We start from the raw sequence: 57,671 nt of genomic DNA, 5'->3' as shown, positions 1-57,671 counted from the left end.
CTGCCAACAGGTCGTCATGCCCCATTTTTGGTCTCTTGGCACCAGTCAAAGTCTCAAATTGCTTGAAATCAAGTCGTTTGCTGTCATCCATGACTAACAGATAACATGCGGTCTTTTTCTTATTGGTGAGAAACATCGTTTTGGTGCGGACACCTTCGATTCCCTCAATGAATTTATCCGCTTCCTCAGTAGTGTGGGCGATAGGGTGATGAACAATTTGATATTTGATCTTCATTTCATCAAGAGCCTGTTCAACTTGTTCTGCTGGTTCCATAAAGCTGCCCTCCATAATTAAAAAAATTTAATTTAATTATACTCTAAATAAAGGCTAGTTTTAGGACTTTCGCATAAATTGAGATACAGAAATTTTTGGTTACCATGGTATAATTAAAGCCGCGTAATTAACTAGTTTGACGTGGAGGCGCGTAATGGCAACTAAAGAAACACAAACTAATTTGAATGAATTGGCGAAACCGGTTCATCAACAACTTAATCAATATCGAGTTCCTCAAATTCAAGCTGTATTGTCGCTTCTGGATGAAGGAAATACGGTTCCATTTATTGCTCGTTATCGAAAAGAGCGCACAGGTGCTTTGGATGAGGTAGCTATTCGGGCAATTGAAGATGAGGCTAGTCGCTTATTGAAGCTAAATCAACGTCGTGAAGATGTTTTAAAATTAATTCAAGAACAGGGTAAATTGACTCCTGATTTGAAGCAACAATTAGAACAAGCTATAGTTTTACAACAAGTAGAAGATCTCTATTTGCCTTATAAGCAAAAGCGTCGTACCAAGGCTACGATTGCTCGGGAAGCTGGCTTGGAACCGTTGACTAAGTGGTTACTAACTTTTCCTCAAAATAATCTGGACAGTAAAGCTACAGACTTTATTGATCCCAATAAGGATCTGCCTGATTTGGATTCCGTTTGGGCAGGAGTACACGAAATTTTGGCGGAAACTTTTAGTGAGAGAGCTGATTTTAGAGAATGGGTTCGGGGTTATACTTGGCAAAATGGTGCTTTAACTAGTAAGGTCAAACGTGGAGCCAAAGAAAAAGATGAACAACAAGTTTATCAAACTTATTATGACTTCACGCAAGCTTTGAAGCAGCTGCCGCCATATCGAATTTTAGCCATTAATCGGGGTGAAAAAGAGAAGATTTTAACTGTTGGAATCGAGGTTGATACGGCACAAATTCTTCGTTATGGCCATTCTAAATTGATAGGACGTCACCAAGGTCCTGCTGTAAAGAGAGTCGAGGAAGCCTTTGAGGACAGTTATAAACGTTTTATTGGACCCGCTATTGAAAGAGAACTGCGTCGTCAATTAACTGAAACTGCTGATGATCATGCAATTCAAATTTTTGGTAAAAATCTTTATCACCTTTTAATGCAGGCACCTTTGAAAGGTAAAGTAGTAATGGGCTTTGATCCTGCATATCGAACCGGGTGTAAGCTAGCTATTATCGACGCAAACGGACGATTCTTAGCCAAACAAGTTATCTATCCGCATAAACCAGCCAGCAGTGAAAAAAGGGCAGAAGCTGCACCAATTTTCAAACAATTATTAGAAAAGTATAAGGTTGAAATGATTGCGATTGGTAATGGGACTGCCAGCCGTGAATCGGAGGAATTTGTCAGTCAAATTTTGAAGGCTTTGCACCAACCAATCTATTATGTGATCGTCAATGAAGCCGGAGCTTCAGTATATTCAGCCAGTGCAAATGCTCGAGCAGAATTTGGAGATCTGCATGTCGAAGAACGTTCAGCCATCAGTATTGGCCGCCGTCTGCAAGATCCTTTAGCGGAATTGATTAAAGTTGATCCTAAAGCGATTGGTGTCGGTCAGTATCAGCACGATGTCCCTGAAAAGTCGTTAGATGAACAGTTGGATCGAGTTGTGGAAACAGCGGTTAACCAAGTTGGTGTCAATTTGAATACCGCTAGTCCAGAACTATTGACTCATATTTCAGGATTGACGACTACGACAGCGAAGAATATCGTGAAATATCGAAATGAAAATGGAACTTTTGACAGTCGTAAAGTCTTGAAGTCGGTACCACGTTTAGGACCTAAAGCTTATCAGCAAGCGGTCGGTTTCTTGAGAATTATTTCTGGAAGTGAACCACTAGATAATACCGATATTCATCCTGAAAGTTATCCCGCCGCTCATCAGCTTTTACAAGGGATCGAGGCTACACCAGATTCCTTAGGTACGCCTGAATTACAACAGAAATTGAGTAAGTTGAATAAGGTAGAATGGTCACAAAAATTAGCTATTGGGGAAGCAACTTTGACTGATATTATGGCTGGCTTGAGTAAACCAGGCCGTGATTTACGTGATAGCATGCCAGCCCCACTATTGCGACAAGATGTTTTAACTATGGCTGATTTGAAGCCGGGAATGGAATTGCAAGGAACGGTTAGAAATGTGATCGACTTCGGTGCTTTTGTTGATATCGGGGTTAAACAAGATGGCCTAGTTCATATTTCCCAATTATCGGATCATTTTGTCAGTGATCCTAGTACCGTTGTGACCATTGGTGATATTGTGAGCGTCTGGGTCCTAAGTGTCGATGAGAATCGAAATCGAATCCAATTGACGATGCGCAAGGATAATAAGAATTGATAAGTAAAGGCCAACTCTTATATTGATAAATCAATGAATGCAAATTTTTAAAAAGTAGATATGATTGAAGTGAACCTATAGTTTGATATCAGCCGAACTATGGGTTTTTCTTTTGGTTGAATTTGTTGTTTACGAGATATTTGGTTATTATCGATGGGTTATAAAAAATATATTAATAAGCTTTCCAATCAAGGAATTGTCAGCACAGAGGATACTAAACGAACTAATAAGCATCCTTTGTTGAACGAAGAGATGAACTCGATTCATACTCTGGGAAAATTTGTTGAGCAAGAACAATTGATCCAAGATTATGAGAAATTAATTAAAGAATGGATACAGGATCAGTAATCTTTAAGTGAAACAATAAATAGGACCATGAATTTTCATAAAATTCATGGTCTGTTTTTATGCCAAAAAGCATTTCTATTCAAAATTCAAAAAAATTATTTTCATAACTTGAAACAAACTTATCGTTTGTATAAGGTAATATTTATATCAAGAAATAAATAAGGGAGTAACATATTATTAATGAAAATGAAGAAGGCGAATATTTTATCATGCGTTGCAATTAGTACTGTTGTATTATCAGGGATGGGAATCACAAATGTGAAAGCTAGTGATGATACAGCAATATCAATTCAAAAGGTGGCTGAGAAGTCACTCAATCCAGAAGTTCAAAATGGTGGCAAAGTCAGTGACGACTTTCAAGACGTATCTAAAAACAATTTGGGATACGCTTCTAAATTCCATATCTTTGCTAAAGAAGCAACTTTAAACGCACATACAAATGGAAACCTTGCGGTTGGATCTTTGTTCGGAAATGTTAACTTTGGGACAAACATTACGGATGAAAAATTATTGGATAAAGATATTTCTTATGTTCAAGAAGTAAAAAATATGTCAGAAAGCTCATTCGTTAGTTCCAACGATCACCGTACAAATAAGGTGATTTTTGGAGAAGCAAATGACGTTGAATTGGGCAAAGACAATACTTCTCCACTAGTTAATGAAACCCCAATCAATCACTTGCTTAATAATGAAATTTTCCAAGATAAAGATTCAAACGAGTATTTAGATTTTGACCAAGAATTTATTAATTTGGAAAGCAAATCAGCAGGTTTAGTTTCGGCGAATTCTAAGACAATTACTAATGCTGATTTTTCAGACCAAAACCAACGAGTAATTGATCTTAGTGATTTTGAAGTTGATACGAACAATCAAATCGTGATCAATTTAGATCCCGAAGTTTTGAATGCCAATACACCTTTAACAATTTCAGGATTATCAGCTGACAAAGGTGGCACTTCAATTATTATCAACGTTGACACTAAGGGGCAAAATCCTTATGCAATGAATTCTCAAATTAAATTGAGATTCAATAATGGCGCAGAAAATCCTATCGAACGACCAAATCAAGAAACAGAATATTTTGACGACAACCACTTGCTTTGGAATTTTTATGATAGTACAAACGCTAACAAGCAATTTGATGGTGTGATTGAAATGAATAATACATTCCAAGGAAGTGTATTGGCTCCAGATGCCACAATCAATATTCATCACAATTTAGACGGTAATATCGTAGCTGAACAGGTGAATGTTGTTGGTGGCGAAACTCACAGATGGGACTTGCAAGATAACAACAATATTGTGACTGTGCCAGAAGAGCCAGGCGAACCAGATGAAAACAACGAAGGGAATGAATTAGTTGACCCTGGCTTTACAATTGATCCAACACCAACAAGTCCAGAGCCAGAACCTGATGGAAATGTGGATGACGATGATCAAGAGATTATTATCAACGGTGGTTCAGAGGGAAATTTAGACTTTAATGGTAATAATGAAGAAAAAACATTATCTTCAATAAATAGAGGTAGTGGTTTGGTTCCATTAACTAATACTGCACAATCAAATGATACAAGTTCGGCAAGTGGGTCAAGTAGATTGCCACAAGCTGGTGCTGCTAGTGGTATTTTGATGACAGTTGCTGGTGTGATTATGTTGGGATTAAGTATTGTGTTTAAGAAAGTAAGAATGGATAAGTAAGGGCAACTCTTATATTGATAAATCAATGAAAGCAAATTTCTAAAAAATAGATATGATCGAAGCAAACCCTTAGTTTGGATATCAGCCGAACTAAGGGTTTTTGTTTTGGTTAATTTTGTTGTTTATAAGCTATATTTTTCAGTCATACTCGAGTTACAAATTAAAAAAGAAGTAGACAAAAGGTCTTAAAAAAAAGTAAGGACTCAAACATCGTGATTTCAGAATGATATCAATATTTTTTTTCAATTTTTAAATTAGGTTTAATAGGGATTAACTTTGTCGGTTATATGCCCAAACAGTCAACGGTGCGAAAATCAGGACAATTGCGAGGCCAAAGATTAAAACGGTCCAAGCAGTGTTAGGAAATGTGCCTTTTATTAAAATTTGGCGGATAGCGGTGATGACATAAGTCATGGGATTGAGATTGGCAATGATTTGTAAGACTTTAGGTAAAGTTTTGATAGGGATGAAAGCATTGGATAAGAATGACAATAATAACATGGTCATCAAGGAAATACTTTCAACCATTGTGGCACTTTTTGCTAATAGTCCAACCAAAGCATAGATCCAGGAAATTGCCCAGCCAATGAAGATAGCTAGCAAGATAATGACAATGATCCAACCAAAATTAACATTGGGACGCCACCCCATTAAATAACCAGTTGTTAAAGAGGCAATGGTGGCAATAAAGAGTCTTGAGATATCGGCCAATAATTGTCCTGCTAGAGGAGCAACATGGGCAATCGGCAAGGACTTGAAACGATCAAAAATTCCAGTTTCCATATCTTCTCTGATTTGGGTACCAGATCCGGAAGCAGCAGATAAAATAGTTTGAATTAAGATACCAGGGACGATTGTTGGTAAATAGGCGTGCACTCCTCCGGCGATGGCACCTCCAAAAAGATATCCAAACAGTAAGGTGAACATAACTGGTTGAATGATGACATCCATGAATTGATCGGGATTGTGTAGGGTTTTTAATAAGTTTCGATGAGCCATCGTGATGATATTTTGAATTATATTAATACGAGTTTGTTTGATTTCCATAGTTGTATTTGCTCCTTATTTAATTTTTACCAACAGTCAAGTCCATGAAGACATCATCAAGAGTAGGTTCTTGAATGGTCAAATCAGAAATAATGATTTGGCCTTTCTTTAATTGTGCCAAAACGTTGATTGCCTGGTCCGTATTTTTAAACTTAGTAATGATGGTGTTATCGATTATCTTGGGCTTGGTGCTCAATTCAGATTGAAAGATTTGTATTGCGGCTGTTAAATCAAGACTTCGATCGACTTTTAAAGACAAAGTTGCTTCACCGGTCTCACGTTTTAATTGATCGGGAGTTCCAATTTTGATGAGTTTTCCATGATCGATGACAGCTACTCGGTCGGCCAAATTGTCGGCTTCTTCGAGATATTGGGTGGTTAAAAAGATAGTTGATCCTTGTTTAACTAAGCTTCTAATTGTGTCCCACATTTGTGAACGTGTACGGGGATCGAGGCCAGTGGTCGGTTCGTCTAAAAAAATCAGTGCGGGACGGGTGATCAAACTGATCGCTAAGTCCAGTCTTCGTCTCATACCACCAGAAAAATCCTTGATTGATTTGTCAGCGCTCTTTTCCAGCGAAAATTCTTGGAGTAGTTCTTGAGATCTTGCCAAAGCAGCTTTTTTACTAAGACCATTTAATCTTGAAAATATTAGGAGATTCTCCTTAGCCGAGAGATCTTCGTCTACCGAGGCATATTGTCCAGTCACACCAAAAGTACTCCGAGCAGCTTTGCCATTTTTTTGAATATCATGACCAAAAATAGTGATTTCACCAGAACTTGGTTTCAATAGCGTGGTTAACATTCGTAGAATAGTGGTCTTACCAGCACCATTTGGTCCTAATAGGCCGAAGACTTCGCCTTTCTTAACAGTAAACGAAACATCGTCAACGGCAGTTTGTTGCATAAATTTTTTTGATAAATGATTGACTGTAATTGCATTCTTGGCTTGCATATTTTAATAACCTCTTTTTGAGAAAAATAATCAGGTCTACCTGACGAAATACATTGTAAGGTGTCCCTGATTAAAAAGCAAGAGATTTATTCAGGTAGACCTGAATTAAATCAGATTAGCGAGTATAATATGACATGGAGGAATTGATCAATGGCAGATTTAATTAATCAAGGTAAGACCGCCGGCAAATTAGTCGAGTTTGGGATGTTACAGAATATTGCTGAAGATGATGCTCAGCGCAAAATTGATTATAAAGCTCTCTTTCAAGGCCAAGGGAAAATATTGTTAGCATTATCCGATAATAATAATTTGTCACAAAAAGATTTAGTTGAACGACTTAATATGACACCACAGTCGGTCGCCGAATTTGTTCGTAAACTGGAGAGTCGGGGATTAGTATCACGGAAAAAGTCAACCACTGATAAACGGGTGACAATCGTTAGTTTAACTGAAGCTGGTCGTTTGGAAATAGATAAGAGTATGCAAGTTATTCCCAAGTACTTACGGGCTTTGAGTGACGAAGAGCTGCAACAGTTTAATAATATTTTAGATAAAATAAATGAACAGATGTATCGCGACATAAAAGATGCAGATCCTACCTTGCATAATAAGTATCATCAACTCATGCTGAATCATGTGATGGCTAAAATTCGTGATGATAAAAGAGAACCATAAACATTATTTACTTGGAGTTTTGGATATGAATTGAAAAATGCACTCTCTGTATTGTTTCCAATATAGAGAGTGCATTTTAGTACTAGCTTTATTTGATGTTTTTTAGTTAGATTGTAAAGACACCATTATTAAGTGGTAATTCAACAACAACATTATCAGTTAAAGAAAATTCTTGAACCGACTCAAAAGATTTCTTAAAATCAGTTGCTTCATCATCGCTGAAGAGTTTGATAACTTTTTTCATAATATCGTCTTTTTCCATTGAAGTATTAAACTTGTAAAAATCTAATACTTTTTGAGTAGAGTTCATCGCCACAAAAGTATGGCTACTGTTAGTGCTGGTATACAGATAACAGACATTATCTAGATAGCCAGTTGGCTCCTTCTTATAAAGTTTCAAATTATCTAATCCAATATTCGTTAATTTAACAAACTTAGTTTGCTTATCCATGATCGTGACCTTCATTTTCGTTTGATTTTGAGTGGTTTCTATTAAGTTATTCTGCAGAACTTTGTTCAATGTGTCAAATGTCTCAGGACTAATTGACAGTTTAATTTGAAGATGCTATCTTAAAGCTAATAAAATATGAGGTAGATGCTATATGGACATTGTTCGTTAAGATTTAGAGAATATGAAATAAAAGTAGTTAAATAACTGCTTATTTTGTGTACCCTAATGCTTAGCAAACAATGAAATTGGCGCAATATGCTTTTTTCTATTTGTGATGCAATCGGGTGATTGTGTCATTTTTTTTTGCAAGTTTTAGGAGACACCACTTGTAAAGGAAAAGAAAATTGGAAATTAATTTAAAAAAATATGGTTTAACAGAAGATATTGAAAATATGGCATTAGCTTATCCTCACTTAATTCTCGCAAGGGTGACCGAACAACATCGTTCCCTTTATCGAATAGTTACAAAAAAGGGATTTAGTCAGGCTAAAATTGCTGGTAAGTTGCAATATCAAATAACGAATGTGATGGCTTATCCCGCTGTTGGTGATTGGGTTATGATCGATGAAAATTCAGACGTCGCCATCATTCAACAAGTTTTGACCCGCAAAAGTGTCTTAACTCGGGAAGTTTCGGGAAATAATGACGGTCAAATTATTGCTAGTAATATTGATGTGGTTTTTATCTGTATGTCTTTGAACAATAATTTTAATGTTCATCGCATAGAGCGCTATCTGACGATTAGTTGGGAAAGCGGTGCCTTACCAGTAGTAGTTCTGACAAAATCAGATCTATGTGATGATCTACCAGAAAAATTACATCAGTTGGAAGATGTTTGTTTGGGTGTTGATATCATCATCTGTTCAGCTAAGAATCAAGAAGGTTATAGTGATTTATTAAAATTTACTACTCAAAATAGAACAGTTGCTTTCGTTGGTTCTTCAGGTGTTGGTAAGTCAACTTTGATTAATTGGTTAGCTGGTGAAGACAAACTAGTTACGAATGATATTCGGACATTTGATGATAAGGGACGGCATACCACCACTTTTCGTCAGTTATTATTGTTGCCTCAAGGCGGAGTAGTAATTGATACCCCAGGCATGCGGGAATTACAAGTTCAAGTCGGTGATTTGTCCAAGACGTTTAGCGATATTGAACAATTGGCTGTCCGGTGCAAATTTAGAAATTGTTCTCATCAAACTGAGCCTGGATGTGCGGTCAGACAAGCGATTGCAGAGGGGACTTTGAGCCTAGATCGTCTGGAAAGTTACTTTAAATTGCAGCGAGAAATGTCATATGATGGCATGAATTCCCGCCAATTAGAAAATGATAAAATAAATCGAATGTTTGGCAGTAAACAGCAGATGAAGCAAGTCCGTAAACATATCAAGCACATTAGAAAATAAGCTGCATGAGCAGAAAAAGTCAAATCGGGTTAGTAAAACTTATTTTTAAGACTCATACTTCATTTTCTATTATTATTTGTGATTATTTCAACGTATAATATCAGTACAACAAAACTTATAGAGGTGTCAGAATGTTTATTAATGTTGTTCAAAAAGCACAGTCCTTATTCAAAGATTATCCAATGAAAGAAGATAAGCAAACTGCTTTAGCAAATCCAGTTTTTTCGTGGCATGTGAAGTACTTGACTTATAATCGCAAAAAGGTAGTGATTTTTAGTCATGATGCCAGTACTTTGACGGTTGTCATATTTGATGTCAACGCCAAAAATCGTTCACAAATGAAAGCTAGATTTGAGGAGCAGCTAGCGGAGGTATGTCAAAATATGGGGATTTCACAAGCAACGCTTAATGAATATTTAAAAACTGCCGGAGATTGGCAAATTGGTCCAACTGTCAATCGGAGTCAAGTTGGACATCTGAATGAAGTATCGATGGTAGTAGAACAATATTTGGATGCTAACGAAACGGATGAAGTATTGCTTTCAAATGATTTGACTAGCTCAGTCCGAAATTTGGATTCAGACAATTTTGTTCACTACAGCTCTGTACCGGAGGCGTTAGCGGTAAAGAATCTCGTTTGGCATAAGGCTAAAGTAAATTCTAAAAAAGTTGATAATACACATTTGCAAGATATCTGTAAAAAATTAAAAGAAGCGGCCGTTACAGCGAAAAAGTATTCATCTTCTGATGATTACGAAAAAATTGATCAACAAATTATCACGATAGGAAATTTGAATGATGAACTGATTGCTAGTTTCAGTGATTATCTTAAAGACGATTATTCTAAAAAGACGGTCAAATCGCATCAAAATATGCTGAAGTTATATTTGAATGAATATTTAGCTTATCATCTTAAAACTCTTTTTGACGATGATGCCTCATCAGTGGGTGATTTATACTTTCATGGCAGCAGTATGACCGAGGTAAAGCAAGTACAGCGGAGTATGAATAAGTTATATCAATTTTTAGCGCAGCAGGGATTGATCGATGGTGACTTTGTTAAAGAAATGAAGGAATTAATGAAATCTTCAATTTGGTAAGTTGAAGGAGTTTGGTATTAATTATTTTAAATTTTTGTAGATAATAAAACAGCTCACAATCATTACGACTGTGAGTTGTTTTTTAGGTTCTTTGTTAAATCGTGTTGGCAAGACTTAGACTCCGACTTTTTAACTGTTTTTAATAACTAATCCGGTAATTACATCGGCACAATCTTCACAAGCATCGAGAATTTTTTCAAAACCCGAGTAGAGCTTTTGCCAACGGATCACGTTGATAGGGTCTGTTTCTGTTGAAAAAAGAATACTTAAATTTTGGTTGTGAAGGTCGTCACCTTGAGATTCAATTTTATTAGCGTTTTCGATATTTTGATTCAACATCTTAGAATTTTTAAAATGGGAGAATTCTTTGACGGCTTGTGAAACATCCAGAACGGCAGCACTAATCAACTTCATGAATTGATCGGTATTAGGACGTAATTCTTGAATGTGCAAGTAAGCGAATTCATATGTTAAACCGTCGATCCCATCAATGATGTTATCTAGTTTATCGACTAATTGGACAATATCTTCACGATCGATTGGCGTGATGAAAGAAATATATAACTCATGCATGATTTTTTTAACTTCATCATCGCCATCGCTTTCAATTTTGTGAATCGTCTCGCTTTTTTGTTGCCAAGGCTGAGTATCAAAGTTATTGATGATTTCATCTAGGACCTTGCTAGCTGCCAAGGCATCATCAGCTAAATGTTCCATTGCTTTAAAAAAATCGAATTCTTTTTTTCGTAACATTTTAAATCCTCCTTAAAATATCGCAATAAAAAGTTTTGCCATCAAGTAGGCGATAATTCCACAGCCCGGAAAGGTCAAAATCCAAGCTAGTACCATATCGTAAACTATTTTCCAATCGACAGATGACAAACGTCGAGCAGCTCCAGTACCCATAATGGCGGTAGTTTTTGTGTGAGTGGTAGAAACAGGGATACCAAAGATTGAAGATAGAAATAAGGTTATGGCAGCGCTTAAATCAGCTGAAAAGCCTTGGTACTTTTCCAACTTGACCATATCCATTCCCACTGACTTGATAATTCTCATTCCACCGATCGATGTGCCGATACCCATTGTGACAGAGCAGAGGACCATGACCCAGATAGGAATGCTGAAGCCGTTACCAGTCTTTTCGACTAAATTGTTGTAATAAAGCGTTAACATGAAGACACCCATAAATTTTTGCCCGTCTTGAGCCCCGTGAAGAAAAGCCATTGCCATAGCGCTGACAGCTTGACCGATTGTAAAGATTTTATTTGCTAGTAGACGATTGACACCTTTAAAAATAAAAATAATTAATTTGGTGATCAAATAGCCGCCACCTAGGCCTAAAACAGTTGAAACTACCAAGCCAATGATGACTTTTAACCATTCGTTGGGATTTACCGCATCCAAACCACCTAAGGCCATGGCTGCACCTGTTAAACCAGCAATCAGGGCATGTGATTCACTGGTTGGAATCCCAAACCACCAAGCCATCACCGCCCAACTGACGATAGCAAACAGCGAGGCCGCTAAGGCAATTTGACTCGAGTTGCCAGCACCATCAAAACTGACAATATTGCTGATAGTTTCCGCCACTTGAGCATTGAACAGGGTCATAAAAAGTGCGCCCAAAAAGTTCATGACAACTGCCATGGCAATGGCAACATGTGGCCGTAAAACTCGAGTTGACACAGCAGTAGCAATCGCATTTGTAGCATCTGTCCACCCATTAACGAAGATGACTCCCATTACCAGTACAATTGTAACGATCAGTGCAATAGACATAAGATCACCCACCTTGATTTTATGAATAAAGAATACGCTTTCTTGTGAAAATCATAACATGAACTTTGGTTAAAACCTATATCAAAATTGCGACTAAGAATAACTTATTTTTTTCGGGTTATCAATTATGAGCCAAACGATTGTAAATTGAGGCTAAAGACTTTAAAGGGGCGCCATGAACTACAGAGAATTTTTTGACTTTAATTGATTAAAAATTTTACTAAGTGATGATAATTGCTTATTGAGAAAATTAGGGGAGGCTAGTAAAAAAGCACTCATCAAAATGGATTATTGATGGGTGCTTTTGAAAATATTGTAATTAATGTGGCAATGAATATTTAGTATATGGGGATTAGTAGTTTTTCAAATGTGAACTAGTTTATAAAAAAACAGCCGGTTCAAAAATTTTTTACTTATTATTTGCCTATTGCTCACTGAATTTTTTAGCAATGGCTTCATAAATATTGATGTACTGTAGATAGTCATCTTCAAATAAATATTCATTTACTTGGTGAGCAGTTTCATTTCCTGGTCCTGCAACAATTACATCCAGGTCGTGGTTAGCTTCCACAAATTTGGAGGCATCAGTACCACCAGGAGCTCCAACCGTTAAAATGTTAGTATCAAGAACTTCTTTGTAGCTTTCTTTAACTAATTTTACAAAGTTAGAATTGATGTCAGTTTTGACTGGCCAGTTGCTGCTGAGTAGTTGGAATTCAAGTTTCATTTTGGGATCAGCTTGATTCATTTTATCGATAATACTCTTCAAATCAGCAATTATTTCATCATTACCGTGTTCAGGAATCGTTCTGATCTTGACAGTCATTTCAGCGTAATCAGGGATGGTATTTTCTTGTTCACCAGCATTGAGCACTGTCACAGATGGCTTAGTTGTGCCTAAAATATCATCTTCTGTTTTGACTAATTCTTGGAAGTAAGCACTCTGTTGATTATAGTAGGCAATCAAATTATCCAAGGCATTGATACCGACTTCAGGCATAGAACTGTGTGCGGCTTTACCATGAGAGATAACTTTGTAGGTTACGGAACCTTTGTGAGCACAAAAAGCCGCTATTCGTGATTCCGATTTCTTACCATTAGTCTCAATCATTCCAGTGGCAATCATTTGATCCATCACAAGTTTAGATGAAGCGTTGCTTGGTTCACCAACGATTAGAGCAGATAGGTCATCAGCGTAGCCTTCTTTAGCTAATTTGTCAGCACCGAGTTCGCCTTTTTCCTCACCAACAGTGGCAATAAATTTAATATTGCCTTTAAAATTGTCATCTTCATGAAGTTCAATCATCGCAATGGCTAATCCAGCTAGACCACCTTTCATATCGGTAGTTCCACGGCCAAAAATTTTGCCATCAATGTGTTTGGGATTAAATGGACCATAATTCCATTTACTGTCATCTACAGTTGAAACGACATCTTCGTGTCCAGTAAAGCCAAGTACCTTACCAGAGCCATCACCGATTGAAGCTATTAAATTATAGCGATTGTCAGCATATTGGTTTAATTCGGCTTTAATGCCATTTTTTTCGAATAAATTTTTGAGATAGTTAGCTACAAGTTCTTCGTTTCCATTAACTGTGTTCAACTTTATTAAATCGTCTAAAACACTTAAACGTTGTGCTTTGTCCATTTGTTACCCCTCCAAGATAATGTATAATGTTACTAATAGATGTTTCAGTCTTTATTTTAGTATTAATTTTATAAAATGAATAATAAAAGGGTGCGAAAAATGAAATTATTGATGAAATTAGATTTATGGCTAGGTATTATGCTTCTAGTTGTTGCCCTGCTAGGGTTTATTTTCAAATGGTTGAGTAACGGAAATTTGATTACTACGGCAGTGGCTGGGGGAGTCTTGTTGCTAATTGCAGGAACAGCCGATATCGATAAGCCTAATAAATAGATGTTTCTACAAAAACAAGGACAAAAACTGGAATTATTTTTTTCCTTGTTTTGTATAATTGAGTCTGTGCAAAGAAAAAGAACCATATCGATTAGTATATGATTCTTCAAAAACGGTCTTAAAGACCTCTATTTTGTATTAGTTGACTTTCTTGCGACCATCGGGGGTGTACTTGTTGTTTTGATGTCTACGATATAAGTAATATATCCCACCGATAATTGCCAGAACAAGTGCTAGTGGCAAAATTATATGAATGAAGATTGAGAATAAAAGCAGGGCAATGAAGAAGCCCAAAACGTATTTCCAAATATTGTTCATTTAATTCTCCTTTTTTATTGTGACTTAGATTTTATTCATATTTACTTTTAAAGTCAAGTAAAAGAGTTTTTGGTTGACTTTAGAGCTAAAAGCGTTTAATGTAACAGTTAGTCGCTACCTCTTAGATATACGGAACATAAAGGAGGCGTGAATAATATGAAATATAGAATTCTTTTAGATCTTAAAGATCAATTATTCACTGCAGTTGATGTTAATGATAGCAACCACTTTGGTAACGGTACAACCATTGAAAAAGCTATCGACAATCTAAAAAATAAAGCTGCTTAAAGATATTATTGCCAATGACTTATGTCATTGGTTTTTTTATTATTCGGGATTATCTACGGCAAAATCACCAAAAGTAGCATTAACTGCTTTAGCCAGTGCATGGGGTTCGATCAAAATTGATTGACCGATTTTACCGGCCGAAACAATAATTTTTTCCGAACGTTCAGCCTCACTGTCAAAGAAAATTGGATAATTATGTAGGGAATGGATTCCTACCGGGCTATTAGCTCCATGTTCAAAGCCACTCGTTTTAACAAGATCTTTCAGTGGAACCATGCCGACTTTTTTATTTCCTGACAATTTGGCTAACATCTTGTAGCTCAAGTGTTTGTCTAAGGGTAACATGCCCACAAGAGGGCCAGTCTTATTACCAGTTAAGACAAGTGTTTTATATATTTTGTATCCATCCCGAGTACTTTTATCAGTGACTAACTCTTGAGTGTCACCATCAGATTCTGTTTCAAAAGTCATCGGTACGTAGTCGATTTTTTCCTTATCGAGGATCTTTTCGACTAATGTTTTTTGGATCTTTTTCTTTTTGCTCATAATTATTTCAACCCCTAAATCATCGTTACGTAGTATATAATAACAAAGCTAGTATTTTTTAAAAGGATTGAAGCTTTGGTTGGTAGAAAAATATTTCTTCTTTTCAAACCCATTTTCACTCGATTGTTATATAATTATTAGCGATACAACAGGATAAGGAGCGGTTAGCATGAGTTTTTTCAAGAAAAATCAAGAAGATCCTGCCAAGAATGATTTTAGTAAAATTTCTCAAGAAATTAAGAATAGTCCTAAAAAATTATCTGAGGCTCAAAAATTATTTAAAGATAATGAATCTTTAAGAAAGAAAGTTGTCGGTCGGCCAGGAGAAGATCTCGACGTAAAAGATAAGAAGTAATTGATGTTTTAAGCGAGTGTGCATACAGTTTGAAGGCAAGGTCCTAAAGTTTTTTGGGACTTTGCCTTTTTCTTTGTCTGCAAAATAATTTTTTACGTTTTTTATTAAAAATAAAATAAATAAAATTGAACAAATATATTTATCAAAGTGATAAAAATTGAAAATCAACTTAAATAGTTAAGAAAACGCATTAAATAGCCGTTTGGGCCTCTTTATAAAATTTGATTTTATTTTTTCTTCATATTATATGTCTTTCTCTGTGAAAGTTATTTAAATTATATGTCTTTCTCTGTGAAAGTTATTTAAACATGATCAAAAGAAACCAGCGTACATTTCCAGTAAAAAGCAAAGTATATTTTTTAATTACTCCGATTAAAGATTTTGCCTTTTTTTCCAATCATTAGCCTTCATATCATATTTAACTTATTCTTTGCATAACTTAAAACGTATGCTATAGTGTTGAAAAAGGAAATGGGGTGTATCATTATGGCAACAAAGACAAGCAAATATCGAATTTTAGAGACGAATGTTCTATTAGAAAGATTTGTAACATACAATGAGGTCTTTACAGAGTATTTTAAAACGATGAAAGTGATCGAAAGAGGTGAGGCTCTTCGGTATGAAACTTATTCGCGGTTAGCTGATAATTACATTTCTAATATTCATCGCTTTATGAAACTGTGCATGTCGTATGTCGAAAAATACCATCTTCAAAATAGTCGGATTGCCGAGAAAATGAATAACTATTTTGTGGAATTGATTGCTGCATTGCAATGTTTAGATTTAGAGAATAATTCCTTAAATCATCTGAGTTGGGAGCAAGCTCGGAGTAAAATAGATAGAAGTCGGGATGAATTTGTTAATTCGATTAACTTTTTCGTCAAATAAAGGCGGGAACGTCTTTTTTTTATGGCCATTTTTTAGTAATCTTATTAATAATGGAGGAACGTTTATGCTTTGGAAAAAAATATCAGTTGCGATCCCAAAAGATTTTGACCAAGAAATTATCTCTGACATTTTTATGCGTGTTGGAGCCAACGGGACAGAAATGGTTGACGATGACAAGACCGACGTCAAAACAAAGATCAATTCCTATTTTGATGAAAATAATTACCACGACGAGATTTTGAAAAATTTACAACAGGAAATCAAGCGTCTGCCAGAATTTGGTTTTGATGTGACAGGTGTTGAAATTTCCGTCAGTGAACTTGATGACAGTAGTTGGGAAAACGAATGGAAGCAGTATTACCACCCCGTTAAAATCAGCCGTTATTTGACCGTCGTTCCTAATTGGGTAGACTATCAACCACAACATCCGGATGAACATGTGATTGTAATGGACCCAGGCAAGTCATTTGGGACCGGGACTCATCCGACGACTTATTCATGTATGCAAGCTTTAGAGCTCATTTTGGGCGATGCTCATTCACTTTACGATGTAGGAACTGGTTCGGGTATCCTTTCAATACAAGCTCGGTTATTGGGTGTCAAAGATATCAAAGCGTACGATCTTGACCCTGAAGCTGTTAGAGCAGCTAAAGAGAATATTCAATTGAATCCTGGTTGTGAAGATATTGAAGTTTACCAGAATTCATTGTTAGACGGTGTCAATGGCAAAGTTGATGTGATTGTGGCGAATATGTTAGCCGATGTGATCGAACAATTTATTCTTGATTTAGACAGTCATTTGAATCAGAATGGATTTGTGATTTTGTCAGGTATCATCAATGAAAAAGAAGCAATAATCACTCAGCAAATGGAAGACCAAGGTTTTATCGTCTTGGAAGCTTTCCACTTAAAAGGTTGGTCAACGATGATTTGTAGAAGAAAAGAAGAGTTTGAGGCGGAAGATGGAGCAATACTTCGTTAAAAATAAAATTAAAGACACTAATTATCTAGTAGACGATTTGGAAACATACAAGCATGTGATCAAAGTGTTGCGTCATAAAAAAGGTGATGTCATTAACTTGGTAGATGTTGACCAAAATCTATTCCACGCTACGATTGTGGGAATTGACAATGATCACCAAAGCTTTGAAACGACCACTCAATTGTTGGATAATCCTACAACTGAAATGCCGTTAGATGTGACGGTGGCTTGTTCATTATCAAAAAAAGATAAGATCGAGTGGATCACACAGAAGTCAACTGAATTAGGAGCAAAGCGGATTATTTTCTTTGATTCTAAGTATTCGATCATGAAGTGGAAACCAAATGTCGTTGAAAAAAAGCTTGCCCGTTTGAACGAGATTGCTAAAAATGCGTCGCAACAGTCCAAACGAAGAATTATTCCCGAAGTTATTTATCTGGATAAATTAAGTAATTTATTGCAATATAAGGCTGAGACCAATTTAGTAGCTTATGAAGAATCGGCCAAGAATGGTGAGATTAGTCAATTAGCGCAATCATTGGATGAATTTCCCAAATCGATTGTCTGTACTTTTGGACCAGAAGGTGGTTTTTCAGAAGATGAAATTGCTTTTCTCAATCAAGCGGATTTCTTGTCGGTTGGTCTAGGACCACGGATCATGCGAGCAGAAACAGCCCCCATGTACTTCCTATCAGTGCTATCATATAAGTACGAACTAAATGTAAAATGAGGATCGAATTTTGAAAAATATTTGGAAAAAAGTTGAAAAATCAAAAACAACTTACATTGCATTACTTTCTATTTTATTGGTATTCATCATGCCAATCATCTTTAATCTATTTCATTTAGGAAGAACCAACCGTATTATTTGGCTATTCTTTGTGATTAATATTTTGTTTTCCAGTTTTATCGGTTGGTTTTCACGAAAATATAACTTGTCATTTTATAATTTAGTTATTTTTCCAGTCATTTTTGTGGTCAGTGTTTTTGTTAAGTACGGACGTTACGGCTATTTCTTAGCAGGAATTTATTTAGTTCTAAGTATTTTAATTTATTTCTTATTTGAAAAAGAAAAGTAATTGAAATAATCGCAACTAGCCATCATAATGGTATATAACTTAAAGCACTCAATGAGTGCTTTTTATTGTAAACGGGGTGAATTTCTATGAAAAAGAATAAGGATTATACGCCTGAAGAAGTTTTAGATATCTGTCGTGGTTATATGAACGATGAGCATGTTGAATTTGTCAATAAATCGTATAAGTTTGCGGCCTACGTTCATAAAGATCAAAAGCGTGCAACTGGTGAACCATACATCATTCATCCAACGCAAGTTGCACAAATTTTAGCCTCGTTACACATGGACCCATATACAGTCGCTGCCGGATATTTGCACGATGTCGTTGAAGATACCAAAGTCACTTTGGGAGATGTTCAGGAACTCTTCGGCAAGCAAGTTGCCACAATTGTCGATGGCGTCACTAAGATCAGTAAATACAAGTATCATTCACATCAAGAATTATTAGCTGAAAATCACCGTAAAATGTTACTCGCTACTGCTAAGGATCTGCGGGTGATTATGGTTAAGTTAGCTGATCGCTTGCATAATATGAGAACTTTGAAAGCCTTGCGCCCTGATAAACAAAGACGGATTGCTAATGAAACTTTGGAAATTTACGCTCCTTTGGCAGACCGTTTAGGTATTAGCAAAATCAAATGGGAGCTAGAGGATCTTTCTTTACATTACATTAATCCTCAACAATATTATCGAATCGTCCATTTGATGAATAGTAAACGTGATCAACGGGAAGCTTATATTGCAGAAGCTATCGATTATATTAAGACAAATGTCGATGCACTCGGTATTAAATATGATATTTATGGTCGTCCTAAGCACATTTACTCGATTTATAAAAAAATGCGGGACAAACATAAGCAATTTTCAGAATTATACGATTTGTTAGCAATTCGAATCGTCGTTGATTCGGTGAAAGATTGTTATGCCGTCCTCGGGTCGATCCATTCAAAGTGGAAACCAATTCCCGGACGTTTCAAAGATTATATTGCGGTACCAAAAGCTAACGGTTATCAATCGCTGCATACAACTATTATTGGTCCTGGTGGTCAACCACTTGAAGTCCAGATTAGAACTTTTGAAATGCACCAAGTAGCTGAATATGGTGTTGCCGCTCACTGGGCTTACAAGGAAGGTAATTTCGAGGGTGTTCATTTAGACGATGACGAACAAAAGATCGATGTCTTCCGTGAAATCTTGGAACTTCAAGAAAACTCTGACAATGCCTCTGACTTTATGAAGTCGGTTAAAGGAGAAATCTTCAACGATCGCGTCTATGTCTTTACGCCTGAAGGCGAAGTTATTGAATTGCCTAAAGGTGCGGTCACCTTGGACTTTGCTTATCAAGTGCACACTGAGGTAGGTAATCATTCTATTGGTGCCAAGATCAATGGCAGAATGGTTCCTTTGAACTATCAGTTGAAAAATGGCGATATTGTCGAGATGTTGACTAATTCCAGTTCAGAACCAAGTCGTGACTGGGTAAACGTCGTTTATACTTCCAGAGCTCGCAACAAGATCAAACGATATTTTAGAACGAAAGATCGTGAAGAAAATATCGTTCTTGGTCGAGAAGCAATTGAAAACGAATTGAAGAATCGTTCATTATCAAGTAAGAAGTATTTAGATAAGAAACATTTGGAAATTGCGATGAAGATCTTCAATTATACTGATCCAGACGAGTTGTTCAATGCCGTGGGATACGGTGAATTATCGCCAATTAACGTGGTCCATCGGTTAGTGAGTGAAGACCCTGATCGTAAAAAGGAAGCTGAGAAAAAAGAGCTCGAGGAACAGGTTATTACTGATACCACTGAAAAAGCGGTGCAGCCTCCAGTTGAAAGTGAAAAGCTGAAGAAGGAACGTAATAACGCCAATACCAGCATCTCTGTTCAAGGAATCGATAATTTATTGATTCGCTTAGCCAAATGTTGTAACCCAATTCCTGGGGATGATATTGTCGGCTATATCACTAAAGGACGAGGTTTGACGATTCATCGAGCTGATTGTCCTAATGTCCAAAGTGAGGAAGCAAAGAAGCGGTTCATCGATGTCAGTTGGGATAATGTCACCAAAGAGAAACGTTACACCGCTGAATTGGATATTTATGCCTTTAACCGTAATGGATTGATCAACGAAGTTTTACAAGTAATAAATTCTAATACCAATACACTGAATAATGTGATCGGTCGTCTGGACAAGGAAAAAATGGCGATCATTCACGTCAGCATTGGGGTAAATAATAAGGAACATTTGGATAATATTATTGCTAAGTTGAAGAATATTCCAAATGTCTATGAAATCAAGAGGACGGTAGCTTAATGAAAGTAGTGTTACAACGTGTTTCAAAGGCTAAAGTTACTGTTGATGACAAAGTCCTTGGTCAAATCGATCAGGGCTTTTGTTTATTAGTAGCTTTTGCCGATGAGGATAATGAAGAAACCTTGGAGTATATGGCTCATAAGATTGCCAATATGAGAATCTTTTCCGATGCCGATGATAAAATGAATTTGGCAATCAATCAGGTCAATGGAAAAATCTTGTCCATTTCACAATTTACGCTTTATGCAGATACCAAACATGGAAATCGTCCAAGTTTTACTGGGGCTGGAAATTTCGAAGCCTCTAGTAGAAAGTACGACCACTTCAACGAACTTTTGCGAGGTTATGGTTTAAAAGTTGAAACTGGGGAATTTGGTGCCGATATGCAAGTCTCATTGACCAATGATGGACCAGTAACTATTTTAATGGAGAGATGATAATGAAGAGTATTGTTTGGGACTTTGATGACACTATTGCCAATAGTTATCCGGGGATTGTCTCAGCGACGCAGAGATCTCTGCGGGAAAACTTTGATATTAGCTTGTCAAAAGATACTATTTTTAAGGAATCAAAGAAGACTTCAGTTAGAAAGTTTGTGACTGAATTATTGCAAGATCAAGATAATGTCGAGCAGGCGGTTAAAGTATTTTATCTCAGTTATTTTCGCTACGAAAAAGAATATCATGATAAAATCACGTTAATGCCTCATATCAAACAAGTTTTACATTATTGTGCTGATCATGGATATACGCAATTTATCGTGACTCACCGCGATCAATCTATTTTTCCATTGATTAAATCATTAGGAATAGCTGACTATTTCAAAGAAGCTGTCAGTGTTGCTGATGACTTTCAACGTAAGCCAGATCCTGATATGTTACAGTATTTGATCAAAAAATATGGATTATCGAGCGATGAATTGTGGGTCATTGGCGACCGCAAGATCGATGTTGACTTCGGTAAAAGTGTCGGCGCTAATACAATCATTTTCAGTGCTGATAAGGTTGATTTTGATCATGATTATCAAGTGAAAGATCTAATAGAAATCGAAAAAATACTTTAGGATGTAACGATGGAAAATAAACTGAACAAATTGTCATACGATCAAGTCGTAGCAATTCATTTAGCAATTGAAGATAGTGACGAGATTACTTTTAGTGAGAAACGTTTGCAAAGTAATATTGAGTTTTTGAACCAATTCGATAATTTGAATGAGTATTTAACTCATTTATTCTGTACCGTCATTTGTGATGATATTTTTGAAAAATATAATACTCAAACTGCTATTGCGGCGATGGATTTCTTCTTACGACGCAATGGATACAGCTTGAATTTGACTGACAACCAAGAAAAAGAAACGATCCTTGGCCTGGTAAAGACGATTAAGGATAGTCGTGAGTTGAAAAAAACAGAATTAAATTATATTCAATCGCGATTAGCTGATTGCGTTCATCCTTATTCGGAGTAAGTCTTTGAATTAAATAATAATTTGTTTTTGTAAATGTTTTTAGCGTAGAACAATGGCTACTTACGTAGCTGCTGATTCTACGTTTTTTTTTTCAAAAATATTAATAAGTGGAATAATAAAAAATGAAAAATATCCCATAGGCTTCATTAATTAGCTGGATTATAATAAATAAATGTCATAGAATAACGTGGGAGATGTAAATATATTTTTAATCGATGTGAACCTAATATGCCAATCGTTAACAACGGTCTTGCCAGGACCTTTTTCAATGTCTTCACTCGGTTAAAAAGGTCATCTTATTACATCAAATTTTGATTAATGAAAAGGTGATTGTGTATGAAAAGTGAGTCGGATCTTTCTAAAATTGCCATAAAGTCGCTTCTATATGAATTAAATTTACAACCAAGGCCATGGTTGCTAGAGCCAAGCGACGCTTCTTCAAATTCAGAGCAAGCAATTCATCAAGCAATAGACAAGGTTTATACTCTGAAGCCTTATTTCATTAAGTTTGTTCAACTTGGAGAATATTTCGACGGTGATAGATTATCAGAATTGTTTGAATCCTTGCGTACTTTGGGAAAACAAGCGGAAAACGTTTACTTGCCTGAAACTAATGGCGTAAATCCCAATCAAGGTGCGCTTTTTTCACTGGGGATACTTTTGACGGCCGCTGGATATGATCAAGAACATCTGCAAGAAACTGTCAAAAAGATGTTAGTCGATCTTGATAACGAGCAGCCTGAAGAGCTTGAAGAAAAGACTGACTTGATGCCAGGTGAGAAGTTATATTTGAAATATGGCATCGGTGGAGTACGTTCTGAAGCTATAAAGGGGTTTCCAACAGCTTTTGATATTGCTTTGCCATTCTTAAAGAGTCGTCACAATGACAACTTTGAGCGAAATCTTTTAGATACATTGATGGATATTGTAGCAGAAACTGACCCCAAGGTTATGATTATGCCTGATAAGGTTGAAGAATTAAAAAACATGCAAGGTTATGCCAAGGAAATTTTACGGGTCGGCGGCTGCAATCGGACTGAAGGACGTCAACTATTACAAGAAATGAACAGCTATTCCAATGAGAATAAACTGGGTCTTGGTTTTTACAAAGATATACTAATTGTTACGATTTTTTTATATTCACTTGAAATTGAGTCAAATTATTAATTTAAATAAATATGCATAGCATTTTAAAAGCAAATCTATGGAAGATTTGCTTTTTTTACGAGTTTAAGTCACATAAAAAAGTTCGGTGAGGATTTGAAAAAATTTCCCACCGAACTTTTATGCTAAAGAGGCTGTTTTGTCACAGCTATATTACTGTTATTTGAAATATTCTTTGAGACCATTTGTAACATCTTGCGCAACCTTTTGTTTGTACGAGTTGGAGTTAATGTACTTATAATCCGCAGTCGAATTGATATAGCCTAGCTCGATCAAGATTGATGGTTGGCTGTTATAGTGCAAGACATAGAGGTCTTTCTGAGCAGTTCCACGGTTACCGATAGCCAAACTCTTCAATTGTGAGTTTATATCATCGGCTAACTGACCGTCTTTATTCTTATTATAGTAATAAGTTGTGACGCCTGAACCGGCATTAGCTTGAGCACTGGAATCAAAGTGTAAACTGATGAAGGCATCCGCTTGCATCTTGCTAGACAAACGAGCTCTTTGCCCAAGAGTCTTACTTTGATCACCAGTCCGGGTCAAAATTACCCGTGCACCTGTTTTAGCCAGTTCTTGTTGAATAGCTTTTGCATAAGCTAAAGTAAAATTCTTTTCATAAGTATCTTTTTTAGACTCAGCACCAGAATCGTCGCCACCATGACCAGGATCGATCACGATAGTTGCTTCTGAAATATTAGTTGCGGCGGATTTAACAGCACTCTTAGTTCCAGAAATCGTTACGACCCAGCTGGCAACGTAACCGACTGAACCGTCAGAATCTCTAACTTTGTACCATTTGCCGTCTTTACCCAAGTAATCGAATTGTTTACCAACTTTGGCTGTTTTAACTACTCGTCCGTTTTGATCAGGTTCAATTCGTAACTTAGTATTGGGTTGGGTGACTGTAACTTTTTTAATTCCATCATCTGAGTTGTCACTCGTTGAAGTGGAACCAGAAGTTTCTTGGGTACCTTGGATGAAACTCGATTTGACCCAACCAGCAGTACCATTGTAAAGGATTTGTGTCCAATCTTGTTCTTGATACATAATGGTAACTTTTTGTGATTGTTCAATCGTACCCAAGACGCTGCTGTTCTCATCAGCACCTTTGAAGACGGTTGTATTAGGAACCTTTATGATCCCAACTTTATTAGTAGCTGAGCTAACATCAGTATTATCGATCAGCCAGCTGGCAACCCAGCCAATTTTATCTCCGGACAATCTTACTTGATACCACTTGTTCTTTTCATCCAAGATGGCTAATTTGTCACCTTTTTTTACCTGTCCCATGTTGGCATAGGAAAGACCAGGGCCAACTCGGACATTAACTGAATCAGACTGTACAACGACAGCATTGGCACTTGCTAGGGCGACAGTTGACCAGCTTGACAGAGCAATTAAGAGCAAAATAGCAACAAGGATCCGGTTTTTAATAAAAAACTTTATAATTTTTTTCATTTAACTGATTCCTTAGTGTCAAATTACTGACATTTCTATAACTATATATTACTTAATATGACAACAAGTTGAAAGATTAGATTGCAAAATTTTTGATAAATTTTACACTTTTTCTTGCTGTTTGAAAATAAAAGTGAAATCGCTGATAAATTTTAGGAGAAAACGTTAACATTGGTTGATTGGCTTGACAACGTCTGTATTTTTGGATAGTTTATAAGTATATTCTTAATCAAATAAATCGTTTTACAGAGAATCTGGTGGCTGAGAGCAGATAACGACTGATTGTGTGACTTTTTTATCGTTTGGCAGGCGTTAACTGCAGCAAAAAAACTAGGTGGTACCGTGCAAAATGCACCCTTGTCTTATTTAGACAAGGGTGTTTTTTATTTAAGGAGGATTTTTTATGCGCTATCAAAAACCTAAAGGAACGATGGACATTTTGCCAGGAGATTCTCAAAAGTGGCAATATGTCGAAGCAATCGCTCAAGAAACTTTTAATAAGTATCGTTTTTCTGAAATTAGAACACCAATCTTTGAATCATATGAAGTCTTTGAAAGATCATCAGGCGATACCTCAGATATCGTTTCCAAAGAAATGTATGATTTTAAAGACAAAGGTGATCGTCATTTGGCTTTACGTCCTGAAGGAACAGCGGGAGTAGTTCGGGCTTATGTCGAAAATAAACTTTATGGACCAGAACATGTTAAACCATATAAAGTTTGGTACAAGGGCCCAATGTTTAGATATGAACGTCCACAATCTGGGCGTCAACGTCAATTCCACCAAATCGGAGTCGAAGCTTTTGGATCTGACTCACCAGAATTAGATGCCGAAATTATTTCTGTAGGTTTGGAATTCTTAAACCGTTTAGGTATTAAGAATTTGAAAGTAGCTTTGAATACGCTAGGCGATCCGGAATCAAGAGCCGCTTATCACAAAGCTTTAGTTGATTATTTCACACCTTTTAAAGATCAATTGAGTGAGGATTCAAAGATTCGTTTGGATAAAAATCCTCTAAGAATTCTTGATAGTAAAGATGAGAATGATAAGAAGTTCGTTGCCAATGCGCCATCAATTTTGGATTATTTAAACGAAGCTTCAGCAAAGAGATTTGAATATCTCAAAGGTTTGCTCGAAGACTTAGGTATTAATTACGAAGTAGATTCGACCATGGTTCGCGGACTTGATTATTATAACCACACGATTTTTGAATTTATGGTAACTGATCCAGCTTTTGGCAACAAGGAGATCACTGTTTTAGCCGGTGGTCGTTATAACGGATTGGTCGAAGAATTAGGTGGTCCGGAAACACCAGGTATTGGTTTTGGCCTAGGGGTTGAACGTTTGATGTTGTTATTGAAGGATGAAGACTTGCCAAGTACAGACGATTTGGATGTCTATCTGGTAACTATCGGCCAAAAAGCTGAACGAGCTTCAGTTAAGATTCTCTCTAGCTTACGTAGAGCTGGATTCTGTGCTGATAAGGATTATTTACAACGAAAAATTAAAGCTCAGTTTAAGACGGCCAATAATTTGCACGCTAAATATACTGTCACAATCGGTGATACAGAACTAGAGAATGATACAGCCAATGTTAAGAACATGGCGACTGGTGACCAAGTTAGCGTTTCATTAGAAAACTTAGCAGCAGAATTGAAAAAGATCGAGGGATAATTATGGAAGAAAGAACTGATTACTGTGGCAACATCACAGAAGAATATGTTGGTAAACAAGTTTCTTTAAGCGGCTGGGTTCAACGACGCCGCGATTTAGGTAATTTGATTTTTGTTGACTTAAGAGACTACAAAGGAATCGTCCAATTAGTTTTCAACAATGATCATCAAGCAGCACTCCAAACCGCTGAAGAGCTTCGTTCAGAGTATGTCATCAATGCGATTGGGACTGTCAGACTTCGTGGTGAAGGCGCTACTAACGACGATATGAAAACTGGTAAAGTTGAAGTTGTCGTTGAAAAGGTTGAAATTCTCAATAAGTCTTTGACACCACCTTTTGAAATTAAAGATGATATTGATTCTTCTGAAGAAACTAAGTTGAAGTATCGTTACCTTGACCTTCGTCGTCCAGAGATGCAAAAGGCCATCAGAACTCGTGCTCAGATTAAACATTCTGTTAATGAATATTTGTACGATAACGGCTTCATTGATATCGAAACTCCTAACTTGACACCATCAACACCCGAAGGTGCCCGTGATTATTTGGTACCTTCACGTGTCTACCCAGGTAGATTCTTTGCATTGCCACAATCACCACAATTGTTCAAACAATTATTGATGGTCGGTGGTTTTGACCGTTACTTCCAATTGGCTCACTGCTTCCGTGATGAAGATCTTCGTGGCGACCGTCAACCAGAATTTACTCAAATCGATATCGAAACTAGTTTCATGAGCAAAGAAGAAATCCAAACTGTTACTGAAGGTTTGATTGCTCGAGTTATGAAGGATGAAAAGGGTATTGAAGTTAAGACTCCTTTCCCAAGAATTAACTGGGACGATGCCATGGATCGCTTCGGTTCTGACAAACCCGATGTTCGTTTTGGTATGGAACTACAAAATCTTAATGATGTTTTTGCCGATACAGAATTCAAAGTCTTCAAAGGTACCATTGACAATGGGGGTCAAGTTAAGGCTATTGTCGTTAAAGATGGAGCTGACAAATATTCCAGAAAGAATATTGAGGCTTACCAAGAATATATCAAACGTTTCGGTGCTAAAGGTTTAGCCTGGACTAAATTCAATGATAATGAGTTAACTGGTGGCGTTGCTAAATTCATCAAGCCTCAAGAAGCTGCCTTAGTTGAACGTTTAGGCCTTGAAAATAATGATCTATTACTATTCGTTGCTGACAAGAAAAAGGTCGTTGCCGATGCTTTAGGCTACTTGAGAAATGCGATTGCCAAAGAACAACATCTTTATGATCCAAATGAATTTGCCTTTATTTGGGTAGTTAACTGGCCATTATTCGAATATGATGAAGGTATTCAACGTTGGACTGCCGCCCATCATCCTTTCACTATGCCAAATGAAGAAGATGTTCACTATCTAAATGATGGCGAAGATCCACATAAAGCTTACGCTCAAAGTTATGATATCGTGCTCAATGGTTATGAACTCGGTGGTGGATCAATTCGTATCCATGACTACAAGATTCAAGAAAAGATGCTCAAGGCTTTGAACTTTACTAAAGAAAAAGCTTATGAACAATTCGGCTTCCTATTAGATGCCTTGCAATATGGTTGTCCTCCACATGGTGGTTTGGCAATCGGTTTGGATCGTTTCGCTATGTTATTATCTGGCAAGGACAATATCCGTGACGTGATTGCTTTCCCTAAGAATTCAAACGCTACCGAACCAATGACACATGCTCCGCTTGAAGTTGCCAAACAACAATTGGATGATTTGGGCATTGAAGTAAGTAAAAAGGATTAATGTGATTAACACAAACTGCAATTAACTAAACTTGCAAGATAGATTTTGCAAAGCAACAAATTATTTCTAGATTAAAATACCAGTGGGTCAACTATTATTGATGGTTGAGGTACTGGTATTTTTTATCCTGTATTTAAATACATTTCTGATGTTCTTAGATAATCCTTTGATTAATTGATATTTTGTTTAGTTTGCTTTTTAATTGCACACAATTTAAGCAAATAGCTAGAAAAAAATTAATGAAAGCTTATACTAGTTACATAAATAGAGAAGGAGTGTTTATTTATGAAGGAATTTAAAAAAGATCTAACCAATCTGAATGAAGAAGAACTTGAAGTAACCCAACATGCTGCCACAGAGCGTTCTTTTAGTGGAAAATACGATGATTTTTACAAAAAGGGCATCTATGTTGATGTTACTAGTGGTGAGCCATTGTTCTCATCAGCTAAGAAATACGATGCTGGTTGCGGTTGGCCATCATTCAGTGAACCAATTGCTAAATTAAAGGAACGTCGTGATACTCGCTTGAGTCGTGAAAGAACGGAAGTTAGAAGTGAAAGTGCTGACTCACATTTGGGACATGTTTTCACCGATGGACCTCAAGAATTAGGTGGTTTACGTTATTGTATTAATTCAGCTGCCTTGAAGTTTATTCCATATGAAGATATGGATGACCAAGGATATTCCGATTATAAGAAATATGTTGATGAAGGGGATGCTGATTAATGAAAAAAGAGACTGCCATTTTTGCTGGGGGCTGCTTTTGGTGCATGGTAAAGCCTTTTGACGAACAACCAGGAATTATTTCAGTTGTTTCCGGTTATTGCGGAGGTCATGTTGCCAATCCGACCTATGAACAAGTTTGTACCGAGACTACAGGTCATGCCGAATCTGTTGAAATCACTTACGATGCCGACGTTGTGTCTTATCAAGATTTGGTTGAAATTTATTGGCAAATAGCTGATCCAACCGATGCAATGGGCCAGTTCCAAGACCGTGGTGATAGATATCGTCCTGTTATTTTTTATCAGAATGAGTCACAAAAAGAAATAGCCGAGGCCTCGAAAAAAGCTTTAAGTGAATCAGGAGAATTTTCTGAACCAATTGTTACTCAAATTCAACCAGCGACGACTTTTTACCCTGCTGAGGACTATCATCAAGATTTTTATAAGAAAAATCCAGAACGCTTTGAACTCGAAGAGAGCGGCGGTCGAGCTGATTTTATTAAAAAACATCGTAAATAGTCTGAAATTCCCGTCATTTGTGCTAATATGTTTAGGTAACTAAGACAACTAGGAGAACTTTTAGTATGGGCGAGATTGATAAGCTGATTGAAAGACATCAGTACTTATCTAAAGTATCAATAGCTTTTTTGTATTCAATTGCGGTATCGATTGCGGTTAATATGTTCTGGACGCCGGGCGGGATTTATGGTTCTGGTGTAACTGGTGCAGCCCAATTGATTTCTACCGTTTCACATCGCTGGTTGCCGTTTAATTTGTCAACAGCGGTTATGTACTTTGCACTTAATGAACCACTATTCGTATTGTCGTGGCGAAAAATCGATCATAAGTTTACTGTTTTCACGGTGATTGCAGTAGCTTTAGCCAGTTTGATGATGCATTTATTGCCACCTGTTAGAATCACTGCTGATCCGCTTGTTTGTGCCATTTTTGGTGCAGTAGCGAATGGTTTCGGTACCGGAATGGCGCTGAGAAATGGTATTTCTACCGGTGGTATCGATATTTTGGGAATTATTTTACGAAAGAAAACTGGTAAGAGTGTTGGTACGATCAACATTATCTTCAATATCTTCATTGTTGCCTGTGCTGGTTTTCTCTTCGGCTGGGTCCATGCTCTCTACAGTGCGGTCAGTATCTTCATCAACGGACAAGTTATTGATATGATTTACAATAAGGATCAAAAACTTCAAGTTATGATCGTAACTTCAAAACCAAAGAATGTTATTACGCAAATTCAAAATGAGATGCGTCGTGGTATCACGATTGTTCATGATGCAGAAGGTGCCTATAAGCATGAAGAAAAAACAATTCTTTTTACAGTAATTTCCCGTTCAGAATTACATGACTTAGAAAATGCGATGTCATTATCTGATCCACATGCCTTTGTTAGTGTGACCGATACTGTTAAAGTTATGGGACGTTTCTATCAGGCACATATTTATTAGAATTTTAGGTGAGACCGTCAGGTTTCACTTTTTTTGTTATGCTATACTTTTGATAGTTAAATTCAGGGAGGTTTTTAGGATGATTATAGGTTCACATGTAGCGATGAAAGCACCAAAGATGTTAGTTGGCTCGGCACAAGAGGCTCACAGTTATGGCGCTAATGCGATGATGATCTTTACCGGGGCGCCACAAAATACTCGTCGAAAAGATGTTTCAGAAATGAAGATTCCAGAGGGCCAAAAACTTTTGAAAGAATACGGAATTGACCATATTATTGGTCATGCCCCTTATATTGTTAATCTTGGTAACACGGTCAAACCAGACAAATTACCTTTTGGGATCTCTTTTATGCATGATGAATTTATGCGTTCGGATGCTTTAGGTATTGAAGCGTTGAGCTTTCATCCCGGAGCACATTTGAATCAAGGGCCAGAGGTGGCTTTGAAACAAATTGGCCAAGCTTTGAATGAAGCTATTATGCCGGATCAAAAAGTCAGTGTTGCGATTGAAACTATGGCTGGTAAGGGAACGGAAGTAGGGATCACTTTTGAACAAATTGCTGAAATTTTTGATAATTGTCAACAAAACGATAAATTGTCAGTCACAATGGATACTTGTCACATGAACGATGCCGGCTACGACGTTAAAAATGATTTTGACGGCGTTTTGAATGAATTTGATCACATTATTGGGTTGGATAAACTTTCCGTTATCCACTTGAATGATTCCAAGAATGAAATGGGGTCGCACAAGGATCGCCATGACAGTATAGGTTTTGGAACGATTGGTTTTGATGCTTTGAATTATGTTGCCCACCATCCACAGTTGGAAAATGTCCCTAAAATTATGGAAACGCCTTATGTTAAAAAAGACGAAAATGATAAAAAGGGTGTTGCTCCATACAAACTAGAAATTGAAATGTTAAAAGCAGGGCAATTTGATCCTGAAATGAAAGATAAACTGAGAGCTCAATAGACTTTTCCCAGACAAAAATAAAGGACCTAATTATTAAATTAGAGGCCCTTTATTTTTTTACGAATTTACAGGTAGATGGTCTGTCGTTGTTTGAGTTTCATTTTGGGCATTCTTTAGTTCGTCAGCAACCATCTGTTTTTCGGCTACTTTAAAGAATGGATAATACATTGCTCCAGCAATAATTAATTCAATAGCTGACCAAACGGCGGCACGCCAATCCCAACCTGTGGCCATCAATGGTCCGATAATTGGAGGCATTGTCCAAGGCACCATGGCTACAGGAGCATTCATCAGACCTAAGCTGATTAAAATGTAACTACCAGTGGCTAATACCAATGGAATAATGATGAAAGGTATCATCGTCAAAGGATTCATAACGATTGGGAAACCAAAGATAACGGGCTCGTTGATTTCAAATAAGGCGCCTGGAAAAGCTACTCGTCCTAAATCGCGGTACGTTCGACTCTTGGAAAAGAGCATCAATAATACCAAGGTGATTGTGGCACCAGTACCACCAACGTTGACCATTAAACTAGAAAAACCGGCAGCTGTCGCGTAGGGCAGTGGTTGATGGTGAGCAAAGGCGGTTGCATTTGCAGCGAGAAATTGTAAAAAGATAGGGTCAGCAATTCCTTCTAGCGTCATATCACCGTGAATACCACAGACCCAAAGTAAACTGACCAAGAAAGTATAGACTAAGATTCCCGGTAAGGTGTTCATCGCAAACAATAATGGATGGAAAATCGATTGAATTACTTGGTTGATATCGATGTGTAAAGGCATTCTGATGACCCAAAAGAGTAACAGGATGACAAAACCAGGCAGTAGTGAAACGAATGAATTTGATACCGCCGTGGGAACACCATCAGGTAGTTTGATGACAATATTCTTTTTGATGAAGAAATTAAAAATAGTTACTGAAATCATTGCTGTAATAATAGCTGTAAATAAACCTGATGATGAAAAATTATCAGTGTTGAGTTTGAATTTATTATCGAATGAGACGATAACAAAGGCCATAGTCGATAACCCAGCGCCAGAAATTGGATCGATCTCTAACGATTTAGCCAATTCAAATCCGATACCGATAGCAGCTAGTAACGAAATGATTCCAAAAGAACCATTGACGGCGACGCTGATCATATTCATATAAGGCTTGATCAGATTAGTCCAAGCGGCAATCGGGATATTACCTAAAATAAGAAAGATACTCCCACTGATAATAGCTGGAAGCGTTAGTACAAGACCGTTACGAATCGAGACTAAGTATCGATTGTTACCGACTTTAGACATCGGCGGCATGATAGTTCCTTGAAGCCAATCCATGAATTTGTTCATGAAAAATCCCCCCTCTTAATAGTTGCTCAATTCAGTTGACAACAAACAAGAGTATAAACCTGGAATCGTTTGCAAACAATAGGTATATACCAAATTTAGTAAATATTTTTAATTATTTATAATTTTCGGATTAATGAAATAAAAAAACCTCTGATTCAAAGTTTCGAGTCAGAGGTAATAGGTTAGTAACTTGGATTATTTTTTAACTATTTTTGTAGCCATTGAAATTCAATTTTTCCATAATGATGGCTGCGGTCTCTTCGATTGAACGATCAGCAACATTGATCACCGGACAACCTAATTTTTGATAAATATCATTCGAGTAGTCGATTTCTTTTTGAATCTCGCCTTCATCTGAATAATTAGTATCAGGATTTAACCCGTAGGCAATCATTCTTTGACGACGGATTTTTAATAGAACATTCATATCGTTAGTTAAGCCAATGATCTTTTGCTTGTCAACCGCCCATAATTGCTCTGGGATGGCCGTTGCCGGTGATAGTGGTAGATTAGCTACCTTAATGTTTTTATTGGCTAGATAAAGCGACAGTGGGGTTTTCGAAGTTCTGGAAATACCAAGTAGAACTAAGTCGGCTTCGAGGAAACCTTTTGGATTTTGACCGTCATCGTTAGTAATAGTAAACTCCATTGCAGAGATCATATCGAAATAGTCTTTATCCAATTCATGCAACAAGCCTTTTTTACGCAAAGGTGTTTGATGACTGATCTGTGAATATGTTCCAATAATGGGATTTAAAATATCATAATAGACGATGCCATTCTTTTGACAAAATTCATTGATATTTTCACAGATTTCTTTTGAGACAATTGTATGTAAAATCACCGCATGGACGTCTCGAGCCCGATTTAAGATCCTTTGAAGCTGATCATCTTTTTTTATAAAGGGATATTTAGTGAAAGTTGTATCCATTTCTGGGAATTGTATGAAAGCTGCTCTAGCAACTCTTAAAGCGGTTTCACCAACACCATCAGAGAGAACAAAGACATCTAATTTTTGTTTCATAGTAAATTCCTCCAAAAAAATGTAAAAAATTATTTGAACATTATCTTCTTTTTGTTATAATAACATATGAACTGCAAGAGCAATAGACAGTTACGTTAGAAATCGGAAGGAGGGATTATCATATGGCAAAAACCGTCGTTCGTGAAAACGAGTCGCTTGATGATGCTCTTCGTCGATTCAAACGTTCCGTTTCAAAGAGTGGTACTCTTCAAGAATATAGAAAACGTGAGTTTTACGAAAAGCCAAGTGTCAAGAGAAAGTTAAAGTCTGAGGCTGCTCGTAAGCGCAACAAGAAACGTCGTTAATCGATAGTTTCAAAAGGTTAAAACAATTTACTTTGTTTTAACCTTTTTTTTGTCAAAAAAATCATCTGTTGTGCTATCATTCAAGGTAATACATGGAAGGGTTGGACTTTATTGACAGAAAAAGTTGAACAAATTAAAAAAAGCATTCAAATCAGAAATCCGCAAAACGCTGTAAATCTATTTGGAGTTAATGATAGTAATTTACATTTAATTGAGGAAGGGTTAGATGTTGAAATTCATGCATTCGGTGACCGTTTAGATGTGACGGGAACTGAGGAAAATGTTGATCATGCACTGGCTTTACTGAAAAAACTAATGGAATTGGTTCAAACTGGAGTTAGCCTTGGGGCGGCCGATATCGTCAGTGGCTTGAAAATGGTCGAAAGAGGGACTTTAGATTACTTTGGTGACTTATATAAAGATGAGTTGATCAAGGACTTCAGCGGTAAACCGGTCCGGGTCAGAAACTTTGGCCAACGTCAGTATGTGAATGCAATCAATCACAATGATATTACCTTTGGAATTGGTCCTGCTGGTACTGGTAAAACCTATCTAGCGGTAGTTATGGCAGTCGCTGCACTCAAGCAGGGTAAGGTTCAAAGAATCATTTTGACTCGTCCAGCTGTTGAAGCAGGTGAGAGTTTAGGCTTTCTACCAGGAGACTTGAAGGAAAAAGTTGATCCATATATGCGACCAATTTATGATGCACTTTATGCTATTATGGGCTCTGATCATACTAGTCGCTTACTGGAACGTGGTGTGATCGAAGTAGCACCGTTAGCTTATATGCGTGGTCGTACTTTGGATGAAGCCTTTGTAATCTTGGATGAGGCTCAAAATACGACTCGTGAGCAAATGAAAATGTTTTTGACACGACTCGGTTTTGGTTCCAAAATGATCGTTAATGGTGATATTTCTCAGATTGACTTGCCTGGTCATGCCCGTAGTGGGTTAGTGCAAGCACAGGCTATTTTGAAGAATTTGCCACACGTGGAGTTTGTAAACTTCAGTTCAGCCGACGTGGTGAGACATCCAGTTGTGGCTGAGATCATCGATGCTTATGAAGATTCAGATAAAATTGAAAAATAACTATTGGGGATTATTATGGATTTAGAGATATATAATGATGATAATTTGATCGACCAAGCACGTGAAGCTTGGGTCAAAGATATCGTTTCATTTACTTTCAACAAATTGGATTTAAAAGATAGTACACAATTGTCGATTCATTTCGTGACGAAAGATAAGATTCATGAAATTAACAAAGAATATCGTGACACTGATCGTGCAACAGACGTAATCAGCTTTGCCATCAACGATGGGGAAGACTCTTTAGATTACCTCGAAGCACAGATTCCTGATCTGCCAGTTGACTTAGGCGACCTCTTTATCAGTGTTGAAATCGTGGCTGAACATGCTAAAGACTATGAGCATTCATTTGACCGTGAACTAGGTTACACAATTGTTCATGGAATTTTGCATTTGAATGGTTATGACCACATCAAACCAGATGAAGAGAAAGTCATGATTGGCTTACAAGAGAAGATTTTAAGTGCATATGGTTTAGAAAAATAAATTTTTTAAAGAATATTGGGCAATAGTCTGATATTCTTTTTTTGAAACAAACTTCTGTTATATAATTATTACCTGAGATACACAAAAAAGGAGACTGGAACTAGTGGAAATTACTGAAAAGCAGTTATTTGAAGTTGCCCACCAAGCAATGCAACACGCCTATGCACCATATTCACACTACACGGTGGGAGCAGCCATTTTGTGTGATGATGGCAAGATCTATTCGGGAATCAATGTGGAAAATGCCTCATATGGTTTGACCAATTGTGCCGAACGAACAGCAATTTTTAAAGCCATTTCAGAGGGAGCAACACATGTTTCCAAGATTTTGATCGTCAATGGAACTAACGAACTTTCAAAGCCTTGTGGTGCCTGTCGTCAAGTTATGAGTGAATTCATGGGACCAGAAGATACAGTCTACTTGACCAATAACAGCAACGAATATCGTGAGTATATTTTTAAAGAAATTTTGCCACTAGCATTCAGTGATAAGGACATGGATTAATTATGGATAATAAAAATTATAAGTCAGGATTTGTCGCAATTATTGGACGTCCTAACGTTGGTAAATCAACTTTTATGAACCGAATCATCAAAGAGCAGATTGCCATTACTTCACCAAAAGCTCAAACTACCAGAAATAAGATTCAAGGTATTTATACTGACAATGAACGTCAGATTATTTTCCTCGATACACCGGGAATTCATAAACCACACAACGACTTGGACCAATATATGGACAAGGCGGCGATCTCTGCTCTTAAAGAAGTCGATGCCGTCTTATTTATGACTGAAGCGGGCGAACAAGCTGGCCCTGGCGATAAGTTCATTATTGAAGAATTGAAGAAAGTCAAAGCACCTGTTTTCTTAGTACTCAATAAGATCGACTTGATCAATCCAGATGAAATGGCACCTCAAATTGACGAATATAAAGATTTGATGGACTTTGCAGAGATTATCCCAATTTCCGCTACTAATGGTAATAATATTGAAGATCTTATCGATACTTTGACGAAACATTTGCCAGTTGGTCCACAATATTATGCTGATGATCAGATTACTGACCATCCGGAATACTTTATCGTCGGTGAGTTGATTCGCGAAAAGATCCTAGAAGATACTAGAGACGAAATTCCTCATTCAATTGCGGTGGTGGTCGAATCGATGAATCAACGCAGTGAAACCGGCAAGCTACAGATCGAAGCAAATATCTATGTCGAACGTGATAGCCAAAAGCCAATCGTTATTGGTAAAGGCGGAGCCATGTTAAAGAATATTGGAATCGGTTCACGAATTAAAATTGAACATCTGTTAGGTGAAAAAGTTAATTTGAAACTTTGGGTCCGGGTTAAGAAGAACTGGCGTGATGATAAAGCCTTCTTAGCAAGTGCTGGTTACTCATTGAAGGATCTGAAGGATTAATGGCCAACTCGCCAAATAACTTTTTTGGTATTGTCGTACGCCGGCAGCGTTACAAAGAGCGAGATGCTTTAGTCACTATTTTGACTCGAGAATATGGTTTCAAAACTTTTTTGGTTCGTGGAACACAAACGGCCAAATCAAAGATCTCTGGCGCCGTTATCACTTTCTCATATGGTGAATATTCAGGCGTGATTCGTGAAAGTGGCTTGTCATATCTTAATTCGGCTAGTGATGTTAAACAGTTCACTGAAATTGTCCAAGATATTGAATTGAATGCCTATGCGACCTTTTTGTTTGATTTATACCATGAGGCGTTTGTTGATGACCCAGTGCCTGATGATTGGTATCGCATGCTCTTTAAGGCTTTGTTGTATATCGAGAATGGTTCTGATGCTCAGATCATCGTGAATATCATGCAGATGAAATTATTAAAAGCCTTTGGAGTAGAGCCTAATATGGACGCTTGCGTGGTTGGTGGCGAAACAACTGGAGACTTCGATTTTTCGGTCTTGTTGGGAGGATTACTTTGTTCTAAGCATTATGACAACGATATCCATCGTCTGCATATCCCCAAGCGCATCATCTATTTCTTGCGTCTTTTCAGTAAAATTGATTTGGACAATGTTGGTCGTATTGAAGTTAAAGAGAATAACAAGGATCTGATTCAACATGCTATTGACTCAATTTACTTAGGGACGGTTGGCTATTATCCCAAGAGTAAAGTTTTCATCGACAAAATGAAACGTTGGCGACTGTAATTGACAATTCATTCAAAAATGGTATATTGATTTATGTTGAAACAGCGACGAAGGACAGTGAGAGCTTCGATCAGATTTATGGCGAACAATTTTTAATTCGAATATAAAAGTGCAGGACTTTAGTCCTGAATTAGGGTGGAACCGCGAATACTCGTCCCTTGCAGAAAGTGCCTAAGTGTACACTGCAAGGGATTTTTTTGTCTTCTACCTGAAGGGAGAAAAAATGGTAAAGAAGTTAAATATTCAAAACATGATTCTTACGCTTCAAAAATTTTGGGGTGATAAAGGTTGTATGTTGATGCAAGCATACGATACAGAAAAAGGTGCCGGAACAATGAGCCCTTATACATTCTTACGGGCAATTGGCCCCGAACCTTGGAATGCGGCTTACGTTGAACCTTCAAGACGTCCCGCTGATGGCCGTTATGGTGAAAACCCTAACCGTTTATACCAACATCATCAATTTCAAGTTGTCATGAAACCAGCTCCAGAAGATATTCAAGAGTATTATCTTGATTCACTGCGTGCTTTAGGTATTGAGCCACTTGAACATGATATTCGTTTCGTTGAAGACAACTGGGAAAATCCTTCAATGGGTTGTGCCGGTGTTGGTTGGGAAGTTTGGCTTGATGGAATGGAAGTTTCACAATTCACATACTTCCAACAAGTCGGGGGCTTACAATGTCACCCAACAACTAGTGAAATCACTTATGGTGTTGAACGTTTAGCTTCATATATTCAAGACGTGAACTCAGTTTATGACTTGGAGTGGGGCGATGGCGTACTTTATGGCGATATTTTCAAAGAACCTGAATACGAACACTCAAAGTATTCTTTTGAGGAAAGTAACCAAGATATGTTGTTCCACTTCTTCGATTCTTATGAAAAAGAAGCTAACCGCTTGATGGACTTAGGACTAGTGCATCCTGCTTACGACTATATTTTGAAGTGCTCACATACATTTAACTTACTTGATGCCCGTGGCGCAGTTTCAGTTACTGAACGTGCGGCCTTTCTTTCAAGAATTAGAAAGATGGCCCACAAGGTAGCCAAAGCCTTTGTTGAAGAAAGAAAGAAACGTGGCTTCCCACTTTTGGCAAATAGCAATGCAGTAAAGGAGAACGAAAATGACTAAAAATTACTTGTTAGAGATCGGCTTAGAAGAAATGCCAGCTCATGTTGTGACAAAGAGTGTGAATCAATTTGCCCAAAGAGCAGAAAAATTCTTGAAAGAAAACCGTATTTCTTTTGATTCAATCGAAAAATTTTCTACTCCTAGACGCTTGACGATCTTAGTCAAGAGTATTGCTGAAAAACAAACTGATATCGACGTGAAAGCTAAGGGACCTTCAAAGAAGATTGCTCAAGATGCCGATGGTAATTGGACTAAAGCTGCGCAAGGTTTTGCCCGCGGACAAGGGATGAATCCCGATGATATCTTCTTTGAAGAATTAAAAGGCGTTGAATACGCTTATATTCAAAAACATGAAGATGGTCAAAAAGTTGAAGCTGTTTTAAGCCACATGGATGAAGTCATTAAAGCAATTACTTTCCCAACTAGAATGCGTTGGGGTTCATATGATTTCGAGTATATCCGTCCAATCCACTGGTTGGTTTCTTTACTTGATGATCAAGAAGTTCCTGTTAAAATTTTGGATATTACTTCTGGTCGCATGACTCGTGGTCACAGATTCTTAGGTGAAGATGTTGAGATCGATAGTGCTTCAAATTACGTTGAAAAATTAAAGTCACAGTTTGTTATCGTTGATGCTAAGGAACGTAAACAAATTATTTCTGACCAAATTAGTAAAATTGCTACTGATAATAACTGGAATATTGACGTTGATGCTGACTTGTTGGAAGAAGTTAACAACTTAGTTGAATTTCCAACTACTTTCTATGGTTCATTCGATCAAAAGTACTTAGAGATTCCTGAAGAAGTACTGATTACTTCTATGAAAGATAATCAACGTTACTTCTATGTTCGTGACCAAGCAGGAAAACTTGCTCCTTACTTTATTGGAGTTAGAAATGGTAATACCGAACATATCGAAAATGTTATCCGTGGTAATGAAAAAGTTCTCGTTGCCCGTTTGGAAGATGCCGACTTCTTCTTCAAAGAAGATCAAAAGAAGACTATTGCTGACTACGTTGAAAAACTGAAGACAGTTAACTTCCACGTTAAGATCGGTACAATGTACGAAAAAATGGCTCGAGTTCACCAAATTGCGGCACATTTAGCAGAAATTTTCCAATTGGATGCTACAGAGACGAAAGATTTGCTTCGTGCCAGTGATATCTACAAGTTCGATCTCGTAACAAGTATGGTTGATGAATTCCCTGAACTGCAAGGAGTGATGGGTGAAAAGTATGCTGAGATTATGGGTGAAACAAAAGCTGTTGCTCAAGCAATTCGTGAACACTACATGCCAATTTCAGCTGAAGGAGCTTTACCAGCAAGTAAAGTTGGGGCTGCTTTAGCAATCGCTGATAAGATCGATTCATTGGTTACTTTCTATGCGGTTGACTTGATTCCAAGTGGTTCAAACGACCCATATGCATTACGTCGTCAAGCTTATGGTATCGTTCGGATCCTTGATCAATATCAATGGTCATTGAACCTCGAAGACTTGCAAGATTATTTGAAAGCTAATTTAACAGTTCCAGCTCAACTTGATTTAAATAAGAATGAAAAAGCTATCAATGAGTTCATGATCGACCGGGTTCGTCAATTATTGAATCAACGTGGTATCAGAAACGATATCGTTGATGCCGTTGCTTCTGGTTCTAACGTTGACCCAATTGCAATGATCGACGTGGCTGAAGTTCTCCAGAAACATGCTACTGACGATGACTTCAAGGTAGTTATGGAAGCCTTAGGCCGAATCGTTAACTTGTCTAAGAAAGCTAAATTTGGTTATTCAGATGACTTAGCAGTTGATGATAATTTGTTTGAAAATCCATCAGAATCTCAATTGAAAGAACAAGTTGATCAAGTTAGTGATGAAAATGCGGAAGCACTCTTTAAACAATTAGCAGCATTGCGTCCAGTGATTGATTCATACTTTGATGAAAATATGATTATGGCTAAAGATGAAAAAGTTAAGAATAATCGTTTAACACAATTGGTCATTGCCAATCATTTGATTGCTAACTTAGGCGATTTATCTAAGATCGTGACAAAATAGTTGTGTTGCTACAATAATATTGATACTAAAAAGTTGAATCGAATGATTCAACTTTTTTGTTTTAAAGTATCAAATAACGTGACTTTTAGTATCAACCGTGTATAATAGTTATTTGACAAGTGGCTAGTGGTCCCAGTTTGCACTTTTTGTGGGAGCACTTTTTTATTTCTAGTCGCTGGTGGAATAATGCAACATGTTTGTTTTCCAAAAATGAATGTGTTAGATTATGTTTCGCTCTATTTGTAAACATATGAGGAGGTGACGGCCATGGCAACGAGAATTCCTCAGGAATTCATTGATGAGGTTACCTCGAAGACGAATATCGTCGACGTAGTTAGCAAATATGTACAATTGAAGAAGTCAGGTAAGAATTTGTTTGGACTTTGCCCGTTTCACGAAGAACGAACTCCATCGTTTTCAGTAGCGGAGGACAAACAAATTTTTCATTGTTTCAGTTGTGGTCGTGGTGGCAATGTTTATAAGTTCATCATGGAGATGGAGAACAAGACTTTTCCAGAGGCAGTGATCGAAGTTGCCCAGATGGGAAATATTCCGGTTCCTGATCAATATGAAGCTACCAATAACCAGTATCAAAATTCTGACAGTCAGACTTTGTTAAAAATGTATGCCGAAGCAGCTAAACTGTATTCGCACATTTTAACCAAGACAGAGAACGGTACTCCTGCCATGAGGTACTTGAAAAGTCGGGATTTATCGGATGAATTGATCACAACTTTTGGCATTGGCTATGCTCCCAATAACAATGACCTGTTATTGCAGTTCTTTAAGGATCGTGATATCAGTGAAGATGTTTTACGAAAATCGGGGCTGTTTGCCGAAAATCAGGCGGGGGAGTTATTTGATCGATTCCGTGATCGAGTGATGATTCCTATTACTGATGAGTCGGGCAATATCATTGCTTTTTCCGGACGTATTTTAGATAAGGAAGCATCTACCGCCAAGTATCTCAATAGTCCAGAAACCGAGATCTTCAATAAAGGGAAGACTTTGTTCAACTTGAATAATGCTAAAAGAGAGATTCGAGAATCGGGCAGTGTGATCTTGTTTGAAGGCTTCATGGATGTCATTAGTGCTTATAAGGCTGGCGTCACTAATGGTGTGGCTTCGATGGGTACAAGTTTGACTGACCAACAGCTTTATGTCTTGAGTCGATTGACTCAAAAAATCAATGTTTGTTATGACGGTGATGATCCTGGAGTTGAAGCAACTTATCGAGCTTTGACACAGTTGACTGATGAACGTTTCACTTACGGTGTGATCAGTATTCCTGATAAAAAGGACCCTGATGAATACATTCGCAGTGAAGGTTTTGAAAAGTTTCAGAATTTAGCTAATAATGGTGTACAGACACCAATTGCCTTTATTTTGAATTACTTCAAGCGCAACTATAATCTGAATAATGAACACGATCAATTAGAGTTTTTGAACCAATCATTGCGAGAAATCGTAAAATTAAAGTCTCCGGTCGAAATAGATATGTATGTTGGTAAAGTTGCCGAGGAGATGCAAGTATCTAAAGAAGCAATCAATAAAGAATTAGATGCTTTGCGGCGACAAATGGCAATACAACAGCCAGCCAACAATTATAAGCACGTTCAACAAAAAGCTTTGGAACAAGTAACTTCTAGCGTCAAGCCTAAGTATGACCGTTTAGAAAAATCTGAACGTTACTTATTATATTGGGCGCTTAATTTCCCTGAAGTGAGGATCAACCTAAAAGGGGAAGGCTTTACTTTTGTTCATCAAAGTTATCAACGAGTTTTTGATAAATTATTGTCATATGTTGAAAAAAATGATGTGAATGATGATGAAATCAATGTTTCTGACTTCATGAATGTTTTAGATGATGATGATAAGAATCTTCTAGCGGATCTGGAAATGATGAACATGCCGGAAGAGTACAGTGACGAAGAAATTGAAGACTACGTCAAAAATGTCAAAAATTCGAGTCTCGAGACACAATTAAAAGAAATCAACGAACAATTAAAAAGGGCGGCGATGGTCGGTGACAATAAGTTACAGATCGAGTTAGTCAAGAAATTGGTTGATGTACGAAGAATCCTAAGTAATTAAGCATACTGGAGGAAAATATATATGGCTACAGCAAAAAAACCAGCAGTATCAAAAGAATTGGAAGCAGCAACTAAGAAACTGATCAAGGATCTTAAGAAGAGCGGTAAGATTACTGAAGATGATTTGAATGAAAAGATCATCAAACCTTATAAGCTTAAAGGCGACGCTTTAAATAATTTTATTAGTGAATTGGAAGATGTCGGTATTGGTGTTGTTGACGACAAAGGTAATCCTTCTAAATTAGCTCTGATCAAAGAAAAGAGCGAAGAAAAGAAGAGCGATAAAGATGATACTACAGCTCCTACCGATATTAAGGTCAATGATCCTGTAAGAATGTACTTGAAGGAAATTGGTCGAGTTCCATTGTTGAATGCTCAACAAGAAGTTGACTTAGCTTTGAAGATCGAACAAGGCGATGAAGAAGCTAAACAAAAACTTGCTGAAGCCAACTTACGTCTGGTTGTTTCGATTGCTAAACGTTACGTTGGACGTGGGATGCAATTCTTGGATTTGATTCAAGAAGGTAATATGGGACTTATGAAAGCCGTTGAGAAGTTTGATTATCGACTAGGCTTCAAGTTTTCAACCTATGCAACCTGGTGGATCAGACAGGCAATTACTCGTGCAATTGCTGACCAAGCTAGAACCATCCGTATCCCAGTTCACATGGTTGAAACTATCAACAAATTGATCAGAATTCAACGTCAATTGCTTCAAGATTTAGGTCGTGAACCTTTACCAGAAGAAATTGGTGCTGAAATGGATATGCCTACTGGAAAAGTTCGTGACATCTTGAAGATTGCTCAAGAACCAGTTTCATTGGAAACACCTATTGGTGAAGAGGATGACTCTCATTTAGGTGATTTCATTGAAGATTCTGATGCAACTAGTCCTGAAGATCACGCATCATATGAGCTTTTGAAGGAACAACTTGAAAACGTGCTTGATACTTTGACTGACCGTGAAGAAAACGTCTTACGTCTTCGTTTCGGTTTGGACGATGGCCGGACAAGAACACTTGAAGAAGTTGGTAAAGTCTTCGGTGTTACTCGTGAAAGAATTCGTCAAATTGAGGCTAAAGCTCTCAGAAAGTTGCGCCATCCATCAAGATCTAAGCAACTTAAGGATTTCCTTGAGTAATAAAATTTTACATAACGAATAGATTTGAAAAACATGTTGCTGGTATTTCTAAAGTAGCATGTTTTTTTGTGTCTTGGCAAAGACAGTTGCTTTCTTGGTTTGCTATAATGGACTTTGCGTTAAGGAGGAAATTGAAAATGTCATTAGAGATTGGAATTATTTTAGGTACGGCTAGATCGAATTCATTGGGAGAAAATATTTTAAATTATTTGAAAACAACTTTTAAAGATAGTGCAGAGGTTCATTATACTTGGATGCCTTTAAAGGATTACCCATTGCCATTTTATGACCATGAAGAAACTCCTCTAGAGGGACACATCAGCAATTTGAATGAAAACGAGCAAGCTTGGCTAAATACTATTGCGAAGCAAGATGGCTACATCATTCTGTCACCAGAGTATGATCATGGAATCAGCGGAGCTTTGAAAAACGCTTTAGATTTTATTGGTCCAGAAGTTGATCATAAACCAGTTCAAATTGTAACGTATTCTTACTATACCGATGGTGGAATGTTGGCGGCCAGAGCAATAGTGCCAATTCTACAAATGTTAGAGATGATAGTTTTGCCAAAACCAGTGTTATTGTGGGAGGCAAGTAAGAATTTTACTGATCAGGGTGAATTGAATTTAGAAGTTGCCAACAGTGACCATTTTCAAAAACGCCTCAATGAAGCCTTTGAAGATTTAACATTTTATACTCGAATTTTAAAAAACAATCCGTATTTCCGTAAAAATAATTAACCTATTATGAAATAATCAGACAATTAATAAAATGTGTTTCTGGAAATGACCTTTTTATTTATATTTTTTCATGATTTGTTTTACAATGGAATCATATATTTTTTGGAGGATTTTTATGTTAGATAAGAAGATTTATGATGAAATATTTTCACGTTCCTTTACCATACCGATTAAAGTTATCTTTTGGGATGGCAAAGAAAAGAGTTATGGACCACAGGGAAAATCTGATATAACAATCAAATTTAATGACAAGGTTCCAATTTCCGATGTTGTAAAACATGCTACTTTAACTTTAGGTGAAGCATACATGGACAAAAAGATTGAAATCGAAGGTTCAATTCAAAAATTGATCACTTCGGCATATACGCAGTCTGACAGTTTCATGTCCAGTATTAAATTGAAGAAATATATTCCTAAGTTCAGTCATACTGAAGAAGAAAATAAAAAAGAAATTCAAGAACATTATGATATTGGTAATGATTTTTATAAGTTATGGTTAGATAAAACTATGACATATTCTTGTGCTTACTTCCGAACACCAGAAGATACCTTGGAACAAGCTCAGATGAATAAGGTTCACCACATTTTGAATAAGCTCAATACCAAACCAGGTGAGACAATCCTTGATATTGGCTGTGGCTGGGGAACAATGATGTTCACTGCTGCTAAAGAGTATGGCCTTAAGGCTAAAGGTGTTACTTTAAGTCAAGAGCAATATGACTTTGTTAACCAAAAGATACAAGATGAAAATCTTACAGATCAGATGGAAGTTATTTTGGCAGATTACCGTGAAGTTAACGAAAAGTTCGATCATGTCGTTTCAGTCGGGATGTTCGAACACGTTGGTAAGGAAAACTTACCTGGATACTTCGAAACAGTCAAAAAGCTTTTGAAGCCCAATGGGAATGCTTTGATTCACGGTATTACTGGTCAACATTACGGTGTTGGTGTTGATGCTTGGCTAGTTAAATATATTTTCCCAGGTGGTTATATTCCTGATGTAAAAGAAAATGTCGGTAATATTTTGGATGCCGGTTTACAAATTGATGATTTAGAACCACTTCGTCGTCACTATCAAAAGACGGTTGAAATCTGGGATCATAATTTCAGTAAAGTGAAAGATCAAGTTAAGGAAATGTATGGCGAAAGATTCGTTCGAATGTGGGACTTGTACCTACAAGCCTGTGCTGCTTCCTTTGAAAGTGGTAACATCGATGTTATCCAGTACTTATTGACTAATGGCCCAAGTGGCACAGCTATGCCAATGACACGCGAATACATGACAGACTTAGATAAAAAGACTGCAGAATAGAGGTTAAAGTGACTTTACTATCAAAAAGATTACAAGCCGTTTATCAAATGGTTGACGCAAATACTAGAGTGGCTGATATTGGATCAGACCACGCTTATTTACCTGTGGAATTGATTGAGCAAAAAGTTGCCAATTTTGCAATTGCCGGAGAAGTTGCTCCAGGGCCGATGTCACGCTCCAAGGCTGATGTTGATAAATTCGGCTTGAGTAAGCAGATCGATGTTCGATTGGGTGATGGTTTAGCTGTCATTCAACCAGAAGATTTAATTGATACAGTTGTAATTGCAGGTATGGGTGGAATTTTGATTCAAAATATCCTAACGAATGCGACTGCAGAACAATTATCACATGTGAAAACCTTAGTGCTGCAACCCAATATCGGTGAACCATTGGTTCGGCATTGGTTAGTTGAAAATGGCTTTGCAATCATTGATGAAGATATCGTGGAAGAAGATCATCACGATTATGAAATTATTAAAGCTACTAAAGTCACTAAGCCACTTGGTCTGACAGAAGCTCAATTCCTAATGGGTCCAGTGTTGATGGAAAAGAAAACTGCAAGCTTTGTCAATAAATGGCAACGCAAATTAAATGGCTACCAAAAGGCAGTCAATAATATGCAACATGCTAAAAAGATCGACCAAGCAAAAATTGATGTGATGAACCAATATATTAAATATATTGAGGAGATACTTTAAAATGGTAAAAGTTCAAGATGTTATCAATCGAATCGAAGAATTTGCTCCCTTATCAATTAAAATGGATGGTGATCCAACAGGCTTTCAATTAGGTGATCGCCAACAGACTGTCAATACAGTCATGACGACTCTGGATGTGCGTCCTCAAGTTGTGGCTGAAGCAATTGAGAAAAACGTAGACCTAATCGTTGCTCACCATCCAGTAATGTTTCATGCAGCCCATAATTTGGACCTAGCTTCACCACAAAATCAAATGTATCGTGACTTGTTGTCACACAATATCTCAGTTTACGCTAGTCATACTAATCTGGATAAAGCACATGATGGGATGAATGATTGGCTGGTTGAGGCTCTTGATCTCCAGAACATCACTTTCCTTGATGAAAATGATGACTATTCAATTGGCCGGATGGGTGAAGTTGCAGAACCTATGGACTTAATCGACTTTGCTAAGCAAGTCCGCGATGCCTTTCATGTCCAAAATTTGCGTTATGTGAAATCTGACCGCAATCAAAAAGTTCAAAAAGTTGCTGTCATCGGTGGAGATGCTGGTAAATTTTATCCAGAGGTTTTAAAAGCTGGAGCTGATACTTTTATCACTGGGGATGTCTATTATCATACTGCCCACGATATGATGGCTAATGGTTTGAACGTAATCGATCCTGGTCACCATATTGAAGCAATCTTTATTAAGAAAATGGCTTCTATTTTAAATGATTGGAAAAGGTCTAATAAATTAAGCTTAGATATAGTACAATCAGAAGTGGATACGGAACCATATAATTTCTTATAGGGAGTGTATAAAAATGGCAATAAAATATGAAAAATTAATTCCACGTTTTTTGGAATATGCAAAGCAAAATACTCGTTCAGATGAGAATTCTACTACAATTCCTTCGACTGAGAGACAGACCGAGTTTCTTAAGAAATTAGCGGAAGAATTGATGGAAATTGGTCTGAAAGATGTTAAGATTCGCAAAGTTGATTCATATTTGACCGCTGAATTGCCTTCAAATCTTGATTATGACGTTCCAGTTTTAGGCTTGTTATCACACGTTGATACTGCTGACTTTAATTCTGAGAACATTAAACCTAAGATCGTTGAAAATTATGATGGTAAGAGTGTTATTAAGCTTGACGAAGAGGGTAAGTATACTCTTGACCCAGCAGTATTTAGTTCGCTAAAGAATTACGCAGGTCAGACCCTAATTACTACTAGTGGTGATACTTTACTGGGCTCAGACGATAAATCTGGGGTTTCTGAAATCATTACAGCTATGGAATATTTGATCAATCATCCAGAAATCAAACATGGAAAAATCAAGATCGGCTTGGGACCAGATGAGGAAATTGGTACAGGAGCAACTCACTTTGATGTGAAAGACTTCGGCGCTGATTTTGCTTACACAGTCGATGGAGGTCCAGTCGGACAACTTGAATATGAGACTTTCAGTGCTGCGGGTTTAAAGGTTCATATTACAGGTAAAGATGTTCACCCATCTGGTGCCAAAGGTATTATGGTTAATTCAATGTTGATTGCAAATGAATTCCAAAGCATGTTACCAGCCGATGAAGTTCCTGAAAAGACTGAGGGTCGTCAGGGATTCTATCTATTATGTGACGAACAAGGTACCATTGATCACACTGATATGTCATACATTATCCGTGACTTTGAACGTGATGGACTGGAAGCACGTAAGAATAAGGTCTTAGAAATCGTTAAAGCATTGAATGATAAATATGGTGCTGAAACCGTTAAGATCGACATGAATGATCAATATTACAATATGTATGAGATTATGAAAGACCATATGGACGTAGTTCAATTAGCTGAAAAGGCAATGAAGAACTTGGATATTGTTCCAGATGAAGCACCAGTTCGTGGTGGTACAGATGGTTCAACAATTTCCTTCAAAGGTCTGCCAACTCCAAACCTATTTGCAGGTGGCGAGAATATGCATGGTCGTTTTGAATATGTTTCTGAAGAAGCAATGGAAAAGGCCGTGGATGTTGTTCTCGAAATCATTAAATTAAATAGTGAAAAACATTAATCGTGTTTTAATCGAAAATTTCATAACAAGTTAGCCCTTTGGGACGATTAAGATATTCTGTCCTAGCACCAAGACGAAAAAAATCTTTCATTGTTTGGGTGAGAACTCCAATGATACTTGATTTTTACGTCTTGGTGTTTTTATTTTGTCATTTTTTAAAGTTGCTAACTTGATTATAAAGTTAGCCAATCGTTTGTTAAGTTTCATACCTAGTAGAAATACCAAGGTGTGAGACTTTTTTTGTTTTTTCTCATAGAAAAAAGAGTACAGGAATAGTTCTTTCTCATAATGGATAAGATGTTGCGTTTAGGTTTGATTCATTTTGTTAAATGTTCACTTCAAATATATTTTCTTATGTAACCTTAGTGATTTTTTGATATCAATATTGCCGATATTATTCCTTTTGGTACTGAGAGTGTACTTGGTCCCAACTTTTATGATTATTTAATTACTCATTTTGGTACTTTTGTAGTCGCATTTATTCTCACGTGGTTGTTTGGATACAATGATAAAATGAAGGCCAGCGATGAGAAGTAATACAAATTCGATTTTTTAAAGATAGAACTAAAGGACATTTCTGGGAAGACTTTTTTCTTAGAAATGTTTTTTTATTGACACTAACCAATTATCGTAATACAATGCGTTTAAACATTTAAACATATAGGAGATAAATAATGGCCGAAGAGACAATGGCAATCTTTAAGCGCGGGATGCCTATTTTTGCAATTTTTCAAGATGAAAATCGTCAAAAAATAATCTTATTACTGTGCAAACACAAAGAATTAACGGTCAACCAGATAACTGATCAATTGGAACTCTCTCGTCCAGCGGTTTCTCATCATTTGAAATTGATGCTAGATGCAGGTGTAATTACAGTCAACAAAGTTGGTAAAGAACGGTTTTATCAAGTTTCGTTAAACGATACGGTTAAATTACTTAAAGAGCTGACCAAATCACTAGAGGAAAGTATTTCGTCTAATTAAGATGAAATTATTTTTTTGAACTATACGTTTAAATGTTTAAACCCATTAACAGGAGAAAAATTATGACTAATATTTTTACGCAACTACCATTACCTAATGGAACCACCATAAAGAACCGTTTTATGAAAGCCGCAACTAGTGAGACAATGGGGGATAAATACTATCGTCCAACGCAAGAGTTGATAAACCTTTACTCGGCATGGGCTAAGGGTGGAACCGGACTGATTATTACAGGTAATGTCATGGTCGATCAAAGTGCCAGAGGTGAATTTGGCAACATTGTTGTTGAAGACAGAAGCAATTTGAATTTGTTAAAACAATGGGCCAAGGCAGGGACTTCCAATGGAGCTAAGATCTTTATGCAATTGAATCATCCTGGCAAACAATCACCTAAAACTATCAGTAAACAACCAGTCGCACCTAGTGCAGTTCCCATGGAGGGCTCAAACAGCTTTGCCTTTAATGATCCACGAGCTCTGACTAAAGTGGAGATTCAAACAATTATTCAAAAGTTTATCAATGCGGCTGTCGTTGCAAAGGAGGCTGGATTTTCTGGAGTCGAAATTCATGCGGCCCACGGGTATTTGCTGAGTCAATTTTTATCACCACATGATAATCAGCGGGTTGACGAATATGGCGGCAATTTAGACAATAGAATGAGATTATTGGTAGAAATTTATACAGGAATGCGTCAAAAAGTTGGGAATGATTTTGCGATTGCTTTGAAGATCAATTCATCAGACCTTCGTGAGGGAGGATTCACTGAAGAGGATTCTTTCAAGGTGATTCAAAAGATGGATCAGTTGGGAATTGATTTGATTGAGATTTCTGGTGGTAACTATGAGAAACCGACAGTTCAAGGGATTGGTAAGGGAGCCTTTTTCATTAAGTATGCTCAAAAAGTTAAACAAGCTGTCACAGTTCCGGTCGCAGTAACTGGTGGTTTTAGTACAGCTAATGGTATGTCAAAGGCGATTGAAAATCATGAAGCAGATCTCATTGGTCTAGCTCGTCCATTAGTTTTATTACCTGATTTACCAAATCAATTTGAACTAGGAAACTTTACAGCTATTACCTTACATCATTTAACTACTCACCTTAAAGGTTTAGACAAGAAGGTTGGTTCTTTAATTGGTCTAAGTTATTATCAACAACAAATGGCGCGGATTGCCAAGGGATTACCAGTCCAGATCACAGATAATGCTTGGAGTTCATTAGGATTTGCGGTTAAAGAGCAAGGTTTATCAGCTCTGGTTCCACAACGAGGATAATTGGAAAGGAAGACTAACTTTGAAAAAGATATTGCTTGTTTTAACTAATACTACCCGTTATCACAATACACATGAGGCTACTGGACTTTGGTTGAGCGAAGCGACGGAATTCGTTGAAGAAGTTACTAAAGCTGGATTTAAAGTGGATTATGTTAGTCCCAAAGGAGGCTTTGTGCCTTTAGATCCTCGGAGTATGAAGTACGTAACTGAAGCTGATTTAAAAGTTTATGAGAGTGAAGATTTTCAAAAAAGGGCGCTGACGAACTCGCTTTCTCCTAATGAAGTTGAAATTCAAGACTATGCGGCAATTTACTATACTGGTGGTCACGGCGTGATGTGGGACTTTCCGATGAATCAAGAGCTTCAAGATCTTACTCAAAAGATTTATCAACAGAATGGCTACGTAACTTCGGTTTGCCATGGTATCGCAGGTTTATTAAACGTTAAAGTAAATGGCCAATATTTGATTAAGGATAAGAAGGTCACCGGCTTTACGACCGCCGAAGAGGTACTTGCCGGCAAGAGAAAAATCGTTCCCTTTTTAAACCAACAAGTAGCGTTTGACCATGGTGCAAAGTTTCAAAAGAAACGAGCTTACAAAGAATTTGCCATTCAGGATGGTCATTTGATTACGGGCCAGAATCCATTTTCTGCTAGTGCTGTTGCCCGCTTATTAATTAAAAACCTGTCGGCGTGATGGCTTAAAGTTAGGGGAATTGTATTTAAAAAACGTTGAGGTTATGAGATAATTTAAATGCTTTTTACTTCACTTAATTAAGGAGAATTCATTATGCCATTAGTACACATTGATTTAATTGCAGGTCGTTCTGAAGAACAATTAAGAGGAATGGTCAAAGATGTTACAGACGCAATCGTAAAAAACACTGGTGCTCCTGCTGAACACGTTCATGTAGTCTTGAACGAAATGGAAAAAGAACACTATGCAGTTGGTGGCGTTTTAAAGAGTGACGAAAAATAAAAAAGCCGTGAGGCTTTTTTTTCTTGGAGATGTAATTTGAATGTTAGAATCTGTTTTTCCGAATAAAAAACTTACTCAAGAGCAACAGGCTATTTTCGATGAGATTGAAACGTTTTGCCGAATTAATTTGAATGGTGAAACCAAAGCTGTTTTTCAATTAAATGGTGATGCTGGAACGGGTAAGAGTGTTATCTTAACGCAACTATTTTTAAAAATCGAACAGCAAGCAAAAGATAATCAAACAGATAATTACTTTTTAGTCAATCACCCGGAATTATTGAAAGTTTATCAAGAGAACGCCGGTGCTTTTTCGCAATTGCGTAAGAATCGTTTCTTGCGGCCTACTACCTTTATCAACCGTTTGCGTAAAGAAAAAAGGTCGGCTGATATCGTCGTTATCGATGAAGCTCATCTGTTATTGAGTGAGAGTGATCACTACAATAATTTCAATCAAACGAATCAATTAGAAGAAATAATTAAATTAAGTAAAGTTGTCATTTTGGTTTTTGATGAACGTCAAGTGCTTAAACTAAAAAGCTACTGGTCTCAAAGCCTCTTAGATGCAATTGTTAAACGTCAACGGGCAAATTATGCTAAGGCGACTTTGATTCAGCAAATGCGCATGCAGGCCCCTAAATCAATCACCAAATGGATCGATGATTTGACTGAGAAATTGACGCTCGATTCCGTTCAAGAATCTCAGTCCAATTTCCTTAAATTGAGCAATCAATACGACTTTCGAATCTACAATGATGCTGAAACTATGTATCAAGAAATTAAATCGTTCAACGATCAAGTAGGTGAGTCTCGAATCGTTGCGACGGCAGATTATCCTTCGACCTTGGATGGGAAAAAGCATTTCGTCAATGAAGGTAACTTTCACCTGCCATGGGATCAGTATAACTACTCAACTACAACTTGGGCACAAAAACCTGAGACTATCAATGAGATTGGTTCGATCTATACCGTCCAAGGTTTTGATTTAAACTATGTGGCAGTGATAATTGGTCCTTCTGTGGTCTATGACGGATCTGGGAAAATCAAGATCGATTTGCAGGCCTATGAAGACCGTGAAGCTTTTAAAAAACGTCATCAAAATGATCTTCTCAATCTAGACCAAAGTAGAGAAAAAATCATTCTTAATTCGATCAATGTTTTAATGAAACGTGGTATCAAAGGTTGTTTTGTTTACTTTCACGATTCACGTATTTTTGACTATTTGAAAAATTAAGACTTGATTTTGAGTTCAGTAATTTGATGTTTTTGCATCGTCTGATTAATTTTGTCTAACAAGGCGTCATTGGTGTTATATTCTGCGAAAGCAATCGCTGACAGCAAGTAATGACTAACTTGGTTACGATCGTTTGGAGCCTGTGCAAGAGCGTTGATAGCGGCTAAATAATAAAACTCATCTGTAGCTTGGGCTACAACCATATTATTATCGCTGTGCCTTAGATTGTTGAAAATGACTTGATTGCTAGTATCTAGCTCATGGTTGGCCGACAAAAAGGCCGCCAGCTTCAATTGACTTTTTCGATATGCAATGGTTTCAAGCATCGTCAAATTGGTCAGAAATGGAACTTTACTAGCAGTTTCAAAGTAGTGTTGGGCAATTTCTGGTTGTTCTTTTAGTAAATAGACTTCGGCTAGTTCAATATTAGTCATTACTTCCCAAAAACTGTCTTTTTGACGGTTGCGGCTGGTCAAAACAAAAGTGAATTGGAATACGGCTTGGTCGTATTCTTTTTTTTGTAGTTCCAATTGTCCCTTTAAAAAATTCAATTCCAATTTTTGCGGATTGGTTAAATTACTGGTAGCAATTTTAGGAAGAAGCTTGGCTGCTTCTTCGAAATCTGTTTTTTGAACCAATTCAAACAAGGTTGTTAATTTATCATTAACCAAATTATTTGAAGGAAGTTTGGAAAATTCTGAATAGACGTCATTCAAAGTCAAATTCAAGCGCTGACATATTTTTACTAAAACATCAACGGAAGGGGAGATATTTTGATTTTCGATCCGACTGATGACGGTTTGTGTACAGATTCCGTTAGCTAGTTGTTGTTGATTTAAAGTCATTTTTTTGCGTTGTTCAAGAATTACTTTGCCCAAAAACATTCAATCACCTCATCAAATAAAACTATAAGTTATATTTTTATAGATTATACAGATATTATATAACATAAGAAAATATTATTTGAATCGAAACCAATAAAAAAAACGATAACCAATTGGTTACCGCCATCAGGGTAAACTACAAATATTACTTCTATTGATGTAGTTTGATATATTCCAAGATTGTTTTTGCTTCATCTGCTGTTGGTTCATATTCACCTGATTTTAAATTATGAACTCTTTCTACTGAGATATGACTCTCAAAAGCAAATTGCGTATCAGTCATGTCTTTATCTTTTTCGTACTGAATTATCATTTCAGCAATATTTGGTTTATCCATGAAAAATGCCTCCAATTATTTTGATACTCAAATTTTAAAATGTTGACCATTTATTTAATGGCCAATAGCGCCACTTAACTTCACCAATGACACTCTTTTTATTAATAAAACCGATGATACGACTATCCTTAGATACAGTTCGGTGGTCTCCCATAACGAAGTAAGTACCAGCAGGAACTTTGTTAGTCATTTCAATCTTCTTTAGGTAAGAACTGCTATAACGTTGTTGCCACTCTGGTGAATTCTTTGCTAGAGAACTCAGAGAAAAGTTATAAGTATAGCTGTATGGTTTACCAGCATATAGACTAGTATCAGGTTCCTTCAGCTTACTACCAGCTTTAAGGAAGTCTTCGTTAAGTTGTTTGCCATTAACGTAAATCTTGTTGTTTTTAGAAACAACAGTGTCACCAGGTAAACCGATCACTCGTTTGATATAGAATGAGCCCGGTTCATCAGGAGCTTTCAAAACGATGACATCGCCACGGGTGATATTTGAATGCCGAGTAGCAATTACTTTATCACCGTTCTCAAAAGTCGGTTGCATCGATGGTCCCGAAACTTTGTCATTGGAAAGAATGAACTTAAACCCTAAGAAGAAGACTGCATAGATTGCAATGGTTAAAGCAATGGTTTGCAACCAAAACTTCCAACCAGTTTCTTCGTCTTTTTGAGGCTGTCGTCTACGATTATTTTCTGCCATATTTCACCTCGTACATGTACTACTTATGATATTACACTTTTTCGTAATTATTGGAAATATTTGTGATATTTTCATTATTAAAATTTAATCGAATGCTAACATTTCGCAGTTAAGTGTCATAGTAGGGAAGAATAACTTTAAGTGTTGGGAAAAGTTTAGTAAGATGAAGGTCGAAAAGTTTTAAAATATCGGCAGATTGTCTTGGGAGAAAAAAATGAATTATATTGACGGATTACGCGAAGATACTAAAGTTTTACCGAATGGGATGGTTTTTAATGCCCGCATAAAATTCATGGAACGAATTTGCTTGGCTTTGTCTCAAGACGAATTGCCCAAATATCATTTTCCGCAATTTCAGTTAACTGAAAAAGAGATCACTTCTTTTATGGAGAGTAATATTAGACTGGATGAAGTTGCCTATCAAACCATGTCAGCTCATTTAGAAAAATTCGATCATGACTTGGGCGAGTTCCGAACTTATCTACAGATTCGTTTTGGTTATTGGGCCACAATTACGCAAGACTTTGTTGCTGAACTTCAGCGCCAATTTTCTGGTCAATCATTTTTAGAATTGATGGCTGGTAATGGTTATCTTTCAAAAGGACTGCGAGATTTAGGGGTTGAGACTTATTGTACTGATGATTTAAGTTGGTCCAAGCACGACCAAACGGGTAACTTAAAGTTGACCTCAATTGAAGCACTCGATGCCATCTCGGCAATTGAAAAGTATGGTCAAAAAGTTGACAATATTATCCTTGCTTGGAGTCCCGACCGAGAAGAGATTGACTATGAAATTCTTGAAAGAATCCGCCAATTAGACGTGAACTTTTTATTGATTGGCGAAAAAGATGGTGCCACTAATAGTCAGAAATTTTGGGACAATGCACAGTTAGTCGAAGATCAAAGAATCGAACAGATCAATCGATTTTATTCACGTTACGACTTAGTGCATGATCAATTATTTTTAATCAAATAGGAAAGGGGCTGAAGCGTTTGTAATTAGTTTCAGCCTTTAATTGTTGATTAGTGTAGAATAAGATATCAGTAAGACAAGATTATAGGTGAATTTTTATGAAAAAAATTGTTTCAAGTATTGTTATCTTCTTAGTGGTATTATTGACCGGAGTTGCCATTTCTAAAAGTGATGCTATCAAATATAATAATACGATGAATCGGCTAGGTATGAGTGAAGAAGCCGTCGTTTTACAAACAAAATCTAAGAAAAATATTGTGACCGCTGTGCAACAATTGAGTCAAAAAAAGAAAATGTCTGGCTATCAATTGATCTTCTTTGAAAAGGGGAATAGTGACGTTGGTTATATTTATAGTCATAATAAAATCAACAAATTGCCAATCATTTCCGGACGTTATTTTTCAAAAGATGACTTTACATCACAAATTCCTTTTGCTATCCAGGGGAAGACCTCTGAATTAGAAGCCTACAAACCTCAAAGTCAAGCTTATATCAAAGTGGACAATCGTTATATTTCAGTCATTGGAAATATTGGCTTTGATGGCGCAGATATTCTCAACTCACAAACGTTGATCTCTCTGTCACCTAATCAACCAAAGTCTAAGTATCATCTGAATGAAGTGACGACAGTTTTAGATGGCAGGGCAGTTAACAATAAAGAAACATTGAGCAAGATCAAGCAAGTTTTACATACGCGCTCGATGCATAAATATGTTCCACAGACGGACGATTTTACGAATGTCGAAGCAACTAATAATGGTGAATTGTATCTGGTCGGAATCGTCTTGTTGTTCTTCTTAATCATGGCAATCGCCTTTTATATTCTGATTCCTTTGCGTTTTGATTTAGCGCATTCTAATTTAACGGGTGATTTGAAGAACAATTACCGTAATGGCCTGATGATTCGCTACTTGCTCTATACGATGGTGCCAATGTTCTTAGGCTTTATTGCGGTCGATTGGCGAATCGTTATCATAAGTCACAGCACTTTCAATCTATTTATGGCCATGTCGGCTATCGTGACGATTTTGATAGGTCTGTCGCAAATATTTTTTGGTAAACGGAGTGAATAATTTAAATGAAAGTCAATTTGAGTCCTGACTTCAAAGAAAAGTATCGTAATTTATTGGGGGAACGAGCAGAGAAACTCTTTGCAGCAATTGAAACAGACAGCCAAGAAGCT

Annotated in this window: 61 protein-coding genes (2 of these 61 cut by a window edge); 46 read left to right on the top strand and 15 right to left on the bottom strand. The window is 37.0% G+C overall.

Annotated features, from left to right (window positions below; all coding sequences use genetic code 11):
* A protein-coding gene (locus ACG72T_RS07655; RefSeq protein WP_395265594.1) for a prolyl-tRNA synthetase associated domain-containing protein crosses the window boundary here: on the bottom strand, positions 1-274 show its 5' portion. 224 nt of this gene lie to the left of the window's left edge; the window shows 274 of its 498 coding nt (coding positions 1-274); its start codon is at positions 272-274; its stop codon lies off the left edge, out of view.
* A 154-nt stretch (positions 275-428) separates the two neighbouring features.
* Between ACG72T_RS07655 and ACG72T_RS07650 the strand changes: the two genes are divergently transcribed.
* Positions 429-2,627 (top strand): Tex family protein, encoded by a 2,199-nt coding sequence (locus ACG72T_RS07650; RefSeq protein ID WP_395265593.1) that lies wholly within the window; start codon positions 429-431, stop codon positions 2,625-2,627.
* Positions 2,628-3,155: 528 nt separating this feature from the next.
* A complete protein-coding gene (locus ACG72T_RS07645) occupies positions 3,156-4,673 on the top strand; it encodes a collagen-binding domain-containing protein (RefSeq protein ID WP_395265592.1) in 1,518 nt (505 codons plus the stop codon).
* Between the two features lie 270 nt (positions 4,674-4,943).
* Here the strand turns inward: ACG72T_RS07645 and ACG72T_RS07640 are convergent, their stop codons facing one another.
* Both ACG72T_RS07640 and ACG72T_RS07635 read right to left on the bottom strand, forming a co-directional pair.
* Positions 4,944-5,720, bottom strand: a complete 777-nt coding sequence (locus ACG72T_RS07640; protein ID WP_395265591.1) for an ABC transporter permease — start codon at positions 5,718-5,720, stop codon at positions 4,944-4,946.
* A 19-nt stretch (positions 5,721-5,739) separates the two neighbouring features.
* Complete coding sequence (locus ACG72T_RS07635; RefSeq protein ID WP_395265590.1) at positions 5,740-6,675, bottom strand: ATP-binding cassette domain-containing protein; 936 nt, start codon at positions 6,673-6,675, stop codon at positions 5,740-5,742.
* A 150-nt stretch (positions 6,676-6,825) separates the two neighbouring features.
* Here ACG72T_RS07635 and ACG72T_RS07630 point away from each other — a divergent pair, with 150 nt between their 5' ends.
* Positions 6,826-7,350, top strand: a complete 525-nt coding sequence (locus tag ACG72T_RS07630) for a MarR family winged helix-turn-helix transcriptional regulator (RefSeq protein WP_395265589.1) — start codon at positions 6,826-6,828, stop codon at positions 7,348-7,350.
* A gap of 106 nt (positions 7,351-7,456) precedes the next feature.
* On the opposite strand, the gene ACG72T_RS07625 is transcribed toward ACG72T_RS07630, so the two are convergent.
* On the bottom strand, positions 7,457-7,801 hold the full coding sequence (locus ACG72T_RS07625; RefSeq protein ID WP_395265588.1) for a hypothetical protein: 345 nt from the start codon (positions 7,799-7,801) through the stop codon (positions 7,457-7,459).
* 344 nt (positions 7,802-8,145) lie between these two features.
* On the opposite strand from ACG72T_RS07625, the gene rsgA reads away from it, so the two are divergent.
* Together rsgA and ACG72T_RS07615 are read left to right on the top strand one after the other, a co-directional pair.
* Complete coding sequence (gene rsgA, locus ACG72T_RS07620; RefSeq protein ID WP_395265587.1) at positions 8,146-9,207, top strand: ribosome small subunit-dependent GTPase A; 1,062 nt, start codon at positions 8,146-8,148, stop codon at positions 9,205-9,207.
* A gap of 131 nt (positions 9,208-9,338) precedes the next feature.
* Positions 9,339-10,307: a DUF6933 domain-containing protein gene (locus tag ACG72T_RS07615; RefSeq protein WP_395265586.1), complete on the top strand. Its 969-nt coding sequence runs from the start codon at positions 9,339-9,341 to the stop codon at positions 10,305-10,307.
* Between the two features lie 129 nt (positions 10,308-10,436).
* Here the strand turns inward: ACG72T_RS07615 and ACG72T_RS07610 are convergent, their stop codons facing one another.
* The 3 genes from ACG72T_RS07610 to ACG72T_RS07600 all read right to left on the bottom strand — a co-directional run bounded on the left by ACG72T_RS07610 (position 10,437) and on the right by ACG72T_RS07600 (position 13,734).
* The gene (locus tag ACG72T_RS07610; RefSeq protein WP_395265585.1) at positions 10,437-11,060 is read right to left on the bottom strand and encodes a DUF47 domain-containing protein; all 624 of its coding nucleotides are present in this window, start codon (positions 11,058-11,060) and stop codon (positions 10,437-10,439) included.
* A gap of 12 nt (positions 11,061-11,072) precedes the next feature.
* Complete coding sequence (locus tag ACG72T_RS07605; RefSeq protein WP_395265584.1) at positions 11,073-12,086, bottom strand: anion permease; 1,014 nt, start codon at positions 12,084-12,086, stop codon at positions 11,073-11,075.
* Positions 12,087-12,510: 424 nt separating this feature from the next.
* Positions 12,511-13,734 carry a M20/M25/M40 family metallo-hydrolase gene (locus ACG72T_RS07600; RefSeq protein WP_395265583.1) on the bottom strand — a complete coding sequence of 408 codons (1,224 nt, stop codon included), beginning with the start codon at positions 13,732-13,734 and terminating at the stop codon, positions 12,511-12,513.
* Between the two features lie 111 nt (positions 13,735-13,845).
* Here ACG72T_RS07600 and ACG72T_RS07595 point away from each other — a divergent pair, with 111 nt between their 5' ends.
* On the top strand, positions 13,846-14,007 hold the full coding sequence (locus ACG72T_RS07595; RefSeq protein ID WP_395265582.1) for a hypothetical protein: 162 nt from the start codon (positions 13,846-13,848) through the stop codon (positions 14,005-14,007).
* Between the two features lie 138 nt (positions 14,008-14,145).
* Here the strand turns inward: ACG72T_RS07595 and ACG72T_RS07590 are convergent, their stop codons facing one another.
* Positions 14,146-14,325, bottom strand: coding sequence for a hypothetical protein (locus ACG72T_RS07590; RefSeq protein ID WP_395265581.1), 180 nt, complete (start codon positions 14,323-14,325; stop codon positions 14,146-14,148).
* Between the two features lie 156 nt (positions 14,326-14,481).
* On the opposite strand from ACG72T_RS07590, the gene ACG72T_RS07585 reads away from it, so the two are divergent.
* On the top strand, positions 14,482-14,613 hold the full coding sequence (locus ACG72T_RS07585) for a hypothetical protein (protein WP_395265580.1): 132 nt from the start codon (positions 14,482-14,484) through the stop codon (positions 14,611-14,613).
* A gap of 39 nt (positions 14,614-14,652) precedes the next feature.
* Here the strand turns inward: ACG72T_RS07585 and ACG72T_RS07580 are convergent, their stop codons facing one another.
* Positions 14,653-15,159 carry an aminoacyl-tRNA deacylase gene (locus ACG72T_RS07580; RefSeq protein WP_395265579.1) on the bottom strand — a complete coding sequence of 169 codons (507 nt, stop codon included), beginning with the start codon at positions 15,157-15,159 and terminating at the stop codon, positions 14,653-14,655.
* A 169-nt stretch (positions 15,160-15,328) separates the two neighbouring features.
* Between ACG72T_RS07580 and ACG72T_RS07575 the strand changes: the two genes are divergently transcribed.
* From ACG72T_RS07575 to ACG72T_RS07530, 10 genes are all read left to right on the top strand, one after another.
* Entirely contained in the window at positions 15,329-15,514 is a 186-nt protein-coding gene (locus tag ACG72T_RS07575) for a hypothetical protein (protein ID WP_395265578.1), read from the top strand.
* Between the two features lie 486 nt (positions 15,515-16,000).
* Positions 16,001-16,402 carry a hypothetical protein gene (locus tag ACG72T_RS07570; protein WP_395265577.1) on the top strand — a complete coding sequence of 134 codons (402 nt, stop codon included), beginning with the start codon at positions 16,001-16,003 and terminating at the stop codon, positions 16,400-16,402.
* 64 nt (positions 16,403-16,466) lie between these two features.
* The gene (gene prmA, locus ACG72T_RS07565) at positions 16,467-17,384 is read left to right on the top strand and encodes a 50S ribosomal protein L11 methyltransferase (RefSeq protein ID WP_395265576.1); all 918 of its coding nucleotides are present in this window, start codon (positions 16,467-16,469) and stop codon (positions 17,382-17,384) included.
* Positions 17,365-18,114, top strand: a complete 750-nt coding sequence (locus ACG72T_RS07560) for an RsmE family RNA methyltransferase (protein ID WP_395265575.1) — start codon at positions 17,365-17,367, stop codon at positions 18,112-18,114. Before prmA ends, ACG72T_RS07560 begins: the two co-directional genes overlap by 20 nt.
* Positions 18,115-18,124: 10 nt before the next feature.
* Positions 18,125-18,463, top strand: coding sequence for a hypothetical protein (locus tag ACG72T_RS07555; RefSeq protein ID WP_395265574.1), 339 nt, complete (start codon positions 18,125-18,127; stop codon positions 18,461-18,463).
* 86 nt (positions 18,464-18,549) lie between these two features.
* Positions 18,550-20,781, top strand: coding sequence for a RelA/SpoT family protein (locus ACG72T_RS07550; protein WP_395265573.1), 2,232 nt, complete (start codon positions 18,550-18,552; stop codon positions 20,779-20,781).
* Positions 20,781-21,218, top strand: a complete 438-nt coding sequence (gene dtd / locus ACG72T_RS07545; protein ID WP_395265572.1) for a D-aminoacyl-tRNA deacylase — start codon at positions 20,781-20,783, stop codon at positions 21,216-21,218. The genes ACG72T_RS07550 and dtd overlap by 1 nt, the downstream gene beginning before the upstream one ends.
* 2 nt (positions 21,219-21,220) lie before the next feature.
* Positions 21,221-21,844, top strand: a complete 624-nt coding sequence (locus ACG72T_RS07540) for an HAD-IA family hydrolase (RefSeq protein ID WP_395265571.1) — start codon at positions 21,221-21,223, stop codon at positions 21,842-21,844.
* A gap of 9 nt (positions 21,845-21,853) precedes the next feature.
* The gene (locus tag ACG72T_RS07535) at positions 21,854-22,249 is read left to right on the top strand and encodes a hypothetical protein (protein WP_395265570.1); all 396 of its coding nucleotides are present in this window, start codon (positions 21,854-21,856) and stop codon (positions 22,247-22,249) included.
* 336 nt (positions 22,250-22,585) lie between these two features.
* Complete coding sequence (locus ACG72T_RS07530) at positions 22,586-23,416, top strand: triphosphoribosyl-dephospho-CoA synthase (RefSeq protein ID WP_395265569.1); 831 nt, start codon at positions 22,586-22,588, stop codon at positions 23,414-23,416.
* Between the two features lie 156 nt (positions 23,417-23,572).
* Here ACG72T_RS07530 and ACG72T_RS07525 read toward each other — a convergent pair whose 3' ends face one another.
* The gene (locus ACG72T_RS07525) at positions 23,573-24,874 is read right to left on the bottom strand and encodes an N-acetylmuramoyl-L-alanine amidase (RefSeq protein ID WP_395265568.1); all 1,302 of its coding nucleotides are present in this window, start codon (positions 24,872-24,874) and stop codon (positions 23,573-23,575) included.
* Between the two features lie 403 nt (positions 24,875-25,277).
* On the opposite strand from ACG72T_RS07525, the gene hisS reads away from it, so the two are divergent.
* The 6 genes from hisS (at position 25,278) to ACG72T_RS07495 (ending at position 31,485) form a co-directional block, all read left to right on the top strand.
* Positions 25,278-26,549 (top strand): histidine--tRNA ligase, encoded by a 1,272-nt coding sequence (gene hisS, locus ACG72T_RS07520; protein ID WP_395265567.1) that lies wholly within the window; start codon positions 25,278-25,280, stop codon positions 26,547-26,549.
* A 2-nt stretch (positions 26,550-26,551) separates the two neighbouring features.
* Positions 26,552-28,321 carry an aspartate--tRNA ligase gene (aspS, locus tag ACG72T_RS07515; protein WP_395265566.1) on the top strand — a complete coding sequence of 590 codons (1,770 nt, stop codon included), beginning with the start codon at positions 26,552-26,554 and terminating at the stop codon, positions 28,319-28,321.
* 285 nt (positions 28,322-28,606) lie between these two features.
* Positions 28,607-29,047, top strand: a complete 441-nt coding sequence (gene msrB, locus ACG72T_RS07510) for a peptide-methionine (R)-S-oxide reductase MsrB (RefSeq protein WP_395265565.1) — start codon at positions 28,607-28,609, stop codon at positions 29,045-29,047.
* On the top strand, positions 29,047-29,565 hold the full coding sequence (gene msrA / locus ACG72T_RS07505) for a peptide-methionine (S)-S-oxide reductase MsrA (protein WP_395265564.1): 519 nt from the start codon (positions 29,047-29,049) through the stop codon (positions 29,563-29,565). Before msrB ends, msrA begins: the two co-directional genes overlap by 1 nt.
* Before the next feature lie 65 nt (positions 29,566-29,630).
* Complete coding sequence (locus tag ACG72T_RS07500; RefSeq protein WP_395265563.1) at positions 29,631-30,509, top strand: YitT family protein; 879 nt, start codon at positions 29,631-29,633, stop codon at positions 30,507-30,509.
* A 79-nt stretch (positions 30,510-30,588) separates the two neighbouring features.
* On the top strand, positions 30,589-31,485 hold the full coding sequence (locus tag ACG72T_RS07495) for a deoxyribonuclease IV (protein ID WP_395265562.1): 897 nt from the start codon (positions 30,589-30,591) through the stop codon (positions 31,483-31,485).
* 57 nt (positions 31,486-31,542) lie between these two features.
* Here ACG72T_RS07495 and ACG72T_RS07490 read toward each other — a convergent pair whose 3' ends face one another.
* Together ACG72T_RS07490 and ACG72T_RS07485 are read right to left on the bottom strand one after the other, a co-directional pair.
* Positions 31,543-32,823, bottom strand: a complete 1,281-nt coding sequence (locus tag ACG72T_RS07490) for a PTS sugar transporter subunit IIC (RefSeq protein ID WP_395265561.1) — start codon at positions 32,821-32,823, stop codon at positions 31,543-31,545.
* Positions 32,824-33,025: 202 nt separating this feature from the next.
* Entirely contained in the window at positions 33,026-33,847 is an 822-nt protein-coding gene (locus ACG72T_RS07485) for a pyruvate, water dikinase regulatory protein (protein WP_395265560.1), read from the bottom strand.
* 122 nt (positions 33,848-33,969) lie between these two features.
* On the opposite strand from ACG72T_RS07485, the gene rpsU reads away from it, so the two are divergent.
* The 20 genes from rpsU (at position 33,970) to ACG72T_RS07385 (ending at position 53,594) form a co-directional block, all read left to right on the top strand.
* On the top strand, positions 33,970-34,152 hold the full coding sequence (gene rpsU, locus ACG72T_RS07480; RefSeq protein WP_010019742.1) for a 30S ribosomal protein S21: 183 nt from the start codon (positions 33,970-33,972) through the stop codon (positions 34,150-34,152).
* A gap of 111 nt (positions 34,153-34,263) precedes the next feature.
* Positions 34,264-35,241: a PhoH family protein gene (locus ACG72T_RS07475; RefSeq protein WP_395265559.1), complete on the top strand. Its 978-nt coding sequence runs from the start codon at positions 34,264-34,266 to the stop codon at positions 35,239-35,241.
* A gap of 15 nt (positions 35,242-35,256) precedes the next feature.
* Entirely contained in the window at positions 35,257-35,727 is a 471-nt protein-coding gene (gene ybeY / locus ACG72T_RS07470) for an rRNA maturation RNase YbeY (protein ID WP_395265558.1), read from the top strand.
* Between the two features lie 103 nt (positions 35,728-35,830).
* On the top strand, positions 35,831-36,232 hold the full coding sequence (locus ACG72T_RS07465; RefSeq protein ID WP_395265557.1) for a cytidine deaminase: 402 nt from the start codon (positions 35,831-35,833) through the stop codon (positions 36,230-36,232).
* 2 nt (positions 36,233-36,234) lie between these two features.
* Positions 36,235-37,149 (top strand): GTPase Era, encoded by a 915-nt coding sequence (era, locus tag ACG72T_RS07460; protein WP_395265556.1) that lies wholly within the window; start codon positions 36,235-36,237, stop codon positions 37,147-37,149.
* Positions 37,149-37,907 (top strand): DNA repair protein RecO, encoded by a 759-nt coding sequence (gene recO, locus ACG72T_RS07455; protein WP_395265555.1) that lies wholly within the window; start codon positions 37,149-37,151, stop codon positions 37,905-37,907. Before era ends, recO begins: the two co-directional genes overlap by 1 nt.
* 223 nt (positions 37,908-38,130) lie before the next feature.
* Entirely contained in the window at positions 38,131-39,042 is a 912-nt protein-coding gene (gene glyQ / locus ACG72T_RS07450) for a glycine--tRNA ligase subunit alpha (RefSeq protein ID WP_395265554.1), read from the top strand.
* Complete coding sequence (gene glyS, locus ACG72T_RS07445; RefSeq protein WP_395265553.1) at positions 39,035-41,095, top strand: glycine--tRNA ligase subunit beta; 2,061 nt, start codon at positions 39,035-39,037, stop codon at positions 41,093-41,095. The genes glyQ and glyS overlap by 8 nt, the downstream gene beginning before the upstream one ends.
* A gap of 267 nt (positions 41,096-41,362) precedes the next feature.
* Positions 41,363-43,189 carry a DNA primase gene (gene dnaG / locus ACG72T_RS07440; RefSeq protein ID WP_395265552.1) on the top strand — a complete coding sequence of 609 codons (1,827 nt, stop codon included), beginning with the start codon at positions 41,363-41,365 and terminating at the stop codon, positions 43,187-43,189.
* Between the two features lie 21 nt (positions 43,190-43,210).
* Positions 43,211-44,329: an RNA polymerase sigma factor RpoD gene (gene rpoD / locus ACG72T_RS07435; RefSeq protein WP_395265551.1), complete on the top strand. Its 1,119-nt coding sequence runs from the start codon at positions 43,211-43,213 to the stop codon at positions 44,327-44,329.
* A gap of 137 nt (positions 44,330-44,466) precedes the next feature.
* Positions 44,467-45,069: an NADPH-dependent FMN reductase gene (locus ACG72T_RS07430; protein WP_395265550.1), complete on the top strand. Its 603-nt coding sequence runs from the start codon at positions 44,467-44,469 to the stop codon at positions 45,067-45,069.
* A 115-nt stretch (positions 45,070-45,184) separates the two neighbouring features.
* A complete protein-coding gene (locus ACG72T_RS07425) occupies positions 45,185-46,381 on the top strand; it encodes a class I SAM-dependent methyltransferase (RefSeq protein WP_395265549.1) in 1,197 nt (398 codons plus the stop codon).
* An 8-nt stretch (positions 46,382-46,389) separates the two neighbouring features.
* Positions 46,390-47,079 carry a tRNA (adenine(22)-N(1))-methyltransferase gene (locus tag ACG72T_RS07420; protein WP_395265548.1) on the top strand — a complete coding sequence of 230 codons (690 nt, stop codon included), beginning with the start codon at positions 46,390-46,392 and terminating at the stop codon, positions 47,077-47,079.
* Between the two features lies 1 nt (position 47,080).
* Positions 47,081-47,872, top strand: coding sequence for a Nif3-like dinuclear metal center hexameric protein (locus ACG72T_RS07415; protein ID WP_395265547.1), 792 nt, complete (start codon positions 47,081-47,083; stop codon positions 47,870-47,872).
* 13 nt (positions 47,873-47,885) lie between these two features.
* Positions 47,886-49,130, top strand: coding sequence for a peptidase T (pepT, locus tag ACG72T_RS07410; RefSeq protein ID WP_395265546.1), 1,245 nt, complete (start codon positions 47,886-47,888; stop codon positions 49,128-49,130).
* Positions 49,131-49,804: 674 nt separating this feature from the next.
* A complete protein-coding gene (locus ACG72T_RS07405; RefSeq protein ID WP_395265545.1) occupies positions 49,805-50,113 on the top strand; it encodes an ArsR/SmtB family transcription factor in 309 nt (102 codons plus the stop codon).
* Positions 50,114-50,175: 62 nt separating this feature from the next.
* A complete protein-coding gene (locus ACG72T_RS07400) occupies positions 50,176-51,384 on the top strand; it encodes an NADH:flavin oxidoreductase/NADH oxidase family protein (RefSeq protein ID WP_395265544.1) in 1,209 nt (402 codons plus the stop codon).
* 19 nt (positions 51,385-51,403) lie between these two features.
* The gene (locus tag ACG72T_RS07395; RefSeq protein ID WP_395265543.1) at positions 51,404-52,081 is read left to right on the top strand and encodes a type 1 glutamine amidotransferase domain-containing protein; all 678 of its coding nucleotides are present in this window, start codon (positions 51,404-51,406) and stop codon (positions 52,079-52,081) included.
* Positions 52,082-52,174: 93 nt separating this feature from the next.
* Positions 52,175-52,363, top strand: a complete 189-nt coding sequence (locus ACG72T_RS07390; protein ID WP_395265542.1) for a 2-hydroxymuconate tautomerase — start codon at positions 52,175-52,177, stop codon at positions 52,361-52,363.
* Between the two features lie 40 nt (positions 52,364-52,403).
* Complete coding sequence (locus ACG72T_RS07385) at positions 52,404-53,594, top strand: DUF2075 domain-containing protein (RefSeq protein WP_395265541.1); 1,191 nt, start codon at positions 52,404-52,406, stop codon at positions 53,592-53,594.
* Here ACG72T_RS07385 and ACG72T_RS07380 read toward each other — a convergent pair.
* The 3 genes from ACG72T_RS07380 to lepB all read right to left on the bottom strand — a co-directional run bounded on the left by ACG72T_RS07380 (position 53,591) and on the right by lepB (position 55,515).
* On the bottom strand, positions 53,591-54,478 hold the full coding sequence (locus tag ACG72T_RS07380; protein WP_395265540.1) for a helix-turn-helix domain-containing protein: 888 nt from the start codon (positions 54,476-54,478) through the stop codon (positions 53,591-53,593). The two genes, ACG72T_RS07385 and ACG72T_RS07380, sit on opposite strands and share 4 nt — an antisense overlap.
* Before the next feature lie 151 nt (positions 54,479-54,629).
* On the bottom strand, positions 54,630-54,815 hold the full coding sequence (locus tag ACG72T_RS07375) for an LBP_cg2779 family protein (protein WP_395265539.1): 186 nt from the start codon (positions 54,813-54,815) through the stop codon (positions 54,630-54,632).
* Positions 54,816-54,849: 34 nt separating this feature from the next.
* Positions 54,850-55,515 (bottom strand): signal peptidase I, encoded by a 666-nt coding sequence (lepB, locus tag ACG72T_RS07370; RefSeq protein WP_395265538.1) that lies wholly within the window; start codon positions 55,513-55,515, stop codon positions 54,850-54,852.
* Between the two features lie 214 nt (positions 55,516-55,729).
* Here lepB and ACG72T_RS07365 point away from each other — a divergent pair, with 214 nt between their 5' ends.
* The 3 genes from ACG72T_RS07365 to ACG72T_RS07355 all read left to right on the top strand — a co-directional run.
* Positions 55,730-56,491, top strand: coding sequence for a hypothetical protein (locus ACG72T_RS07365; protein WP_395265537.1), 762 nt, complete (start codon positions 55,730-55,732; stop codon positions 56,489-56,491).
* Positions 56,492-56,586: 95 nt separating this feature from the next.
* Positions 56,587-57,561, top strand: a complete 975-nt coding sequence (locus ACG72T_RS07360) for a hypothetical protein (protein ID WP_395265536.1) — start codon at positions 56,587-56,589, stop codon at positions 57,559-57,561.
* Between the two features lie 5 nt (positions 57,562-57,566).
* Positions 57,567-57,671 carry the 5' portion of an RsmB/NOP family class I SAM-dependent RNA methyltransferase gene (locus ACG72T_RS07355; RefSeq protein WP_395265535.1) on the top strand. The gene runs 1,248 nt beyond the window's last position, so 105 of the gene's 1,353 nt are visible here — the first part of the coding sequence; its start codon is at positions 57,567-57,569; its stop codon lies beyond the right edge, outside the window.

It is taken from the genome of Companilactobacillus sp. FL22-1 (assembly GCF_043951805.1).
Taxonomy (GTDB): domain Bacteria; phylum Bacillota; class Bacilli; order Lactobacillales; family Lactobacillaceae; genus Companilactobacillus.
The sequence above is the reverse complement of the archived record's forward strand: the minus strand, read 5'-3'. Positions and strand labels throughout refer to the sequence as shown.

Excerpts from the sequence above, each read along its gene's own strand:
- ACG72T_RS07570 (WP_395265577.1), top strand. The coding sequence starts at position 16,001 with ATGGCAACAAAGACAAGCAAATATCGAATTTTAGAGACGAATGTTCTA.
- ACG72T_RS07560 (WP_395265575.1), top strand. The coding sequence starts at position 17,365 with ATGGAGCAATACTTCGTTAAAAATAAAATTAAAGACACTAATTATCTA.
- ACG72T_RS07540 (WP_395265571.1), top strand. The coding sequence starts at position 21,221 with ATGAAGAGTATTGTTTGGGACTTTGATGACACTATTGCCAATAGTTAT.
- ACG72T_RS07360 (WP_395265536.1), top strand. The coding sequence starts at position 56,587 with ATGAAAAAAATTGTTTCAAGTATTGTTATCTTCTTAGTGGTATTATTG.
- glyS (WP_395265553.1), top strand. The coding sequence starts at position 39,035 with ATGACTAAAAATTACTTGTTAGAGATCGGCTTAGAAGAAATGCCAGCT.
- ACG72T_RS07595 (WP_395265582.1), top strand. The coding sequence starts at position 13,846 with ATGAAATTAGATTTATGGCTAGGTATTATGCTTCTAGTTGTTGCCCTG.
- ACG72T_RS07575 (WP_395265578.1), top strand. The coding sequence starts at position 15,329 with ATGAGTTTTTTCAAGAAAAATCAAGAAGATCCTGCCAAGAATGATTTT.
- rpoD (WP_395265551.1), top strand. The coding sequence starts at position 43,211 with ATGGCTACAGCAAAAAAACCAGCAGTATCAAAAGAATTGGAAGCAGCA.
- ACG72T_RS07530 (WP_395265569.1), top strand. The coding sequence starts at position 22,586 with ATGAAAAGTGAGTCGGATCTTTCTAAAATTGCCATAAAGTCGCTTCTA.
- ACG72T_RS07535 (WP_395265570.1), top strand. The coding sequence starts at position 21,854 with ATGGAAAATAAACTGAACAAATTGTCATACGATCAAGTCGTAGCAATT.
- ACG72T_RS07645 (WP_395265592.1), top strand. The coding sequence starts at position 3,156 with ATGAAAATGAAGAAGGCGAATATTTTATCATGCGTTGCAATTAGTACT.
- era (WP_395265556.1), top strand. The coding sequence starts at position 36,235 with ATGGATAATAAAAATTATAAGTCAGGATTTGTCGCAATTATTGGACGT.
- ACG72T_RS07625 (WP_395265588.1), bottom strand. The coding sequence starts at position 7,801 with ATGGATAAGCAAACTAAGTTTGTTAAATTAACGAATATTGGATTAGAT.
- ACG72T_RS07585 (WP_395265580.1), top strand. The coding sequence starts at position 14,482 with ATGAAATATAGAATTCTTTTAGATCTTAAAGATCAATTATTCACTGCA.
- ACG72T_RS07390 (WP_395265542.1), top strand. The coding sequence starts at position 52,175 with ATGCCATTAGTACACATTGATTTAATTGCAGGTCGTTCTGAAGAACAA.
- ACG72T_RS07630 (WP_395265589.1), top strand. The coding sequence starts at position 6,826 with ATGGCAGATTTAATTAATCAAGGTAAGACCGCCGGCAAATTAGTCGAG.
- pepT (WP_395265546.1), top strand. The coding sequence starts at position 47,886 with ATGGCAATAAAATATGAAAAATTAATTCCACGTTTTTTGGAATATGCA.
- lepB (WP_395265538.1), bottom strand. The coding sequence starts at position 55,515 with ATGGCAGAAAATAATCGTAGACGACAGCCTCAAAAAGACGAAGAAACT.
- ACG72T_RS07495 (WP_395265562.1), top strand. The coding sequence starts at position 30,589 with ATGATTATAGGTTCACATGTAGCGATGAAAGCACCAAAGATGTTAGTT.
- dtd (WP_395265572.1), top strand. The coding sequence starts at position 20,781 with ATGAAAGTAGTGTTACAACGTGTTTCAAAGGCTAAAGTTACTGTTGAT.
- dnaG (WP_395265552.1), top strand. The coding sequence starts at position 41,363 with ATGGCAACGAGAATTCCTCAGGAATTCATTGATGAGGTTACCTCGAAG.
- msrA (WP_395265564.1), top strand. The coding sequence starts at position 29,047 with ATGAAAAAAGAGACTGCCATTTTTGCTGGGGGCTGCTTTTGGTGCATG.
- ACG72T_RS07605 (WP_395265584.1), bottom strand. The coding sequence starts at position 12,086 with ATGTCTATTGCACTGATCGTTACAATTGTACTGGTAATGGGAGTCATC.
- ACG72T_RS07550 (WP_395265573.1), top strand. The coding sequence starts at position 18,550 with ATGAAAAAGAATAAGGATTATACGCCTGAAGAAGTTTTAGATATCTGT.
- ACG72T_RS07600 (WP_395265583.1), bottom strand. The coding sequence starts at position 13,734 with ATGGACAAAGCACAACGTTTAAGTGTTTTAGACGATTTAATAAAGTTG.
- ACG72T_RS07415 (WP_395265547.1), top strand. The coding sequence starts at position 47,081 with ATGGTAAAAGTTCAAGATGTTATCAATCGAATCGAAGAATTTGCTCCC.
- ACG72T_RS07615 (WP_395265586.1), top strand. The coding sequence starts at position 9,339 with ATGTTTATTAATGTTGTTCAAAAAGCACAGTCCTTATTCAAAGATTAT.
- ACG72T_RS07380 (WP_395265540.1), bottom strand. The coding sequence starts at position 54,478 with ATGTTTTTGGGCAAAGTAATTCTTGAACAACGCAAAAAAATGACTTTA.
- ybeY (WP_395265558.1), top strand. The coding sequence starts at position 35,257 with ATGGATTTAGAGATATATAATGATGATAATTTGATCGACCAAGCACGT.
- ACG72T_RS07365 (WP_395265537.1), top strand. The coding sequence starts at position 55,730 with ATGAATTATATTGACGGATTACGCGAAGATACTAAAGTTTTACCGAAT.
- msrB (WP_395265565.1), top strand. The coding sequence starts at position 28,607 with ATGAAGGAATTTAAAAAAGATCTAACCAATCTGAATGAAGAAGAACTT.
- ACG72T_RS07640 (WP_395265591.1), bottom strand. The coding sequence starts at position 5,720 with ATGGAAATCAAACAAACTCGTATTAATATAATTCAAAATATCATCACG.
- ACG72T_RS07525 (WP_395265568.1), bottom strand. The coding sequence starts at position 24,874 with ATGAAAAAAATTATAAAGTTTTTTATTAAAAACCGGATCCTTGTTGCT.
- ACG72T_RS07650 (WP_395265593.1), top strand. The coding sequence starts at position 429 with ATGGCAACTAAAGAAACACAAACTAATTTGAATGAATTGGCGAAACCG.
- rpsU (WP_010019742.1), top strand. The coding sequence starts at position 33,970 with ATGGCAAAAACCGTCGTTCGTGAAAACGAGTCGCTTGATGATGCTCTT.
- ACG72T_RS07385 (WP_395265541.1), top strand. The coding sequence starts at position 52,404 with ATGTTAGAATCTGTTTTTCCGAATAAAAAACTTACTCAAGAGCAACAG.
- ACG72T_RS07610 (WP_395265585.1), bottom strand. The coding sequence starts at position 11,060 with ATGTTACGAAAAAAAGAATTCGATTTTTTTAAAGCAATGGAACATTTA.
- recO (WP_395265555.1), top strand. The coding sequence starts at position 37,149 with ATGGCCAACTCGCCAAATAACTTTTTTGGTATTGTCGTACGCCGGCAG.
- ACG72T_RS07405 (WP_395265545.1), top strand. The coding sequence starts at position 49,805 with ATGGCCGAAGAGACAATGGCAATCTTTAAGCGCGGGATGCCTATTTTT.
- hisS (WP_395265567.1), top strand. The coding sequence starts at position 25,278 with ATGCGCTATCAAAAACCTAAAGGAACGATGGACATTTTGCCAGGAGAT.
- prmA (WP_395265576.1), top strand. The coding sequence starts at position 16,467 with ATGCTTTGGAAAAAAATATCAGTTGCGATCCCAAAAGATTTTGACCAA.
- ACG72T_RS07485 (WP_395265560.1), bottom strand. The coding sequence starts at position 33,847 with ATGAAACAAAAATTAGATGTCTTTGTTCTCTCTGATGGTGTTGGTGAA.
- ACG72T_RS07400 (WP_395265544.1), top strand. The coding sequence starts at position 50,176 with ATGACTAATATTTTTACGCAACTACCATTACCTAATGGAACCACCATA.
- aspS (WP_395265566.1), top strand. The coding sequence starts at position 26,552 with ATGGAAGAAAGAACTGATTACTGTGGCAACATCACAGAAGAATATGTT.
- ACG72T_RS07590 (WP_395265581.1), bottom strand. The coding sequence starts at position 14,325 with ATGAACAATATTTGGAAATACGTTTTGGGCTTCTTCATTGCCCTGCTT.
- ACG72T_RS07635 (WP_395265590.1), bottom strand. The coding sequence starts at position 6,675 with ATGCAAGCCAAGAATGCAATTACAGTCAATCATTTATCAAAAAAATTT.
- ACG72T_RS07500 (WP_395265563.1), top strand. The coding sequence starts at position 29,631 with ATGGGCGAGATTGATAAGCTGATTGAAAGACATCAGTACTTATCTAAA.
- ACG72T_RS07430 (WP_395265550.1), top strand. The coding sequence starts at position 44,467 with ATGTCATTAGAGATTGGAATTATTTTAGGTACGGCTAGATCGAATTCA.
- ACG72T_RS07580 (WP_395265579.1), bottom strand. The coding sequence starts at position 15,159 with ATGAGCAAAAAGAAAAAGATCCAAAAAACATTAGTCGAAAAGATCCTC.
- ACG72T_RS07425 (WP_395265549.1), top strand. The coding sequence starts at position 45,185 with ATGTTAGATAAGAAGATTTATGATGAAATATTTTCACGTTCCTTTACC.
- glyQ (WP_395265554.1), top strand. The coding sequence starts at position 38,131 with ATGGTAAAGAAGTTAAATATTCAAAACATGATTCTTACGCTTCAAAAA.
- ACG72T_RS07490 (WP_395265561.1), bottom strand. The coding sequence starts at position 32,823 with ATGAACAAATTCATGGATTGGCTTCAAGGAACTATCATGCCGCCGATG.
- ACG72T_RS07375 (WP_395265539.1), bottom strand. The coding sequence starts at position 54,815 with ATGGATAAACCAAATATTGCTGAAATGATAATTCAGTACGAAAAAGAT.